This window comes from Streptomyces sp. CNX435, assembly GCF_059570575.1.
The window spans coordinates 1-42,322 of the sequence record NZ_JCANTA010000036.1 but is presented as its reverse complement, the minus strand read 5'-3'; the positions used below and the strand labels follow the sequence as shown (position 1 = coordinate 42,322).

Sequence of the window (42,322 nt, the reverse complement as noted above, 5' to 3'; positions counted from 1 at the left end):
CGGGCTGGACGAGGAGGACCCGGATGCCGTGTTCGCGGACCTCGTGGTCCAGCGACTCGGAGTAGCCCTCGACGGCGTGTTTCGAGGCGACGTAGAGGGCCATGAAGGGCTGGGGGGCGATTCCGAGGACGGACGAGATGTTGATGACGCGTCCGCCACTCTGGGCGCGCATGTGCGGCAGGACGGCCTTCGTCATACGGATGACACCGAGGACGTTGGTGTCCAGGACGCTCTGGGCGCGGGCGAGGGAGTTCTCCTCGACGGCGCCCGCCGAGCCGATGCCCGCGTTGTTGACCAGGACGTCGATGCGTCCGAACCGTTCGATCACCTCTCCGACCGCGGCGGTGGCCGAGTCGTCACTGCCCACGTCGAGATCGAGGTACGTCACGCCTGCGGGCGGGGTGAGTCCGGACGTCTTGCGGCCGGTTCCGATCACCTCGAAGCCCGCCGCGGCGAAGGCGCGGGCCGTCTCCTCGCCGATCCCCGATGAGGCACCTGTCACGAGCGCCACCGGCCGCGTTGTCGCCATCACGGACTCCCCTTCTTAGAATTACGTTCGTACGCCTTACGTACGTACGACCATAGAGGGGTCGCCGGTCGAAGGCAAGGCGCCGCCGGCCTGGCCTGATCACGTCTTCGTGCGTTCCAGTCTGATGAGGAACGCGGGGGTGCCGGAGAGGTGGACGCGCTGGGTGTGGGTGGGGACCAGGCCGGCGTGGATGGCCGGGGCCAGGAGGGTGGGGGTGGGGAGGAGGAGTACGGCGGTGCCGGTGGGGGTGAGGAGGCGGTGGAGTTCTCGCCACCAGGCGGAGGGGGCCGTCGCCAGGCTTGCCTGTGCGTGGACCTGGGTTCCCCACGGGGGGTTGCACACGATGCGGTCCACTGACCCGTCGGGCAGGGGGAGGCCCCCCGCGTCGGCCCTGCGGATGCGGATGCGGTCCAGCGACGCCGCCGCCTTGTTGGCGCGGGCGGCGGCGAGTGCGGTCCGGTCGATGTCGTAGCCCTGGAACCGCGCCGCCTCCGGGTGGGCCAGCGCCGCCTCGATGAGCAGGGTGCCCGCGCCGCAGCAGGGGTCGAGGACCGTGTGGCCGGGGCCGATGTCCGCCAGCCCCGTCATCGCCGCCGCCAGCGGCGGGTGCAGGCTCCCCGGCACCGACTGCCGCTTGTACGGGCGGCGGTGGAGGGGGCGCGGGGTGATGCGGAGCATCAGCGTCGCCCCGGTGCCGTCCAGCGTGAGGCGCCACGCCGCGTAGTCCGGTGGGGGCGCGGCCCCGGTGCGGCGCGGGTGGTACGGCACGTCGAGCCGGGCCGCCAGCGTGTGGCCGACCGCGTCCTCCGCGTCGTACCGGTTGAAGCTCCGCCTGCCCAGGAACGACGCCGAGACCTCCACCCCGGCCGGCTTGCCGCCGTGCGGGACTAGGCGGTTGCGGTGCCGCAGCAGCCTCTCGGGGTTGGCTTTCGTCGTGAGTTTTTCCAGTGCCGGCAGTGCCGCCCGGGTTGTCGCCGATTCCGGGATCCTCGCGGCCAGCAGAAACACGTCGTCCGCCGTACGGAGCGCCGTCACCCCCGTGTCGTACGGGCGCCAGGCCCGGAAGTGGACGGACCGGTGTCCGACCGCGGTGATGCCGCCCAGTTCGAGCCGCAGAATCTCGGCCGCCAACTGCGGTTCCAGACCGCGCGCACACCGAGCGACGAAACGTGCGTCGTCGCGCATGATGACTGTTCTTCTCCCACGCCAGGGCCCGGGACGGCGCCACGCCGCCCCGCCTCGTCGGCGACGGGGGATCCTCGCCTCGCCGACGGCGCCTAGCGCAGGTGGAAGAAGTACATGCCGTGGATCCTACGGGTCCTACGGGAGCCGCCGCACCGCAGTGCGCACTGCGGTGCGCACTGCGGTGCGATGCTGTTCCGCATGGTCGACACCGATCCCAAAGCGGACCTCCAGCTCTACTTGCAGGCCGCCCGCGACGCGCTGCTGTGGAAGCTCGACGGGCTGTCCGAGTACGAGGTACGGCGTCCGCTGACGCCGACCGCCACGAACCTGCTGGGGCTCGTCAAGCACCTGATCGGCTGCGAGGCCGTGTACTTCGGCGACACCTTCGGACGCCCCCTCGGCGAACCGCTGCCCTGGCTGGAGGGCGCCGCCGCCGAAGAGCCCAACGTCGACATGTGGGCGACCGCCGACGAATCCCGCGAGGACCTCGTCCGGCTCTACGAGCACGCCTGCGCGCACTCCGACGCCACGATCGCGGCGTTCGCGCTGGACGACCTCGGCCGCGTGCCGCACTGGCCGGACGACCGGGCCGAGGTGTCGCTGCACCGGGTGCTCGTCCACATGCTCGCCGAGACCCAGCGGCACGCCGGGCACGCCGACATCGTCCGCGAACTCGTCGACGGCGCGGCCGGGATGCGGCGGGGCAACGACGGCATGACGCCCGGGGACCGTGCCTGGTGGGATGGCTACCGGCGGCGGGTCGAGGACGCTGCCCGGGAGGCTCAGGGGAGGGAGTAGGGCGGTAGGGCGGTGGGACATAGGGCGGTAGGGCGGTAGGGCGACGATGGGGCGGAGTTGGTTTCCTCGGGGGGCGGGGCGACCATCGGCGGCGCAGGCTTCCTCGGGGAGGGGGCAGGACTACCAACGGCGGCGCGGGCTTCCTCGTCCGCGGCGTTCCGCGGCACCATCCTCCCCGCGTTCGCCTTCGGCGATTTCTGCCATCAGCAGATCGCCCGGCCCTTCCCTCCGCCCGCCGCCCTCCTACGCTGAGAAGGTGACCAACCACGCGCCCCACCACCACGCCCGCGTCCTCCCCCTGCGTCCCCCCGCGCCCGCGCCCGGGGACGGTGGCGGTGACGAGCGCGAGCCCCTGTGGCGCCAGGTCGTCGGGGGCGTGCTGCGGCGGGAGCGGCTGGCTCAGGAGCGTACGTTGAAGGACGTCGCCGACGCCGCGCGCATCTCCATGCCGTACCTCTCCGAGGTCGAACGCGGCCTCAAGGAGGCGTCGTCCGAAGTCCTCGCCGCCGCCACGCAGGCGCTCGGCCTGCGCCTCGCCGACCTGCTCGTGCTCGTCCACGGCGAGATCGTGCGCCTCTCCGCCATACGGGACGACGAGCAGACCGCCGCCGAGCGGCGCCGCCTCGCCGCCGGTGACCGGACCACCGCGGTCTCCTCCGTCACCGAGCTGCCCTCCGCCCGGTCCCGTTCCGGGTCCCGGCCCCGGTCCGGGGACGTACGGCTCGCTGCCTGATCCGTTCCGGCGCGCGGCAGGCGGCGGGGCTCTGCCCCGCCGCCTGCCGTCCCGCCGCCTGCCGCCCCGCCGTTACAGGTGCCGCTTGCTGATCACCTGATCCGCCAGCCCGTACGCCACCGCCTCCTGCGCCGTGAACACCTTGTCCCTGTCCGTGTCCGCACGCAGCGTCGCCACCTCGTGGCCCGTGTGCCGCGACAGCACCTCCTCCATCTGCGTCCGGATCCGCAGGATCTCCTTCGCCTCCAGGCTCAGATCCGACACCGTCCCGCGCCGCACACCGCTCGCCGGCTGCCCCAGCAGCACCCGCGCGTGCTCCAGCACGAAGCGGCTCCCCTTCTCCCCGCCCGCCAGCAGCACCGCCGCGGTCGACGCCGCCTGGCCCACGCAGTACGTGGAGATGGGCGCGCCGACGAAAGTCATCGTGTCGTAGATGGCCATCAGCGAGGTGTACGAGCCGCCGGGCGAGTTGATGTAGATGGAGATCTCGCTGCCGGGGCTCGCCGACTCCAGGTGGAGGAGCTGGGCGATGACGACGTTCGCGACGCCGTCGTCGATCTCAGTACCGAGGAAGATGATCCGCTCCGAGAGCAGCCGGCTGTAGATGTCGTACGCGCGCTCGCCGTGCGCGGTGCGCTCGACGACGTTCGGGATCGTGTACTGGCTCATGGTCACAGCCCCATCCGTCGCTTCGAACCGGCCGGGCGCACGTCTGCGAGCGACTCGACGACGTGGTCGACCATTCCGTACTCCTTCGCCTGCTCCGCCGTGAACCACCGGTCGCGGTCGCCGTCGCGCGAGATGGTCGACTGGTCCTGGCCGGTGTGCTCGGCGAGGAGGCGCTCCATGAGCGTCTTGCTGTATTCGAGGTTGTCCGCCTGGATCTCGATGTCGGCGGCGCTGCCGCCGATGCCCGCGGAGGGCTGGTGCATCATGATCCGCGCGTGCGGGAGCACGAAGCGCTTGCCCTTCGTGCCGGTAGTGAGCAGGAACTGCCCCATGCTGGCGGCGAAGCCCATGGCGAGCGTGGCCACGTCGTTGGGGATGAGCCGCATGGTGTCGTAGATGGCGAGGCCCGCGTGGACGGAGCCGCCGGGGCTGTTGACGTAGAGCGCGATGTCGGTGCGCGGGTCCTCGGCGGAGAGGAGGAGGAGCTGCGCGCAGATGCGGTTCGCGGAGGCGTCGGTGACCTCGGTGCCGAGGAGGACGATGCGCTGGCCGAGGAGTTGGGCGGCCAGGTGGTCGTCGAACCGCGACGGGGGCGGTCCCTCTTCTTCCTCGGCGCGGGGCGCCAGGTCGGGCCCCCAGGCGCTGGGTCCCGAGGCGCTGGGCCCCGAGGCTGTACGCCCCCGGGTGGTGGTGCGGGGTGGTGGTGTCATCGTGCCTCCCTCGTGGATGTGCTGTGCTGCGTTGCTTCCACAGTCCGTGGGGAGGCGGCTCGGGGGGAGGGGTCTTTGCCGGGGGCAGATTCGCCCTGGGCAGATTCGCCCTGGGCAGAGGCGCTCTGAGCGGCGGGGCTCTGAGCGGCGGGGCTCTGGGCGGCGGGGCTCTGGGCGGCGGGGCTCTGGGCAGAGGGGCTCTGGGCAGAGGGGCTCTGGGCAGAGGGCTCTGGGCGGGCGGGGCTCTGGGCGGGCGGGGCTACGCCGACGCCGCCCCCGCCTCCCGGCCGTACCACGCCACCACCGCCGCCGTCACCACCGCCAGCGCCCCCAGCGCCGCCAGCCCCGGCACGTGCTCCACCACCGGCCCCGCCGCCAGGCACACCGCCCCGCCCACCGCCAGCACCGCCGACGCCCGACCGCCCGTCCGCCACCGGATCGCCGCCGCACCCAGCAGGAACAGCCCTACTCCGCCGGCCAGCGCCCACGCGCCGAGCCCGTGCAGCGGCTCGGCGAGGTCGTAGTGCTCGGTGTCGGCGACCTGGTGCAGCAGTTCCTTCACGCCCAGCGCCGAGAGCACCACGCCGCCGACCAGCGGCAGGTGGAGGAAGGTGTACACGTCGCGCGCCAGCCGCGTCCGCGCGTCGCCCGCCGCCTCGGTCAGCCGCTCCTCCGCCGGCTCGGCGACCCGGTGGAAGTACAGCCGCCACAGCCCCGCCGAGACCAGCAACCCCACGGCCGAGCCGCCCAGCACGCCGTACGTCGCCGGATAGCCCTCCACCGCCACGCCGATGGCCACCATCGACTCGCCCAGCGCGATGATCACGATCAGCCCGTGCCGCTCGGCGAAGTGCGCCGGCGAGGCGACGTGCCAGCCGGAACCGCCGGTGACGTAGACGGCGGCGTAGTCGATGAGGACCGCGGCGAGCCAGATGACGATCTGTGCCCAGCCCGTGAAGAAACTGCCGACGACCAGGAGTGCGAACGGCGGCGCGACGGACGTGAGGGCGGTGGCGCGGATGGTGGTGCGCAGCCGGTCGTCGCCTGGGTGTGCCACCCAGTACGCGATGAGGTGCAGGACCCGCAGCGCGCCGTAGCAGAGGACGAAGACCAACGGGGCGTTGATGTCGCCGCCGTCCCCGCCGGCGAAGACCTCCGGCAGGGTCAGGGACACGACGAGCACCGCCGCCATCGCCGTCAGCAGTACGCCGAGGAGGGGGCCGGTGTCGGCGCGTACGACGTTGCCGAGCCAGGCGAAGCAGCACCAGCACCACCACAGCAGCGCGAGCACGACGCCGGCGCCGAGCAGCCGCATGGGGGTCGGGTCGGCGGCGAGGAGTGCGGTGACCTGCGTGAAGGCGTAGACGAAGACGAGGTCGAAGAACAGCTCGGCGGGCGTGACGCGGTGGTCGGCGCCGGTCGAGACGACGCGGCGGCGGGGGCCGCGGGGGTGGGAGGTGCGGACGGTGCGGCCGGCGCGGGTGTGGTGGTCGTGGGTGCTGCCGCCGGGGTGGGCGGAGGGCTTTCCGGGGTGTGCCGGCGTGCTGGCGGAGTGGCTCTCTGAGCTGCTCGCTCTGCCGCTCTCTTTGCTGCTGCTCTCTCTGCTGCTCTCTCTGCTGCCGGATTCGTCGCGTTCCGTCGCCATGCTGCCCCGCCCCCCACAATCGGCCACGTGTTCGTCACGTAACCTGCCGCCAGTGCCGGGCAGGCGCACGACCCGTGCCCGGTCGCGGCCGGGGCCCCTACCACGTACCCCGTACCGCCGCGGATCGCACGATACCCGGCCGACCTGGCCGTTACTCCGCGGAGTTGTGGTGGCGGCGTGACGATTCTCATCCGCCGTCCCCCGGGCAACGTTGGACCGTAGAATCCTCTCGTGGCACGGCCACCGGCGCGCACGGGGGCGCGGACGGGACGCGCACGACAAGCGCGAACGGCGTGAAGGGCCGGCCGCGGAGCACAGCAAGAACGGTAGTCGAGGAGGAAGTTCGTCGTGAGCAGCAGGCCATCCCGAGGCGCTGCTCGCCTCGCCGCCATACTCGACGCGCTCCCCGACGCGCTCATCCTCGTCGACACCAACGGCACCGTCGTCGCCGCCAACCGCGTCGCGCTGGAGACCTTCGAGCGGCCCGGCGCGGCGGTCGTCGGGCGCGGGCTGCTCGACCTGCTGCCCGACTTCGACCCGCAGCTCATCCCCGGCTCCATGCGCCGCCCGCGCGGCGGCGGCGACGCCACGGGCTCCGTGGCCCCCGACGCGGGAGTGCGCGCCGACGAGCGTACGAAGCCGCTGCGCACCGCCGCCCGCCGCACCGACGGCAGCGCCTTCCCCGCCGAGGTCACCAGCGCCGACCTGGAGGACGGCCCGAACGGCGAGTCCCCGTACGCGCCCGGCCACCACTACACGGGCGACGAGCTGCTGATGCTCGTCGTACGCGACCTCACGGGCACGGCGGAGGTCGAAGCGGAGCTGCAGCGGCAGCGCCGGCAGACCGAGATGATCCTGCGCGCCGCCGCCGAGGGCATCGTCGGTACGGACACGACCGGCCGGGTCGTCCTGGTCAACCCCTCCGCCGCGCAGATCCTCGGCTACCGCGCCAGCGAACTCGGCGGCGCCGACCTCCACCCCCTCATCCACCACTCGCGCCCGGACGGCACCCCCCTGCCGTACGAGGAGACCCCGATCTCCGACACCCTGCGCTCCGGACGCAAGCACCGGGTACGCGGCCAGGTGCTGTGGGGACGCGACGGCCAGCCGGTGCCGGTGGACATGACGACGGCCCCGGTGCGCGACGGCGACCAACTCGTCGGTGCCGTCCTCGCCTTCACCGACCGGCGGCGGCGCGACGCGCTGGAGGCGCGGCTCGCGCAACTCCAGGCGGTGCTGGACGTGGCGCTGCGCGGCCCGCTCGACACGCTACGCGCGGAGCTGAACACCCTGGTCGACGACCCGGCCGGCCAGCTGTGGCCGGAGGCCAACCAGACACTGCGCCACCTCTCCGCCGGCTACGGGCGCATGACCGCGCTCATCGACAGCGTGCTCGACTTCCAGCGGCTGGACTCCGGCAGGGAGCGGCTCGCGGTGGAGCCGGTGAACGTCGAGGACGTGGTGCACGCCGCGACCGAGGGCGCGGACGAGCTGATCGGGCCGGGGCGGGCGCAGTTCGTGGTGCACGCGCCGCGGCTGGAGATCGAGGCGGACGGGCGGTGGCTGGCGCTGGCGCTGGCGCACCTGATCGCGGAGGTCGCGGGCGTCGACGCCACGGGGCAGCGGACGGCGGGGGCGTCGGACGCGCCGGTTGTGGTGGCGGCGGCGCAGCGGGGGGATGTGGTGCGGATCGAGGTGCAAGGGCCGCGGGGGCCGGGGGTTGGGGTTGGGGCTGGGTCGGTTTCTGGGGCTGGGGCTAGGGCTTCGGCCGGTGGTCCGGGGGCGGGTTCCGTGCACGAGCCGCTGGCCCGGGGCGTCGCCCTGCTGCACGGCGGGATACTGCAGACGCACGACGTGCCGGGGCAGAACGGCGGCGCGTACCTGCTGGAGGTGCCGGTGCAGGCTTCCGGCCCGGCGGCGCGGGCCGCGCGGAACAGGGAGACCTCGGGGCGCGGGCGGGACACGGGGAACGAGACGACGGTGATGCCCGGCGCGGAGGCGTTGGGGCGGGGTAGTGCGTCGGGTGTGGTGGCGGGCGGGTCGGCTCGCGGTGGGGCTGGGGGGTCCGGCGGCGGTTCGGCCGGCGGGGCGGTAGGCGGTTCGGTCGACGGTTCGGCTGGCGGTTCGGTTGGGGCGGGGGAGTCGGGGGAGCTGGTTGGGCTGGGGGATCCCGGCGGGGCTGGTGGGTCTCGTGGATCCGGTGGGCCTCGTGGATCCGGTGGGTCTGGTGGATCCGGTGGGCCTCGTGGATCCGGCGGGTCTGGCGGGGCCGAGGGCGGTACGGCCGGCGGCGGTGTCGCGGGTGGCGGTGCGGCCGGTGGTGGACGTACGGCCGGTGGGCGGCGGCGACGCGCCGCTCCCGCGGCGGAGTCGGGCGACGGAACTGGGACGCCCCCGCGCGGTACGGGAGTCGGCGGTACGGGCACGGGCCGGCGGCGGCGCGGAGCGACACCGGCGGCGGGGGTGCCGACGGGTCCCGGGTCTGGTCACGGGGCTGGGGCTGGGACCGGAGCCGGTGCTGAGGTCGGAGCCGGTGCTGGGACCGGGGCCGGTGCTGGGAGCGGAGCCGGTTCCGGGGCTGGTCCCGGGGCCGGGGCGGGGGTGCCTGCGGAGGGTGTTCCGGTGGCGGGGCTGCCGCCGGGGCAGGGTGCGGACGGTGGTGCGGACGGCGGTGCGGGGCGCGGTGGACCGGGTGCGGTAGGCGGTCGCGGGGCCGGGGCACCGGAGGCCGGTGGGCCGTCGGTTGTCCAGGAGCCGGGGCGCACGCCGGGGCACGGTGCGCCGCAGGGTGCGGTGGCGCCCGAGGCGGTGGGTGGCGTCGCCGGGCAGGCGACTGCCGGTGGGCCGACGCCGACGGGCGGTGCAAGCGGGTCCGGCGGGCGCCGGCGGCGGGCGGCTCCGGGTGAAGGGCCGGTTGCGTACGGCGGTGGGGGCGGTGTGCCTGCGCCGGGTGGCGGTGCGGGTCCTGCAGCCCAACCTGGTTTCCACGGCGGCCCGGGCGGGCCGCGGGACGGCGCCGGTGCCGGTGCCGGTGCCGGTGCCGGTGCCGGTGCCGCGGTGGACGGTACGGCCGGTGGCGCGGGTGCGCCGACGGGCGGCACGGGCGATACGGGCGGCAGTGCCGGGGAGGTCAGCGCCGTGGAGAGCGGCGCCGCGGCGCTCGGGCACGCCCTCCCCGGGACGCAGGGTCGCGGCCGTCGGCGGCGGCCGGTGGGCCAGGGGCCGGGTGGCCCGCAGCAGGGCGACCGTTCTGAGTCCGGTGAGCCCTCGACGGGTGCTCGGCGGCGGCCCGTAGGACGTGGACCGGCGGGACCGGACTCACCTCCGGGACCGGGCGGACCGGAGTCCGGGCCCGGTGGCCCGGGTGGTCAGGGCGTTCCGGGTGGACCCGGCGGCTATGGCGGGCCTGGCGGCCCAGGGCGTCCCGGCGGCCAAGAGCGTCCGGGCGGGCCGGGCGGGCCCGAGGGACCGGACGACGACCCGATGGGGCCGGGCGGTCCGACGGGTCCGGGTGACCCCATGGGACCGGGCGGCCCGAGCGGTCCGAGCGGTCCGGCGGGGCCCGGAGGCCGGGGCGGCCCCGGCGGCCCTGGTGGGCAGGCAGGACCGCGCGGACCCGGCGCACCGGGCGGGCCCGTCGGCCCGGCGGCGCCCGGTGGCCCGGGCGGACGGGCCGGGCCGAACGGCCCGGCCGGGCCCGGCCCGACGGCCCCCGGCGGCCCCACCGCGCACGCCGGCACAGGCGCTCACCCGGGTCCCGGCACCCACGCCGAGCCGGTCGACCACCCCTCGCGTACGGGCCACACCCCCGGCCGGGTCGAGCCGATCGACCCCGCCGACTACGACGACGCCGCACCCCCCAGCGAACCGGCCGGCCCCGTGTACACCGCGGGCCCCGGCGAGTACGACGGCCCCACGGCACCCCGTCGCGCCCCCGCCCGGCGCCCCGGCGCCGGCGCCCCCGGCGCGCACCCCGGACCCGGCGCTGCCGCCGGGCCCGCGCGGCGCGGCGACCCCGGTGGGGCCTCCGCCGACCGGCTGGAGCCCGCCGACCCCGCCGGGCACCGCCCCGGTGCGCCGCACCCCGCCGCCCTCCCTGCCGCGCAGCACGCACCGGCGCCGCAGCTCCCCCGGGGCACCACCGACCCGGCCGTACGGAACGCCCCCGCACCCGGCGCCGCACCCGCACCCGGCCCCGGCACCGGACCCGGCACCGGACCCGCCCGGCCGCAGCACCCCACCGGCCGTCGTCGCCGCCCCGGCCCCGCGACGCAGGACCCGGACACCGGCCCGTACCCCCACTCCCCCGGCACCGACCCCGCACCGCACCCAGGCGCCTACGACGACGCCCCACCCCCCTACGCCACGCGCGACCCCCGCCGGCCCACCGGCCGCCCCGTACAGGACCCGGACACCGGCCCGTACCCCCACGCCAGCAACCGCGGCGCTCCCACCGGCGCCGAAGGCAACGACAGCGGCGGCAACGCCGACGACACGGGCGAAGTCCGCACCGTACGCACCTCGCAGACCCCGCACCCCGCCCACGACACCCCGGACGCCCAGCCCCCCCGGCGCGGCACCCCCACCCCGAGCGTCCCCGCGCAGCACGACCCGCGCACGCAGCACGACCCGCGCACCCAGGGCGACTCCCGCACCCAGGGCGGCACCCCGGACGCCCAGCGCGACCCCCGCGACCCCCGCACCCAAGGCGCCCCCGCCCCCCGCCAACCCGCCCCGCATCAGCCCGCCCCGCAGCAGCCCCACACCGCCGAACCCGCCGCCGCCCAGGCACCCGCCGCCGGCCCCCACGCCTCCGGCCACACCCCCGCGCCCGTAGACCCACGGCACGAGATGCAGACCCCCGCCCGCGGCGTCGACCCGCGCCGCGCCACCCCGACCGCCGCCGCGAACGCCCCCGACGCCCCCGGACCCCGCGGCGACACCACCCGCGGCGGCGCCACCCGCTTCGCCCGCTCCGCCGCGACCCCCGCGATGCCGGCCCTGCCGGCGCAGCAGTCGGGCCCGATCAGCGTGCGCACCCTCGGCCAGGGCGTGGCCTACGTGGACCAGCCCTCCGGCCCGCCCGCGCAGGGCGACCAAGGGAGCCAGGGGGACCAGGAGAACCAGGTCAGCCAGGCCGGCGGTCCTCCGAGCCATGGCACCCGACCCGGCCACCGCGCCACCCAACCCCCCGAGAACGCGGCGGCCACCGAGGCAGACCCGAACGACCCCTACGACACCGCCAACGACTCCGCATACGACCCCTCCACCTCCGCCGGCGACCCCGCACTCGCCCCCACCCACGACCCGTACGACTCCGCCGACGAGCACACCGGCGGCCGGCGGCGCCCCCTCGGCGCCGGCGGCGAACCGCCCGCCGCGGACTCCCGGCAACCCGGCCGCCCCCGCCCCCAACCCCAGCCCCAGCCCCAAGCCACCGCCCCACCCCCCACTCACCACCCCCACCGCCAGCCACCCCGCCCCGGCACCGGTCCCGCCGCCGGCACCGCCGCCGGCGCCCGGCGCGACGCCATCGGGCGGGCCTTCGCCATCGGAGCCCCCGACGCGTCCGCCGCCGAGGGCCCCGAGCCGCTCGACGGCCGCCACGGCGTCATCGAGGTCGCCGCGCAGGACCCCGAGACGACCCCGCTGCGCCTCGACGACGAGATGCCGCCCGAGCCGCTGGACAACCCGCGCCGGCTGCTCGTCTGGCCCGAGCCCGACGCCGCCACGCAGCAGGCGCTGACCGCGCGCAGCTACCGCCCCGTCGTGGTCCATTCCCGCGAGGAGCTGGACGCGCAGATCTCCGTCTCCCCCGCCGGCCTCTTCGTGGACCCGCTGACCGGCCCGATCACGCGCACCGCACTGCAGGCGCTGCGCATGGCGGCGGTGGCGGCCTCCGTGCCGGTGCTGGTCACGGCCGGCCTCGGGCAGGCGACGCGGGAGGCGGCGTACGGGGCGGACCCGGCGGTGCTGCTGAAGGCGCTCGCGCCGCGCGACAGCGAGCAGCACCCGCCGCGCGTGCTCCTCTTCGAGGAGAACCCGGACATCGCGGACGCCCTGGCGGCGACCCTGGAGCGGCGCGGGATGCAGGTCATGCACGCCGCGTCGGACGAGCAGGCGGTGGACCTGGCGACCCGCTTCCGGCCGAACCTGGTCGTGATGGACCTGATGCGGATCCGCCGCCGGCGTACGGGCATCGTGGACTGGCTGAACGCGAACGGGCTGCTGAACCGGACGCCGATGGTGGTCTACACGGCCGTCGACATCAACCGCGCCGAACTGCCGCGGCTGCGCTCGGGGGAGACGGTGCTGTTCCTGGCGGAGCGGTCGACGAGCGCGGAGGTGCAGAACCGGATCGTCGACCTCCTCGCCAAGATCGGCACGACCTAGCAGGCCCTGCGAACCGCACCGCCACCGTCCAGAAAAAACGTCACAGCCGCGTGACCGGCAACTCCCCGTCCGCGTACCGCCTCCGCAGCACCTTCTTGTCGAACTTCCCCACGCTCGTCTTCGGCACCTCCCCGATCCGCACCCACCGCTCCGGCAGCTGCCACTTCGCGATCCGCTTCCCCAGGTGCGCCTGCAGCTCCTCGTACGTCACGGCCGCGCCCTCGCGCACCACCACCGCCGCCAGCGGCCGTTCGTCCCACTTCTCGTCCGGCACGGCGATGACCGCCGCCTCTGTGACGTCCGGGTGGGCCATCAGATGGTTCTCCAGCTCCATCGACGAGATCCACTCGCCGCCCGACTTGATGACGTCCTTCGCCCGGTCCGTCAGCGTCAGATAGCCGTCGGCCGTGATCGTGCCGACGTCGCCGGTGCGCAGCCAGCCGTCCTCGCTGAACTTGTCCTCCGGCCGGAACGGCTCGCCGTCCGCGCCCCCGTAGTACGCGCCCGTGATCCACGGCCCGCGTACCTCCAGCTCCCCCGCCGACTCGCCGTCGTGCGGCAGCAGGTTCCCGTCCGGGCCGCGCAGCCGCGCCTCCACGCTCGCCGGGAAGCGCCCCTGCTTCAGCCGGTACGGGAACTCCTCCGCCGGCTCCAGCCCGGGCGGCGGGTGCGCGATGCAGCCCAGCGGCGAGGTCTCCGTCATGCCCCACGCCTGGACGACGCGGATGCCGTGCCGCTCCTCGAAGCCCCGCATGAGCTGGGGCGAGCAGGCGGAGCCGCCGATGATGGCGGTGCGCATGGAGGAGACGTCGCGGGGCCGGGCGTCGAGTTCGTTGAGGAGGCCCTGCCAAATGCTGGGGACGGCGCCGCTGATGGTGGGCCGGCAGGTCTCCATCATGTCGGCGATCGGGCCGGGCTGCAGGAAGCGGTCGGGCATCAGCAGGGAGGTGCCGGCCATGAAGGCGGCGTGCGGCAGGCCCCAGGCGTTGACGTGGAACATCGGCACGATCGGCAGCACGAGGTCGTGCGACGTGATGCCGAAGGACTCGGCGGCGAGGACGCCGAGGGAGTGCAGGTAGACGGAGCGGTGGCTGTAGAGGGTGCCCTTGGGGTCGCCGGTGGTGCCGGAGGTGTAGCAGAGGGCGGCGGTCTCGCGTTCGTCGAGCACGGGCCAGTCGTACGTCTCGGGGCGGCCGGCGACGAGTTCCTCGTACTCGTGGACGGTGACGTGGGCGCCGTCGAGGAGCGCGCGGTCGCCGGGGCCGGCGACGACGACGTGCTCGACGCGCGGCATCTGCGGCAGCAGCGGCACGAGGAGGGGGAGGAGGGTGCCGTTGGTGAGGATGACGCGGTCGGCGGCGTGGTTGACGATCCACGTGAGCTGGCGCGGGTCGAGACGGAGGTTGAGGGTGTGCAGGACGGAGCCCATGGCGGGGAGGGCGAGGTAGGCCTCCAGGTGCTCGGCGTTGTTCCACATGAGGGTGCCGACGGGCTCCTGCGGCCGTACGCCCAGCTCGTCGCGGAGCGCGTGCGCGAGCTGCGCGGCGCGGGCGCCGACGGCGGCGTAGGTGCGGGTCTGCGGTGGCTCGTCCGCGCCGGTCCAGGTGATGACCCTGGCGGAGCCGTGGATGGTCGAACCGTGGGTCACGATCCGCGAGATGGTCAGCGGTACGTCCTGCATCGTGCTCAACACGGAGGGCCTCCCGGGGGATAGGAAGCGGTTACGCGCCAGTAATCGCTGGCGCTGATTCTGCTGGTGACCGGGCGCCTTGTCACTACCTCGGGCGGGGTGTCTACGCCCCATATGCGCCGCTCCGTACGCGCCACTCCGTACGCGCCGCGCCCCTCCGTACGCGACGCTCCGCAGGCGCCGCTCCGTACGCGCCGCACCCCTCCGTACGCGCCCCCGCGACCCCGCGGCGCTCCGCGGGCGCGGGGGCTACGCCGCCTGCGCCAGCTCCCCCAGCCCCGTGTCCTCCCGGAGCTTCGCCAGCGCGCGCGAGACCGCGCTCTTCACCGTCCCCACCGACACCCCCAGCACGGCCGCCGTCTGCGCCTCGCTCAGGTCCTCGTAGTACCGCAGCACCACCATCGCCCGCTGCCGCTCCGGCAGCCGCAGCACCGCGCGCCACATCGCGTCGCGCATCGCCTGGTGCTCCGCCGGGTCGGGGCCGGGGACGGGGGCGGGCTCGGGGAGGTCGTCGCCCGCGGCGTACTCGTCGACGCGGCGCTTGCGCCACTGCGAGGTGCGGGTGTTGAGCAGCGCGCGGCGTACGTAGCCGTCGAGGGCGCGCGGATCCTCGATCCGGTCCCAGGCCAGGTAGGTCTGCGCCAGCGCGGTCTGCAGCAGGTCCTCGGCGTCCCAGGGGCTGGTGGTAAGGGAGCGCGCGGTGCGCAGCAGCACCGGCCCCCGCAGGTTCACGTACGCCGCGAATGTCGGAAGGGGCGGTCGCGTGGTGCCCGCCGCGGGGGCGTCGGTGCTGCTGGCTGTGGACATGTCTCCACGCTAGGAGCGGCACCCGGGTCGGCGGATCGCCCGGAGGTCGCGGTGCGTGCTCCACCCGAGGGAGTAGGTCTCCGGCTGGCCGGACCTCCCGTAGGTGGAGGTCCGGCGGGCGGACCCCTCGGGGGCACCAGGCCGGGGGTCCCGTGATCGCGACCGGCGCGTCCACGACGTCGCGGTCGGGCGACCCGCCCCCGAACGCGACCGCGCGACCGCACCGTGACGGTGCGGTCGCGCGGCCATCCCCATGCGCACCCCGAACTGCGTGGCCCTTACCAGATGTAGGTGAAGGCGATCACCGTGTCCGACTGGTCGACGACGTTGCCGAACCCCTGGACGTTGGCGGTGTTGGACTCGTTGTAGCCGCCGTCACCGTTGGCGACCTGCTGGGTCTGGGCGTTGTTGCCGAAGTTGTCGTCACCGACGCCGCCGAGCTGGCCGACGATCGCGGAGTGGGATTCGTCGTTGGCGAACGCCCCGTTGTCCGCGTGCGCCACCCCTCCGAAGAGTGCGACAGCGAGCGGCAGTGAAGCTGCCGCGGCCATGATGCGGGCCGTACGAGTGCGTGCCATCTACTTCCTCCTATGTAACGGAAGACGGTTCCGTGGCCGGGAGTTGACCGGGGTTCCGGCCGGCTCTCCGGCGGCTTGCGACGTTGCGAGAGCATCGTTGCCCGCGGATCCCGGGACTATCGGGGATCGGTGGCCGTTTCCCCCGCAGGCGTGATCGACGCCGGGTAAACCCGCACAGCCGGACACTTTCGGTTATCGAACATTTGTACGAGACTGAAGGCATGGACAGCTCCGTACACAGCCACGCCCTCACCGCCGCGCTGGCCGCCGCCCGCCGCGGCCTGCCCGTCTTCCCGCTGTCCCGCGCGAAGCAGCCCGCGGTCCGCTCCCCGCACCACGCGGACTGGCCGCGGGTGCCCTGCCGCGGGGAGTGCGGGCGTATAGGCCACGGCGTGTACGACGCGACGACCGACTCCGACGCCATACACACCCTCTTCGCCGCCGCCCCCTGGGCGACGGGATACGGCATCGCGTGCGGCCGGCCGCCGCATCACCTGATCGGGCTGGACCTCGACGTGAAGGCTGGGACCGACGTGCTCGGGGTGTTCGAGTCGCTGCTCGCCACGCACGGGATCGTGCTGCCGCCCACGGTGGTCGTCCTCACCCCGAGCGGCGGCCGGCACCTCTGGCTCACCGGCCACCCCGGCCACACGGTCCCCAACTCCGCGGGCCGCCTCGCACCCGGCGTCGACGTCCGCGGCACCGGCGGCTACCTCGCCGGCCCCGGCTCCCGCACCCTGCACGGCGCGTACCGCCTGGCCCCCCGCTCCACCCGCGCCCCGGCCCCCGCCCCGAGGGCCCTGCTCCGCCTCCTCACCCCACCCCCACCGACCCCGCCGCCGACCTCGACCCCGCCCCCGCCGCCGTCGGCGGCCCAGGCACCCCCGGACGACCTCCCGGGACGCGAACGCCGCGCGGACGCCCTGATCCGCTTCGTCGCCGCCTCCCGCCCCGGCGAACGCAACGCCCGCCTGTTCTGGGCCGCCTGCCGCGCGTACGAGACGGGCCAGGGCCCGGACGTCGCGGCGGCGCTGGTCCGCGCGGCGGTCACCACGGGCCTGCCGGAACGGGAGGCGGCGGCAACGGTGGCGTCAGCGGCACGCCACACACCCCCGTAACCCCGCCGCAGCCCGCGCAGCCCCGCTGCAGCCCGCAGAAAGAATCCCCGTGCCCCTCCCTCCCACCGATGAGTTCCGCGCGCCCACCCCGTCTACCCTCACAGACAGCGCGCTCCAGGAACCGACCCACCGCAGCCCGGAGAGGGGCCACCACCATGCCGCACAAGATCTTCGTCAACCTGCCCGTGAAGGACCTGGACCGCTCGACGGCCTTCTTCACCGCCCTCGGCTACCGCTTCGACGAGAACTTCACGGACGAGAACGCCACCTGCCTCGTCATCACGGACGACATCTACGCGATGCTCCTCACGGAGCCGTTCTTCAAGGGCTTCACCAAGAACCAGATCGCCGACACCACCACCGCCACGGAGGCGATCCTCGCCCTGAGCGTGGACAGCCGCGCGGCGGTGGACGAGATCGTCGACAAGGCCCTCGCCGCGGGCGGGGCCGTCGCGAACGAGCCCAACGACCAGGACTTCATGTACGGCCGCAGCTTCCTCGACCCGGACGGCCACCAGTGGGAGATCTTCTGGATGGACCCCACCGCCGCAGCCTCCTGACTCCACCCCCAACCCGCACGCGACCCCGCCACCCGAACCGCTAGCCTTGGTCCCTGCCGCCGCCGAGCCGGCGGCAGGGAGAGTTGCCCGAGCGGCCTAAGGGAACGGTCTTGAAAACCGTCGTGGCGTATCCCGTCACCGTGGGTTCGAATCCCACACTCTCCGCCTGACGCGACGAAGCCCCAGCTCAGCAGGGGCGCCGCCGTATCCGGACGGCGCCCCCGCCGAACTGGGGCTGTCTCACCCTGACTCGCGGGTTTCCCACTCCTGACCAGTGTGTGCGGCCAACCTGCGGCCAGGATTCAGGACCCTTCGGGCCCGTCCCCGTGCTCAGCCAAGGCTGTCTCACCCCGAACCACTGGTATCTCAGGTTCGACCAAACCGTATGGGCCATGTGTGGGCCAGCGGACCCCGCTCCGCCGACGCCGCACGCCGCTACGAAAGTTGACCCCGCCCCCGCGACCCCGCGACCCTACAGCGGCAGCGTCCGGTGGAACACCACCATCGGCTGCCCCGCCCCGTTGTAGTCCTCCACCACCCGGGCCTCGAACCCCAGCCGGCGGTGGAACGACTGCGACCCCGTGTTCTCCACCGACGTGATCGCCTTCAGCCGCGCCGCCCCCTGCCGCCCCGCCGCCGCGGCGAACGCCCCGTACAGGCGGCGGCCCAGGCCCGTGCCGCGGGTGTCGTCGCGGGTGGCGATCAGGTGGACGTAGGCCGTGCCGGCCGGGGTGACGAAGCCGAAGACGTAGCCGTGGATGCCGTCGGCGGCGCGGGCGACCAGGCAGGTGTCGCCGAACTCCTGCACCATCGCGAGGAGATGGAGCGGGCGCAGGTCGCGTTCGCCCCAGTAGCGGGGGTGGTCGGCGAGGACCCGGTGGAAGTCGGCCGTGGTCGCCGGCTCGATGCGCGCGTCCCAGTTGTGCGCGTCCCCGTTGTGCGCGTTCCCGGTGTGCGCGTCCTCGGTGGCCATCGTCTCTCTCCCTCGCGACCGGCGGCTACGGCGTGGCGTCCGCCAGGGCCTCCGTGATCTGGCGGGCGGTGTCCCGGGCGACGTTCGGTTTCGTCGCCGCATACGCCGTGTACGCGCCGAGCCCCGTCGTCAGCGCCCAGCCCCGTCCCCGCGCCCACGCCGCGTCGTCCGCGCGCAGTGCCTCGCGGAACACGCGGCGCGGGCCCGCGTCCAGCAGGGTCCAGGCGACGACCAGGTCGCAGGCCGGGTCGCCGACGCCCAGGCCGCCGAAGTCGAGGACGGCGCTGAGCTGACCGGCGCGGGTGAGGAGGTTGCCGTTGTGCATGTCGCCGTGGAACCACACCGGCGGCCCGGCGGCGCGGTCCTCCGCCTCGACGGCCGCCTCCCACACAGCCGTCAGCGCGCCGGCGTCGAACGTCCCGTCCGCGCCCACCGCCGCGATCGCCGCCCGCGTCGCGCGGTCGCGGTCCCGTAGCGGTTCGGCGGGGGAGAGCAGCCCGTACGACCCGTCGGAAGGCAGCGCCAGTCCCTGCAACGCGCCCAGGAAAGCCGCCATCTCCGCCGCGGCCTCCTCCGGGTCCTTCAGACCGTCGTGGGTGGCCGTCTCGCCGTCGAGCCACCGCGACACCGACCAGTGCCACGGATAGCCGAACGCCGGCTCGCCCACCTCCAGCGGCGCCGGGACCGCCAGCGGCAGGTGGGGGGCGAGCCGGGGCAGCCACAGGAGTTCCTTCTCGGCCTGCCCCGCGGCCCAGTCGCCGCGCGGGAGGCGTACGGTCATGGCGTCGCCGAGCCGGAAGATCACGTGGTCCAGGCCGCCGGGGTGCAGGCGCCGTAGCGGCAGATGCGCCCACCGCGGGAACTGCGCCGCCAACAGGCGCCCGGCCAGCGCCTCGTCGACGACGGGCGCGGCGACGGCGGCGGCGCCCTCGGTGGTCTCGGCCGACAAACGACTCTCCTCCCGGCCCGGGGTCCGCCTCATCCCATCTCCCGGACGCCCGCGCTGTCGAACGGTTTTACGCGGTCGCACCGGCGGACACGGGCGGACACCGGCGGAATGCCTTTCTCCGACGAGCCGCAGCCGGCGGCTGTGGTGGCGTACCAGCCCGGCCGGCCGCGGGGCTGCGGTGCCGGGGCCGCGCGCCCTGTCGGAGCTGAAGGAGTACGGGCAGGTCAAGGCGCCGGCGACGGAGGCGCTGCTGCTCGCGGCGGAGCGGCGGGCCGCCGCGAGCGGAGGGGATCCGAGGAATACGCGTGACTCGAAAATCGAACACGTGTCAGAATAACTGCGTGACCCACACCTTCCCCGAAGACCTCGTCCAGACCCAGCGCGACTGGTACGCGGTGTATCGCAGGCTCGCCGAAGAGCCGCGGCACAGCGCCAGCGAAACCGCGGTCCTGCGGCGGCGATTGCTGCGGCTGTCGGTGCGGGTGTCCACCCATCCGTACTGGCAGACGGCGGGCGGCCGGCGGCCGGCCGCCCGGATGGCACTCAAGGAGGCGGCCTGGGCGGAGGCGCGGGCGGAGAGCGCCCGCGGCGGGTGACGACCGGCGCGGAGACGCGGGGCGGGGTCGCGGAGACGGTCCGTGTGCCGTACGGGACTACGGGACTCACGGACTCACGCGCCACCGCCTACCGGACCCGGACAGGGGACGGGTCCGGTGCGGGGAGGTTCGGACCGGGGCGGTGACGGGCCCCGGTCGTGAGCCGGTCCGGGCCGGGTGAGGGGCAGGGCCGTTTGAGGGAACGGCCCTGAACACCCGGCCCGGGCTCCCCGGTTCGCCGCCCCCGCACCCCGCACCCCGCACCCCGCACCGACGCACCCACAGCACAGCGGCCGGCCACCGTTCCTGTGGACTGAGCGGGAGTGACTCCGTTCAGCCGCGCGCCCCGAACGGTCTTGGGCGTACTGGTCCCCGGCGTACTCGACCCCGGGGCAGCGACACGGATCCTGTCCGTGGTCCGATCCCGGGAGGCCGGTTCCCTCACGACCTGGCCATGTGGGCACGGCCAGAGGGCGACGGGGAAGCCCCGAACCATCACTCCGGTGGAGCGGGGGCCCCGCACGCTGGCACCACACCCGGCGTCCCAGATCGCACGATCACCGTAGCCCGAACAGCCCACGACACCGCAAGCCCACAAGCCGACCATCACACGAACGAGTCACACCACCCTCGTGCACACTCCCCGACCACCAGTTGGCAACCCCTCCCGGGTGACCGGCCGCCGCGTGGGACCTACTGCTGGTCGCCCTCGCGTTCGCCGAGGGTGACCTCCGTCGTCTGCTGGTCGCCGCCGCGCTCGTAGGTGATCTCCACCTTGTCGCCCGGCTTGTGCGCCCACAGCTGCGCGATCAGCGTCGGCCCGCTGTCGATCACGGTGTCGTCCAGCCTGGTGATGACGTCCCCGGGCTCCAGTCCCGCGTCGGCCGCCGGCCCGCCGGGCGTCACCGGGTCGCCGGCCGCCTCGCTGCCCGACTCGCTGACCTTCGCGCCCTTGTCCTGGTACGAGTTGTCGACGGAGACACCGATGATCGCGTAGACAGGCTCGCCGGTCTCGATGAGCGTGCCGGCGACCCAGTCGGCCTGGTTGATCGGGATCGCGAAGCCCAGCCCGATGCTGCCGCCCTGCCCGCCGCCGAACGGGCTGCCGCTGTCCGCCGGCCGGATCGCGGAGTTGATGCCGATCACGTTGCCGTCGTGGTCCAGCAGCGGGCCGCCGGAGTTGCCGGGGTTGATGGAGGCGTCGGTCTGCAGGGCGTTCATGTACGACGCCTGCTCCTGGCCGGTCGCGTCGCCGGAGGCCACCGGGCGGTTCTTGGCGCTGACGATGCCGGTGGTGACCGTGCCCGACAGGCCGAAGGGCGAGCCGATGGCGATGGTCTGGTCGCCGACGTCGACCTTGTCGGAGTCGCCGAGCGGCAATGGCGTCAGGTTGGCGTCGGAGGCGTCGGTGAGCCTGATGACGGCCACGTCGTAGCCGCTGGCCTGGCCGACGACCTCGGCGTCGTACGTCTTGCCGTTGGAGAACGTCGCCGTCAGCGTGCCGGCGCCCTCGGCGCCCGCCACGACGTGGTTGTTGGTGAGGATGTGGCCCTGCTTGTCGTAGACGAAGCCGGTGCCGGTGGCGGCGCCGCCCTCCTCGCCGGTGCCGCTGTCACCGCCGCCGCCGCTCGCCTCGATGGTGACGACGCTGGGCAGCGCATTGTCGGCGATGCCGGCGACCGAGCCGGGCGGGTTCTCGATCTCCTGGCCGTCCTGGGTGCCGGAGACCGTCGTCGACGTGCCGCTGGAGTCGTCGTCCTCGGCCGCCCAGTACCCGATGCCGCCGCCGATACCGCCGCCGATCAGCGCGGCGACGAGGGTGGCCACGACCACCGTGCCGACGCGCCGGCCGCCGCCGTTGCCGGACGGGCGCGGGGCGGAGTCCCAGCCGCTGCCGCCGGGGGGCTGGGCACTGCCCCAGCCGGGCTGGGTGGGCGCCCCCGCGCCCTCGGCGCCGGGGCCCGCCGGGCCGGAGCCCGCCGGGGAACCTCCCACCGGCGGCGGGGGCCACTGCGGGCCGGCGCCGCCGGAGGAGCCGGCGGCGCCGGTGGGCCCGGCCTGACCTCCGTCGGGCACGGTGTGGCCGGCGCCGGAGCCCCTACCGCCCGCGGCCCTGACCGCCGCAAACTGCTCCGTACGCTCATCACCGTGCCCGCCGGCACCCGGGCCACCCGGAGAGCCGGCAGGGGTGTCCGAACCACCCGGCCCTTCCGGTCCCGCGGGCCAGGCTCCGCCGGCCCCGCCGCTCGCGCGCTCAGGAGACTCGACCGGAGACCTCGCTCCCGCATCCGGCGGCGGGAAATCCGGCCGCGGAGGCGTCGCGCCGTCGTTCTCGGTGCTCACAGCTCTCTCCTTCACGTCTCACGCCAGGTGCCAGTCGCGCCTACCCGCCCCACCAGGTTCCCGCACCGGTTGTCAGCGGACGGTAAACCGCATCTAGTCTTTAGCTGACATCCTTTACTTAGGACATATCTGGCGCATCCCCTGGGTGGCAGACGAGGGCCGGGCCGGGAGCCGCGCCGGGTGGCACGATGGGCCGGTGAGCCAAGCACCAGCGGATCGGCCGTACGGGCGTACGGAGCCGGGCCCGCCCGCCGTCGTCGCGCACCGGGGCGGGTCCGAGGCGGCGCCGGAGCACACGCTGGCGGCGTACCGCACGGCCATCGAGGAGGGCGCCGACGCCCTGGAGTGCGACGTGCGGCTCACCGCCGACGGCCATCTCGTCTGCGTCCACGACCGGCGCGTCAACCGTACCTCCGACGGCCGCGGCGCCGTCTCCGCCCTGGAGTTGGCCGACCTCGCCGCGCTCGACTTCGGTTCCTGGCAGGAGCGCGAGAAGCGCCGCGACGAGGTGGGCCGGCGGCAGCGCGAGACACCGGAGGAACCGGACTGGGAACGCACCTCGGTACTCACCCTGGAGCGGCTGCTGGAGCTGGTGACCGACTCCGGGCGGCGGGTGGAGCTGGCCATCGAGACCAAGCACCCCACCCGGTGGGCGGGTCAGGTGGAGGAGAAGCTGGTGGAGCTGCTGCGCCGGTTCGGCCTCGCCGGCCCGGCGGCCCCCGCGCCCGGGCCGCGCATCGGTCGCGGCCCGCGCGCCGGCGCCGGCGCGCGGGCCGCGGCAGCCCCCGGCTCCGCCCCCGCCGCCGACGAGCCCTCCCTCGTACGGGTGATGAGCTTCTCCGCCCGCTCGCTGCACCGCGTCCACGCCGCCGCGCCCGCCGTCCCGACCGTCTTCCTCATGCAGTTCCTCCTCCCCCGCTTCCGCGACGGCCGCCTCCCGCGCAGCGTCGGCATCGCCGGCCCGAGCATGCGGATCGTCCGGAGCAACCCCGGCTACGTCGACCGTCTCCACCGCGCCGGCCACCGCGTCCACGTCTGGACCGTCGACGAGCCCGACGACGTCGCCCTGTGCGCCCGCCTCGGCGTCGAGGCCGTCATCACCAACCGCCCCCGCCAGGTCCGGGCCCAGCTGGACCGCATCGGCTACGACACTCCGCCGACCGACGGTGCATGACTACGCGTAGTACACCGGCGCGCGCACTGCGCACGGTTACGTAACGAGTGCATCACCGGTCGTCGGTTGGCCGGTTTCCGATCCACCCGGCGGGGGCATTGACTCCCTGTTGCGGGGCGAGGAGATCGCTGGGGGTGGTGATGTTCGTGGTGGCACAGCAGGCGCCGGCTTCGTCCATGGCCGTTCCCCACGGCCCGGACGGAGTGGGGCTGGCACGGCGCCGCCTGCGCGCCGACCTGCGCGCCCGGGGGACGTCGGAGGCGACGGTCGACGACGCCGTGCTCGTCCTGTCCGAGCTGCTCAGCAACGCCTGCCGGCACGCCCGACCGCTGGCCACGGCCGCGGCGACCGCGGACGCCGAGGTGCTCGTACGCGCCCGGGCGGACACCTCCCCGGCCCCCGGTACCGCGGACACCCGCGTACGGGCCGACTGGCACATCGATCCGGACGGCCGCGTCACGGTCTCCGTCACCGACGGTGGCGGACCCACCCGACCACTTCCCGCCACACCCTCGGTCACCGCCAAGGGCGGCCGCGGGCTGGCCATCATCTCCTCCCTCGCCTGCGACTGGGGCGTGCGCTACGACGCCGGCCCGCTCGGCGAGGTCACGGTCTGGGCGTCCCTGCCCGGTCACTGAGCCCGGACACCGAAGACTGGGACTAGGCTCCGGCGGTACGTGACCGCCCGCGCCCCGAACGGAGCATTCCAGCCATGGCGAAGAAGCGCCGCCCCCGTACGAAGGCATCCCAGCCCGCCGCCGTGCCCGACGGCGAGATCCCCGTCGTCGGCGCCCGCGAGCCCTGCCCGTGCGGCTCCGGCCGGCGGTACAAGGCGTGCCACGGCCGCGCCGCCGCGCAGGCCGTCACCGAGCTGGTCCGCCGGCCCTTCGAGGGGCTGGCCGGCGAGTGCGACTGGGTGGCGCTGCGCGAACTGGTGCCCGCCGGCACCGCCGAGCTGACGCTCGCCGCCGGCCTCCCCGACGACGTACCGTCGCTCACCCTCGCCACCGTGCTGCCCATGGCCTGGCCCGCGCTGCGCCGCGACGACGGCACCGTGCTCCTCGGGCTGCAGAACGACACCGCCTCCGGCGACGTCAGCCGCGACCTGGCCGACGTGCTCCAGCGCGCGCTGACCGCCACCCCCGGCTCCCCCGTCGAACCGGCCGCGCCCGCGGGCGGCGGTGCCGGGCCGCGGCTGCAGGACCTCCTCGACACGTCGGTGCCGCTGAAGCCGGTGGTGCACGACGGGTTCGAGTTCTGGCTGGACGACGCGGAGTCGGCCACGGGCGAGGTCGCCGCCTCGCTGGAGCGGGCCAACGCGGCGGCCATCCCCACCGTCCGCCTCGGCGGCGTGGAGGCGGCGTACTGGTGCGCGGCGCCGGAGAAGAACCACCTGCGCTGGGTCATGCCCCACCCCGAGGAGCGCCTCCTCGACGCCCTCGCCCGGCTGCACGCGGCCGGCACCTCGGCGCTGGCGGAGGAGACCCGGCTCGTCGGGTCGTTCCGCGCGCACGGCCTCGTGGTGCCGGTGTGGGACCTGCCGTCGTCGATGACGGCGGTGGACTGTGAGAAGCCGGCCGCGGAGTTCGGGGAGCGGCTGGCGGGCGCGCTGGCCGTGACCGAGCCGCTCACGGGGGCGGAGCGCAAGGCCCGCGGCGGGCTCGCGAACCGCCAGGTGACACTCAGCTGATCAACTGCATACCGAGTGGTATGACGGGTCCGTCATTTGACGGGAATCACGACGTTCGAATTTGCGAAACGCTGAAGAGTTGTTACGGTCGCTTGTAGCCCGGTCGCTGGTGCATCCCCCGTCGCCAGCGGCCGGGTCTTTATATGCCTGCCGATGGGGCAGAGCTTGACGGCGGAGCAGGCGGAGGCAGGCGGAGCAGGGTGAGCCCGCGGTACGTACGCTCCGCACCGTTCAGGCAGCGCGTCAGACTTCGCGTACGGATCCGCGTCAGGCCGCGCGGCGAGCCCGCCAGGGCCCGCCGCCCGTACACACCTCTCAGCCGGCGAGTCTGCTGCCCTCGTCCGGGGCCGCCGCCACCGCCTCCACCAGGACGTCGACCACCGACGCCACCGGCGGCAGCCACGGCGCCCCGCCGTCCGGCCGCGGCGCCCGCTCCCAGCGGACCCGGCCGGCGCCGGTCTCCGACGGCGGCAGCGCGAGGTAGCCGCCCTCGCCGTGGAAGCCCAGCGAGGCCGGCACCCAGCCGTGTTCGCCGAGCAGCTCGCCGAGTTCGTCGTAGTCGTACGGGGCCACCAGCAGCGCCCAGCGCTCCGGTGTCGCCACCACCGGCCCCGTACGCACCCCGAGCCGGTCCAGCCGGGTCAGCGCCCGGGCGGCGGTCACGGCGGGCAGGCTGATCGCGCTCGGCGCGCGTCCGCCGGTGCCGAGCAGCACCGGCGCGTCCGGCCGCCGCTCCCACCACCAGCGGACCATGCGCGGGTCCGTGGTCGCGGCGAGCACGCCGGGGTCGTAGGGATGGGCTCCGGGTGCGGCGCACTCGGCATAGGGGCAGGCGCACCCGCGGTCGCGCGGCCGGGCGGCGTCCGGGGTCTGCGTGCTGTCACTGTCCTGCGTGCGGTCCTGCGTACGGTCCCGACGGCTGCGCCGCGGGGGTTCGAGGCCCGCTCCGGGTACGACGGGCCACTGCCACTGCGAAGCGAACGTCAGCGCCGCGTCCGGCAGCGCCCGCTGCCCGTGACGCATGCGCCGCTTTCCGGGATATTCGCGCATGAGCGCTCATCCTTCCGTGGCACCAGGGTCTGCTGGCCGAATCACCTTGCGAAGGTCATGCAGTCACTGCGTTCTCGGTGCGGTGTCTCTGCTGCGTCGGTGCGCTGCTTCGGTGCGTCGGGGCGTGCGATGGCACAGCACGCGAGGGCGGAGCCCGGGCTCTGTTCTGTAGGACGCACTGCCGCCTGGGCGGGTTCCTGCCGTTGCCGGCTTGTGTGGGGACCTCCGTGTCGAAATCCAGTCGACCGCAATTGAACAGAGCACCCATCGATTTTCAGCCAATCATAGATGCCTCGCGGACACCAGCTCGCCCGAGTCGACAACACTGGACATCGCATCACCAGTCCGTGTAAATGTGGATCTATTGCGAGTGGTACAGCATGAGATGAGGGTCCGCAGTGCTGTTGAGCGCGATGCATGTGCCGGTCAGGCCCGTACGGGCGGGCCGCGCCGGAGCGCGGGCCGCGGGTGCGCGACCGCTGTGTGAAGGCCGCCGGCGTTGAGTACCCCACCGTTCCCGAATGTGGCTGGAATTGAGCTGCAACGGCTGCTGCGACCCGCTATCGCACACCCCTCCGAGTCCCCCGTGGCCTCGTACGACCGCCTCTCCGCCTGGGCCGGCGACCTCACCGCGCTGCACGAGCTGACCGGACGCCTCGCCCGCACCACCGAGTTGACGGAGGCGCTGTACGAGATCGTGCGCGCCGGCGCGGAACTGGTCGGTGCGCGTCGGGGATTCGCCGTGCTGCAGCCCGCCGACGGCCGCGGCCCCGACGTCCGCGTGGGCTACGGCATCGGGGTCGCGGAACTGGGCGCCATCGAGACGGTGCCACGCGCGTCCACGTCGTACGGGCGGATCCTCGACGCCCCCGCCGCCACCCGCCCCGCCGACGTCTGCCGCCCCGACCTCACCGCCGAGGCCGACCTCCACCCCCGCCACCACGACGTCGCCGTACGCCTCGGCTACGCGGCCGGCTACGCGGTGCCGCTCGCCGCGACCGCGCCGCGGGCGGGCGGCGGCGGGCCGGCGGGCGGGCTACCGGCGAATTCCGGACGCCCGGGGGCGGGACACCCGGGGGCGGGACAGCCGGACCAGGGCGGCATGACCCGGCCGGGCCAGCCGGGGACCGGCCAGCGGGGGCCGGCGGGCCCGGGACCGGCCGCTCCGGGACAGGGCCGCCCGGTCGACGCCGGCCGGGCGGAGTACGGGCCCGCGGCCCCGGGGCAGTCGGCGCCGGCCCGACCGTCCCCCGGGCCGCCGCTGCCGGGGCAACCCGGCAACTCACCCGGACCCGGATACCCCGACACACCGAGCCCCGCACAACCGGGCACACCCGACTACGGGCCGGCAGGCTACGGCGGGCCCGGCGGCCACCCCGGCTGCGTATCCAGCGGGCCTCCCGGGCCGCCCGGGCCGCCCGGGCCATCCCCGCAGCCCGGCGCCGCCCGGCCCGGGCCGCCCCCGGAGCCGGGCACCAGCCCCGGCGCCCCGCGGCCCGGCGCCGCGGACCCCGCGCCCGCCCTCCTCGGCGCCGTCGAGTGGCTCTACGACGAACCCGCCCGCCCCACCGACCGCCGACGCCGCATCGCCGGCCTCTATGCCCGCCACGCCGGCGACCACCTCGCCCGCCTCCTCGACCTCGCCCGCGCCCGCACCGCCGCCGACGGCGTACGCGCCGCCCTGCTCCCCGCCCGCCTCCCGCACGTCCCCGGCGCCCGCGTCGCCGTCCGGCACCGCACCGGGCCCCTCGGCGGCGGCGACTTCTACGACGTCCTCCCCCTCCCCGACGGCGCCCTCGGCCTCGCCGTCGGCTCCGCCGGCGGCGGCGGGCCCGCCGCCGTCGCCGCCATGGGGCAGCTGCGCGCCGGCCTGCGCGCGTACGCGGTGATGGAGGGCGAGGACCCGGTCGCCGTCCTCTCCGACCTCGAACTGCTGCTGCGGCTCACCGAGCCCGGGCGCCGCGCCACCGCCCTCTTCGCGTACGCCCCGCCGGGCCGCCGCAGCATCGTCGTCGCCGGCGCCGGCCACTGCCCGCCGCTGGTCACCGGCCCCTGGCGCACCGAGTACGCCGAGACCTCGCTGTCCGCGCCGCTGGGCATGCTGGCCTGCTGGGAGGCGCCCAGCGTCACCATCGACCCCGCCCCCGGTGAGACCGTCCTGCTGTACACCGACGGCCTCCTCCACCGCACCGGCCGGCCCACCGAGCAGGCCATGACCCGCCTGCACCACGCCGCCGCCACCGCCCCCGCGGCCGTACGCGACGACCCCGAGGCCCTCACCGACCACGTCCTCGCCCGCCTCCTGCCCGCCGGCCCCGACGACGGCGCCGACCACCCGGAGGACGTCGTCCTCCTCGCCGTACAGCTCACCGGCTGAAGGCCGCGGCACGCGCGGCGCCCGCGCCCGCCGCCGCCGTTCGAAACGTCACTGCTCGCCCGGACTACGCGCCCGCCTCCGGCCGTACGCTGGGAGGCGGCCGACGCATCGCAGAGGAGGAAGCCGTGACCGAGGAGCAGCCGCAGACCCGGACGCCCGACACCGCGGACACCGAGGAGACCGCAGAGGGCACCGGGGGCACCGGGGGCACGGACGGCGCCGGGGAGCAGGCCGTCAAGCCGCGCAAGAACGGCCTGTACGGCGCCCTCTCGGACGAACTCGCCGAGAACATGAAGTCCGGCTGGGCCGACACCGAACGGCACGACCTCGGCCCCGTCCCGCAGGCCGCGTACGCCGCCCGCCGCCGCGCCGCGCTCTCCGCCCGCTTCCCGGGCGAGCGCCTCGTCGTCCCCGCCGGCAACCTCAAGGTGCGGGCCAACGACACCGACTACCCCTTCCGCCCCTCCTCCGACTACGCCTACCTCACCGGCGACCAGACCGAGGACGGCGTCCTCGTCCTGGAGCCGGTGACCAGCGGCGACGGCGAGCCGGGGCACGAGGCCACCGCGTACCTGCTGCCGCGCTCCGACCGCACCAACGGCGAGTTCTGGCTCTCCGGCCAGGGCGAGCTGTGGGTGGGCCGACGCAACAGCCTCACCGAGAACGAGAAGCTCCTCGGCCTGCCGGTCAAGGACGTCCGCGAGCTGCCCGGCCAGCTGGCGGAGGCCACCGGTCCGGTCCGGCTGCTGCGCGGCCACGACGCCGGCGTCGACAAGGCGCTGACCGACAAGGTCACCGGCGAGCGGGACGAGGAGTTCCGCGTCTTCCTCTCCGAGATGCGGCTCGTCAAGGACGACTTCGAGATCGCGGAGCTGGAATCCGCGTGCGAGTCGACCGCGCGCGGCTTCGAGGACGTCGTGAAGGTCCTGGACCGGGCCGAGGCCACCACCGAACGCTACATCGAGGGAACGTTCTTCCTCCGCGCCCGCGTCGAGGGCAACGACGTCGGCTACAGCTCCATCTGCGCCGCCGGCCCGCACGCCACCACGCTCCACTGGGTACGCAACGACGGCGAGGCCCGCCCCGGCGAGATGCTCCTGCTCGACGCGGGCGTCGAGACCCGCAACCTCTACACCGCCGACGTCACCCGCACCCTCCCGATCGACGGCACGTTCACGCCGCTGCAGCGGCGGATCTACGACGCCGTGTACGAGGCGCAGGAGGCGGGCATCGCCGCCGTACGGCCGGGCGCGGCGTACCGCGACTTCCACGACGCGGCGCAGCGGGTGCTGGCCGCGAAGCTCATCGAGTGGGGGCTGCTGCAGGTCGAGGACGTCGACAAGGTGCTGGAGCTGGGGCTGCAGCGGCGCTGGACGCTGCACGGCACGGGACACATGCTCGGCATCGACGTCCACGACTGCGCCGCGGCCCGCACCGAGGAGTACGTGGGCGGAACGCTGCGGGCCGGCATGTGCCTGACGGTGGAACCGGGTCTGTACTTCCAGCTCGACGACCTGACGGTGCCCGAGGAGTACCGGGGCATCGGGGTGCGGATCGAGGACGACATCCTGGTGACGGAGGACGGCCGCCGGAACCTGTCGGACCAGCTGCCGCGGCAGGCCGACGAGGTGGAGGCGTGGATGGCGCGGCTGCGCGGCTGACGGCACCCGGGGGGTACGTACGGAGCACCGGCCGGTGCGTACGGGCGGACACCGGCCGGTGCACTGGGGAAGACGCAGGACGGGCGCGGAAGGTTGGCACGAATGACGCCGCGGGCCCGCACGCCGGCCGCCCCGGGTCTGCACTCCGGGCCGCCCCGGGTCCGCACGCCGGGCCGCTCGGGTCTGCACACCGGGCCCGCTCAGCCGCGCGCCGGCCCGCTCCGGGGCTGCACGCCGATCCGTCCCGGCGCGCGCGCCGGTCCGTGCTCAGCCCTCTGGCGCCGGCCCGGCCGACTCGGCGAGGGGCAGCCGGACGGTGAACAGCGCCCCGCCGCCCGGGGCTTCGTCGACGCCGATCGAGCCCCCGTGCCGTACGACGACGTCCCGGACGATCGCCAGCCCCAGGCCGGCGCCGCCGTCGTCGCGGCTGCGCGCGTCGTCGAGGCGTACGAACCGCTCGAAGATCCGCTCCCGGTGCGCCGCCGGCACCCCCGCGCCGTCGTCCGCGACCTCCAGCACCGCCCACGCGCCCTCGCGGCGCACCCGTACGTCGACCCGGCCGGCGGCGTGCCGTACGGCGTTGTCCAGCAGGTTGCCGAGGACCCGCGCCAGCTGGCTGCGCGAGCCGGCCACCGTCGCGTCGGCCGGCTCCCCGGCGACGACCGCCACCCCGCCCGGCTCATCGGCGTTCCGCCGCGCTACCTCCTCGCGCACCAGCGCGCCCAGCGCGACCGGCTTGCCCAGCGGCTCCTCCCCGGCGTCCAGCCGGGCCAGCAGCAGCAGGTCGGCGGCGAGGTGCTGCAGCCGTACGGTGTCGGCCACCGCGCCGTCGAGGTCGAGGAGTTCGGGGTGGGCGGCGGCGACCTCCAGCTGGGTGCGCAGCGAGGCGATGGGGCTGCGCAGCTCGTGGGAGGCGTCGGCGACGAAGCGGCGCTGGCGCTCGACGGACTTCTCCAGCGCGGTCAGGGTCTCGTTGGTCGTACGGGCCAGCCTGGCCACCTCGTCGCGGGTGGCGGGCTCGGGGACGCGGCGGGAGAGGTCGGTGGAGGCGGTGATGGCGGCCATCTCGCCGCGGATGCCCTCGACCGGGCGCAGCGCGCGCCGCGTGACCAGCCAGGTCACCCCGCCGACGACGGCGAGCAGCGGCACCAGACCGGCGAGCATCGCGCGGCCGACGGAGTCTACGGCGTTCTGCTCGGTGTCCCGGGGGACGCCGGCCCAGACGGTGTAGGTCTGATCCTCGGGGGTGGTGACCTTCAGGCCGGCGAAGCGGTAGTCGCCGACCTTGCCGTCGAGTACGGCCCGGCCGTCGTCGTGCTCCGCCTCGCCCGCGACCTCGCCGCGGCGCGGATCGGCGTCGTCGGCGTCGGCGTCGGCGTCCGAGCCGGAGTCGTCGTCGGAGTCGTCGTCGGAGTCGTCGTCGTCAGCGTCTTCGGCGTCGTCCGCGTCGTCGTCCGCGTCGTCGTCTCCGGAGCCCTCGGTGGGGGACGGGGTCGGGGAGGGGGCCGTCGGGGTCGGGGGCGCGGAGCGCTCGGTGCGGGTGCCGGGGCGGGGGTCGGTGGCGGACCCGCCGGCGCCGTCGAGATGCGTGAGGTCGTCGCTCACCTGCAGGATGTCGCCGTTGTCGGCGCGTATGACCATGGGGTTGTCGTCGGGGAGGTCGATGTCGGCGAGCGGGGTGCCGTTGCTCAGGTCGGTGGCGATCCGGCGGGCGTCCACGTCGGCCTGCAGCTCGGCCTGGTCGTGCAGGTTGGCGCGGAGCACGAGCAGCACCACGACGCCCGCGGCCACCAGCGCCAGGGCGACGACGGCCGTCGCGCCGACCGCGGCCCTGGCGCGTACCGAGGCGAACGGACTACGCACGGGAACCGCCGGCGGCCGGGCCGGAGCCGGGGTCCGGGTCGGCGAGCCGGTAGCCGGCGCCGCGTACGGTCTGGATGGCGCGGGCGCCGAGCTTGCGGCGCAGCGCACTGACGTAGACCTCGACGATGTTGGGGTCGCCGTCGTACGCGAAGTCCCAGGCGTGGTCGAGGATCTCGGACTTGCCGACCACCTCGCCGGCGCGCTGCGCCAGCACCTCCAGGACGGCGAACTCCTTGGTCGTCAGCGTCACCTCCGTCTCGCCGACGTGCACCCGGCGGGCGGCCGGGTCGACGGCGAGGGCGCCGACGCGCAGCACGGGCGCGGCGGTGCGGCCGCGGCGGCGCAGCAGGGCGCGGACCCGGGCGAGGAGGACGACGTAGCTGAAGGGCTTGGTGAGGTAGTCGTCGGCGCCGGTGTCGAGGCCCTCGGCCTCGTCGTACTCGCCGTCCTTGGCGGTGAGCATGAGGATCGGGGTCTCGTCGCCGGCGGCGCGCAGGGTGGAGCAGACGCGGTAGCCGTTCATGCCGGGGAGCATGATGTCGAGGACGATGAGGTCGTAGTCGGTCTCGGTGGCCCGGTGCAGGCCCTCCACGCCGTCGTGGACGACGTCCACGGCGAAGCCCTCGGCGGCGAGCCCGCGGGCGAGGGAGGTGGCGAGGCGTCGTTCGTCCTCGACTATCAGCAGTCGCATGCCCCCAGGGTCGCAAACCGAAGCTGAAGAACCCTTCAGGTGGCTTCAGGGTGCCTTCAGGATCGTTCAGGCAGCTTGGTCTCCGTCAGCACACAGCGGCAGGAGCCGCCGAAAGCGGGAGGAACCCTCATGAAGCGCAACATCGTCATCGCCGCCGTCGCCACCGCGGCGCTGGTCACGGGTGGCTCGGTGACCGCGGTCGCGGTCTCGAACGGCGACGACGGCGGGGCGGACGCCGCCGCTGTGCCGGCGGACGTACAGGTGAGCGACGACGACGGCCGCGACGACGACCTGGACGACCGGGACGACGACCTGGACGACCGCGACGACCGCGGCGACGACGGCCGGGACGGCGACGCCGACGACCGCGCCGAGGCCAAGGCGCTCGCCGCGGCCAAGGTGAAGGTCGACGACGCGGTCGCGGCGGCGCTGCAGGAGCGGCCCGGCACGGTGGAGTCGGCCGAGTTCGACGATGACGACCGCGGCGGGGCCCACCGGTGGGAGATCGACATCCTCGGCGAGGACGGCAAGTGGTACGAGGTCGGCGTCGACGCCGACAGCGGCCAGGTCGTCGCCAACCGCGGCGACGACGGCAAGGACGACGACGGTGACGACCGGGACGACCGCAGGGACGACGACGGCAGCGACGACGACCACGACGACCGCGGCGCCGACGACTCCGACGACCGCGGCGACGACTGATCCCCCGGCCGGCCCGGCCGCACCGCCGCACACCGTCCCCACGCCTGACCCCTGACCCCCTGACCTCCTGACCCTCTCTCCCGGGCCCCCGGAGGGCCGCCCCGCGCTACTCCCCTTCACCGCGCGGCCGGCCCCGCCGGGGGCCCTCCTCTCCCCCTCCCCGCCCACGGCTGAGGCCGGCCCTCGGGACCCCGTGGCTCCCGGCGCCGGCCTCGTCGCGCCACCGTCGCGCCGCCGGAGCTACCCCTTGCCGGTGGCGCGTCCGTACTGCAGCAGCGCCCAGGTCACGCAGCCGAAGGAGAGCACGGTGACGACGGAGCGGACGTTGTTCCACCGCACCCACCTGTCCTCCATCCGCTCGCGCACGGCCGCCAGGTCCTTGATCTGGTCGACGGCGCCCGCCGCGTCCAGCTCGTCGTTCATCGGCACGTTGACGGCGAAGGTGATGACGAGCATCGCCACGTACAGCACGACCGCCGCGATCACCCACGGCAGCGCCTTCGACCGCTGGTCGCCGTCCGCGCCGAGCAGCAGCCCGCCGGCCAGCAGCAGGAAGACCATCGCGCCGCCGAAGCTGAGGGCGAACCAGCCGTTCATCATCGCCCGGTTCATGTGCTGGAAGGTCTCGACGAAGCTGCGGTCGCCGGCGCGGGCCAGGCCCGGCATCACCGAGTACGACCAGACGTAGAACAGTCCGGCGCTCAGTCCCGTGGTGAGGACGGCCGCGAACAGCACCGCCGTGCGGACGTCAGACATTCCGGGCTCCTCTCCCGGCCGCCTCGCGCACGAAGTCGGTGAAGTCGCGGGGCGTGCGCAGGTGGAGGTGTCGCTGGGTGGTGGGTGCACTGGGATGTGTCATACAGCCAGTCAAGCCGAGACGGGCTGGACGATCCATGACTCAAAGGCGCACCCGCATACGCGAGCGTCTAGCTTGCGTGATGGCGCCAAAGAAGCGCTATTATGCATGCATGGCTACGGTGCAAATCAGAAACCTCGACGACGACGCCTACGCCATACTGCGTCGGCGTGCCGCGGATTCGGGCAGGTCGCTCCAGGAGTACCTGCGCGTAGAGCTGGAACGCGTCGCGCTTCGGCCGACCGTCGCCGAGGCCCTGGCAAGGGCGCGAGCCGAGCTGACTACCGAAGTATCGATGGATGACATCGTCGCGTTGCAGCGTCAGGAGCGCGGCGAGTGATCGTGCTCGACAACTCGGCCTTCGTCCTGCTGCTCACGGACGCCGGGCCGGTGGCCAAGGCTCTGGCCGACCGGCTCGACGGATCTGAACTCGCCGCCCCCAGCGTGATCGATCTGGAGGCGGCGAGTGCGCTCAGGGGGCTCTTGCGAGGCCGCAAGATCACCGCTTGGGATGCCGATCACGCCTTGGCGCAGATTCCGGGTTTTCCCATCGAGCGGTTTCCTCACCAAGGGCTGCTGCCAAGGATCTGGGAGCTGCGGGACAACCTCACGCCCTACGACGCCGCCTACGTGTCGCTCGCCGAGCAGCTCGGCGCGCCCCTGGTCACCGGTGACGCGAAGCTGCAACGTGCGTCGGGCGGGCGCTGCGTCGTCGAGGTGTTCGGCTAAGGCCGATCCCGTCCCGTGCCCTTACAGCCCGGCGCCCCGCGGTGTGAGGGCGGCGCCGGGCCCGGTCGCGTGGTGCGCCAGAAACGGACCCCTCGTCTCTTGACCGGGGGTGCTCGCTCTCACGCCGAAAGCGCCCGCCTGGCCGCGTCCTACCCTGGCCCGTATGGACTCGATCGCCGGACTGCTCGGCAGCCCTCGCGCGCGGGGGGCGTTGATGCTGCGCGCGCTCGTGGAGCCGCCGTGGTCGGTGCGGGTCGTGGACCGCGCACCGCTGTCCGTCGTGGCGATGGCGAGCGGCACGGCGTGGGTGACACACGACGGCGCGGAGCCGGTGCGGGTGGGGGAGGGCGAGATCGCGATCATGCGCGGCCCGGATCCGTACGTCTTCTCCGACGACCCGGCCACCGAGCCGCAGGCGCTGATCCACCCCGGCGGGCGCTGCGAGACGCCGGACGGGCAGAGCCTCGCCGAGGAGCTGGACGCGGTCGTACGGACCTGGACGCACGGCAGCGGCGGCGACTGGACGAAGATGCTCATCGGGTCGTACGAGAACACCGGCGAGATCGGCGCGCGGCTGCTGGACGCGCTGCCGCGGCTGGTGGTGCTGCACGAGGACACGTGGGACTGCCCGCTGCTGCCGCTGCTGGAGGAGGAGATCGCGCGGGACGACCCGGCCCAGGACGTGGTCCTGGACCGGCTGCTGGACCTGCTGGTGGTGGCGGCGCTGCGGGCGTGGTTCGCCCGGCCGGAGGCGAAGGCGCCGGGCTGGTACCGGGCGCAGGGCGATCCGGTGGTGGGGCGGGCGCTGAAGCTGCTGCACAACAACCCGGCGCACCCGTGGACGGTGGCGGAGCTGGCGGTGCGGGCGGGGGTGTCGCGGGCGGCGCTGGCGCGGCGGTTCGCGGAGCTGGTGGGGGAGCCGCCGATGACGTATCTGACGGGGTGGCGGCTGGCGTTGGCGGCGGATCTGCTGCGGGAGCCGGACGCGACGGTGGGCGCGGTGGCGCGGCGGGTGGGGTACGGGAGCCCGTTCGCGCTGAGCGCGGCGTTCAAGCGGGTGCACGGGGTGAGCCCGCAGGAGCACCGCCTGGCGGCGGTGGGCTGAGGGGGCGTAGCGGCCGGGGGCGGAGGGCGTGGGCGCCGGGGGGCCGGGGGCGTACGAGAAAGGTAGCGGTGGGGTGGTACGGGGCGGGCCGCGCCCGGCGCGTACGGGGCCGCCGTCCGGCCGCCGTCCGCGTTGCCGTCAGGACCCCTTCGCCGCCCGCGGGGCCGGGCCGCCCCGCCCGCCGCTCCCGCCCGGCGCGCGTCTCCGCGCCGCTCAGTGGTGGAACCCCGGCCGGTGCGGCGCCGGGGTGCCCGCGCCGTCCTTCAGCCGCGCCAGCGCCGCCCGTACGTCTCCCGCCAGCAGCTCGATCTTGTCGTGGCTGATCCCGTGCCTGATCAGCACCCGCTGGATGACGGTCTCCTGCCGCCGCGGCGGCAGCGGGTACGCCGGCACCTGCCAGCCGCGCAGCCGCAGCTGCTCCGTCAGGTCGTACAGCGTGAAGCCCGCGCCCGCCGGGTCCGTCAGCGTCCACGACACGGCCGGCAGCGCGCCGCGCCCGTCGTACAGCAGCGTGAACGGTCCCATGCCGGCGATCTGCCCGCCCAGCCACTCGGCGCTGCCGGCCGCCGCCCGGTAGATGCGGCGGTAGCCCTCGCGGCCGAGCCGCAGCAGGTTGTAGTACTGCGCGACGACCTCGCCGCCCGGGCGGGAGAAGTTGAGCGCGAAGGTGGGCATGTCGCCGCCGAGGTAGCTGACGCGGAAGATCAGGTCCTCGGGCAGCAGGTCGGCGGAGCGCCAGACCGCCCAGCCGACGCCGAGGGGCGCCATGCCGTACTTGTGGCCGGAGGAGTTGATGGACGCCACCCGCGGCACGCGGAAGTCCCACTCCAGCTCGGGGTGGAGGAAGGGGGCGACGAAGCCGCCGCTGGCGGCGTCCACGTGGACGGGCACGTCCAGCCCGGTGTCGGCCTGGATGGCGTCGAGTTCGGCGGCGATCTCCTTCACCGGCTCGTAGTCGCAGGTGTACGTGACGCCGAGGATGGCGACGACGCCGATGGTGTTCTCGTCGACGTGGTCGCGCAGCTGGTGCGGGCGGAGCCCGGTGGCGTCCGGCTCCAGCGGCACCTGGCGCAGCTCGACGTCGAAGTAGCGGGCGAACTTCTCCCAGCACACCTGCACGGGGCCGCAGACGAGGTTCGGCCGGCCGGCGGGCTTGCCCGCCGCCTCGCGGCGCTTGCGCCAGCGCCACTTGAGCGCCAGTCCGCCGAGCATCGCGGCCTCGCTGGAGCCGGTGGTGGAGCAGCCCATGGTGCTCGCGCCCTGCGGGGAGTGCCACAGGTCGGCGAGGATGTGCACGCAGCGGTTCTCGATGTCGGCGGTCTGCGGGTACTCGTCCTTGTCGACCATGTTCTTGTCGAGGCACTCGTCCATGAGGTCGTGCACCTCGGCCTCGGACCAGGTGGTGCAGAACGTCGCCAGGTTCTGCGCGGCGTTGCCGTCGAGGGCCAGCTCGTCGTGGATGAGGGCGTAGACGGCGCGCGGGTCGGAGACCCCCTCGGGCATCCGGTACTTGGGCAGCGCGTGCTGGCTGATGGGCATCGCGTAGACGTCGTCGTACGGTGCGGCGACGCCGCGGTGGGTCTGGTGCAGGGCCACGGTGCGGCTCCTCTCGCCTCGGCGCACCCATCGTGGGCGGCGGGGGCGGCGGGGCGCGTACCGACACGCCGCCGGGGCGCGGGGGTGCCGGGGGGCGTGCGGCTCAGTCCGTACGCCCCCGGGCAATGCGGCGAGGGCCGCGAGCCCCCGCCCCAGCGGCGGGTCCCCGGGCTCGCCGGTCGGCGGAATGCCCGAGTCACGTGCCCGCCCGCGCTCTTCGCTCATGCGCCCCAGCCTCACATCCGGGACTGACAACGCGGCAGAGCGAGCGCGGGTGGGCCGTCGACGCGGATGGGCCGTCGGCGGGGGCGGGCCGTCGGCGCGGGTGTCAGCCGCCCCAGGGGACGGTGTCGCCGGCCGCGGGAGTCCTGTCCGGGACGGGCTGGTCGAAGGTGAAGTTCGCCGTCTGCTGCGGGCCGCCGCCCCGCGACGTGGCCTGCACCGGGAACGGCGTGCCCCGCGTGGCGACGGAGAAGGTCACGTCCGTCTCCTCGTGCCGCCCCGTGACCTCGATGACGGGGGTGCCGTTGACGGTCGTCTCGGAGCCCTTCCGCAGGTTGCCCGCGGAGGTGGCGTTCTCCAGGGGGTCGCTGAGGTAGTCGATGCCGCACAGCTCGGCGAGGCCGCCGAGACCCGGGTCCTGGACCGTGCCCTGGAGGTACTTGCCCGCCAGCCTCCGCACGTCGTCCGACTGGTCGGACGGGAGGTTGTTCTGCAGCCAGGCGGTGTCGGGCTTCACCCACACGTCGTCGCCGTGCCGGATGATCTCCAGGCTGCCGCCCCCGGCGGCGAAGTCGACGGTGCCGACGCAGTTGGCGGAGCGGTCGGCCGAGAGATCGAGGCTGGCCGGGTCGTCGCGGCCGAGGCCCGAGCCCTGCCTGTCCAGGGTGAGGTGCATGGACCGGGCACCGTTGAAGGCGTCCCGGGCCTGGGCGGCTATGTCCGCGGCGCTCCTGTCCGCGACGCCGTTGTCGTCCTGTGCCGGGGCGGGGGGTGCGGTGCCGACCAGGGCGGTCGCGCAGAGCGTGGCGCCCAGGGCGCCGAGGGTCGCTTTCCGCGTACGGGACATCGGGCTTCCTTCCGGGAGGAAATGGCAACGCCAAAATCGTACATTCAGCTCAAAGCGGTCGCACGATCGGAGCAGCGGACGGCGTACGCGCCCGTGTCCACGCCCCCGTACGCGCTGCCCCGCCGGAGCGTCCGCCGATACGGCCATCGGGGCGCGTCCGCCGGAGTGAAAGGGCGTACGACGCCACCCCGCCCCACCCCTGCCCGTCGCCGTCGCCGTCGTCGCCGCCGCCGCCGTGCGGGCCGTACCGGCGGCGGGCCGGATTCCACCATCCCGGACGCCGACGCGAACCGGCTCGTATACGTTGCCCGTTGACCGGCTCCGCCCACACCACCACGCCAAGGACGGCCTGATGCACGACGAGAGCCCGACGGCCAGGATCGACACCACCCGGCCGCACTCGGCCCGGGTGTGGAACTACTGGGTCGGCGGCAAGGACAACTACGAGGTCGACCGGGAGACCGGCGAACAGGTCAAGGCCGTCTTCCCGGGCATCGTGGAGATCGCCCGCCACTCCCGGGCGTTCCTCGTACGCGCCGTCCGCCATCTCGCGGGCGACGCGGGCATACGCCAGTTCCTCGACGTCGGCACCGGCCTGCCGACCGCCGGCAACACCCACGAGGTCGCCCAGGCCGTCCACCCCGCCTGCCGCGTCGTCTACGTCGACAACGACCCCATCGTCCTCGCCCACGCCCGCGCCCTGCTGACCTCCACCGGGGAGGGCAGGACCACCTACGTCGACGCCGACGTACGCGACCCGGACCTCATCCTGGCCGAGGCGGCGAAGACCCTCGACCTCTCCCGCCCCGTGGCCGTGATGCTGCTGGGCATCCTCGGCAACGTCGAGGACTACGACGAGGCCAGAACCCTCGCCCGCCGGCTCCTCGCCGACACGGCACCCGGCAGCTACCTCGTGGTCAACGACGGCACCCACGCGATCGACCCCGTGACCCTCGACGCCGCCGCCGAGGTGCGGGCGGAGGCGGGCGACCCGTACTACCTCCGCACCGTCGCGGAGATGGAGGGCTTCTTCGACGGCCTGGACCTGGTCACCCCCGGCGTGGTCTCCACCCCCCTGTGGCGCCCGGACCCCGACGCCATCGGCACCCCGCAGGAGGCCGACGTGTTCTGCGGCGTAGCCCGCAAACCCTGAGGCGCGCGCACTCGCCCTCTGCCACGCCCGCGGCAACCGCCGTGGCAGGTACAGGACTTGACCCGGATCGTCCAGCCTCTGCGGCCGGCCTGGCACGCCAGTGCCGGGATGTCGATGTTGATCGCTTCATCCGCGTCGGTACGGCGTGGCGCTGACGCCCTGGTGTGTGCGGCGGCAACAGGATCGGCAGTCAGCTGGAGGCCGGCAGAAGTGTCGTCACCGTTGACTGGACAAGTTAGTTAGGAGAGCAGAATTCCCCTCGGACCAGGACACGCCTGTGGACCGCCGCAAGTTCCTCCTCAACGCTGGCACGGTCATCGCGCTTCCCGCCCTACCCGCCTCGGGCCGCATCGGTATGAGCGACGTGGCGCGCATCCAGGGCGCGGAGGCCCGCCTCGTCCAGCTCGACACCGCGCACGGCGGCGCCGGTTTTGTCATCATCGCCAGCCGCTACGTCGAGCACATCGAGCACACCATCCGGCACTGCACCTACGGCAGCCGTGTGCAGACTGCGCTCTACCGTACCGCCGGCGAGATCAGCGCGACGGCAGGCTGGCTCGCCTACGACTCCCAAAAGCACCAGGAAGCCCGGGGACACTGGCGCACGGCGCTGCAGTATGCCCGTCTGGGCAAAGCCCCGGAACTGGAAGCTCGTATCTGGTCCAGCATGGCCCGACATGCGGTCGACCTCGGCCACGGCGCCGAAGCCGTGGGCATGGCCCGCGCCGCATTGGACAGCACCCGCGGTCGGCGCGATCCACGCCTGTCCGCGCTCCTGCACGCCCGAGTTGCCCTGGGGCATGCCGCCGGAGGCCAGTCCGGACGCTGCGCGCAGTCCCTGCACCGTGCTGAACAGGAGCTGGACCGTGCTTCGGAGGCACCACCAGCGTGGCTCGCCTTCTGTGGTCCCGACGAACTCGCCTCGCAGAACGCAATGTGCAACCACTACCTCGGCGACCATGCCCGCGCCGCTCAGGCCGCTCACGACGCGGTTTCCCGCACCTCTCCGAGCGAATTTCGCCGCAACTCCTTCTCCCGCCGCGTCAGCCTTGCACGAAGCACCTTCGCGGCTGGCAATGCCGACGAAGCCCTGGCTGCTGGCCATAGCGCCCTGGACCTACTGCCCGAGGTACGCAGCCAACGCTGGGCCCACGAACTTGCCCAGTTCCAACGCGATGTTCAAACGCACCGACCCACCGGGGCCGCCGACTTCACCGAACGATTCAGAGCAGTGGTCGTATGACGAGCAGCACGCTGACGATCCGCTCTTACGGCCACGACGCCGCCGCCGAGTTGCGGACGTTGCTGCTCGATGTGCACGACGACTGCTACGCCGATCAGATGGACGACCCCTTCAACACCCGAGAGCGGTTCGAGTGGTTCGTCGACCATTGGTCGTCGAACCCGAACTGGTCTTGCGTGGTCGGCTACGACGCCGCTGCCCCCGTCGGCTTCGCGTACGGCGCCCCGCTCTCCCCGTACATGGAGTGGTGGCGCGGCCATCTCGATCCCGAGCCGGAGCCTGGGCGGCAGACCACGTTCGGTCTCTCGGAGCTGATGGTGCGACCCAAGTGGCGCAAGACCGGAGCCTCCCGACGGCTCCACGACGCTCTCCTAGAAGGCCGGGCAGAACACATTGTCACGCTCACCGTGGACCGAGAGCACGGGAAAGTGCAGGCCCTGTACGAGTCCTGGGGATACGAGAAGATCGGCGAGAAGAAGCCGTTCGATGATTCGCCAACCTTCGCGGTCATGCTCCGGCGTCTACGCTGAGCCTGCCCTCCGAGGCCCGCACCCGCCAGGCGATCAACGGCGCCTTCACCCGGCCGCGCACGACGTGCTCAGCGAAGGCCGGCCAGCCGTGCACGTGCACTGAATGTGCACTCGCGGCCTGAGAGAGCCGCGGGTGTGTCCAGTAGACGGCTGATCTGCGGTTGTGTGGGTGGTCAGCGCCTGGCTGCGGCCAGGCGTCCTTCGAAGGCGATCTCGAAGGCGTTCAGGGGCGCTTTCCAGCGCATCATCCAGCGTCGGCGGCCCTTGCCGGTGGGATCCAGCGACATCAGCGCCATGTAGATGCACTTCAGGGCGGCCTGCTCGTGGGGGAAGTGACCGCGGGCGCGGACGGCCTTGCGGATGCGGGCGTTGACGCTCTCGATGGCGTTCGTGGAGCAGATGACCTTGCGGATCTCGACGTCGAAGGACAGGAACGGCACGAACTCCGCCCAGGCGTTCTCCCACAGCCGGATGATCGCCGGGTATTTGTTGCCCCAGGTCTCGGAGAACTCCAGGAACCGGCTGGTGGCGGCGTCCTCGCTCGGGGCGGTGTAGAC

36 protein-coding genes and 1 tRNA gene are annotated in these 42,322 nt (G+C 74.2%); 19 read left to right on the top strand and 18 right to left on the bottom strand.

What is annotated here, in order from left to right:
• Both T328_RS34065 and T328_RS34060 read right to left on the bottom strand, forming a co-directional pair.
• The coding region (locus T328_RS34065) for an SDR family NAD(P)-dependent oxidoreductase (protein WP_496500127.1) at positions 1 to 529 on the bottom strand (529 nt) is incomplete at its 3' end.
• A gap of 99 nt (positions 530 to 628) precedes the next feature.
• Complete coding sequence (locus T328_RS34060) at positions 629 to 1,714, bottom strand: methyltransferase domain-containing protein (protein WP_496500126.1); 1,086 nt, start codon at positions 1,712 to 1,714, stop codon at positions 629 to 631.
• A gap of 198 nt (positions 1,715 to 1,912) precedes the next feature.
• Here T328_RS34060 and T328_RS34055 point away from each other — a divergent pair, with 198 nt between their 5' ends.
• Together T328_RS34055 and T328_RS34050 are read left to right on the top strand one after the other, a co-directional pair.
• Positions 1,913 to 2,512 carry a DinB family protein gene (locus T328_RS34055; protein WP_496500125.1) on the top strand — a complete coding sequence of 200 codons (600 nt, stop codon included), beginning with the start codon at positions 1,913 to 1,915 and terminating at the stop codon, positions 2,510 to 2,512.
• A 256-nt stretch (positions 2,513 to 2,768) separates the two neighbouring features.
• Positions 2,769 to 3,245 (top strand): helix-turn-helix domain-containing protein, encoded by a 477-nt coding sequence (locus T328_RS34050; protein WP_496500124.1) that lies wholly within the window; start codon positions 2,769 to 2,771, stop codon positions 3,243 to 3,245.
• 72 nt (positions 3,246 to 3,317) lie between these two features.
• Here the strand turns inward: T328_RS34050 and T328_RS34045 are convergent, their stop codons facing one another.
• From T328_RS34045 to T328_RS34035, 3 genes are all read right to left on the bottom strand, one after another.
• Positions 3,318 to 3,914 (bottom strand): ClpP family protease, encoded by a 597-nt coding sequence (locus T328_RS34045; protein WP_496500130.1) that lies wholly within the window; start codon positions 3,912 to 3,914, stop codon positions 3,318 to 3,320.
• A 2-nt stretch (positions 3,915 to 3,916) separates the two neighbouring features.
• On the bottom strand, positions 3,917 to 4,624 hold the full coding sequence (locus tag T328_RS34040; RefSeq protein WP_496500123.1) for a ClpP family protease: 708 nt from the start codon (positions 4,622 to 4,624) through the stop codon (positions 3,917 to 3,919).
• Between the two features lie 259 nt (positions 4,625 to 4,883).
• Positions 4,884 to 6,269, bottom strand: coding sequence for a low temperature requirement protein A (locus T328_RS34035; RefSeq protein WP_496500122.1), 1,386 nt, complete (start codon positions 6,267 to 6,269; stop codon positions 4,884 to 4,886).
• A gap of 348 nt (positions 6,270 to 6,617) precedes the next feature.
• Here T328_RS34035 and T328_RS34030 point away from each other — a divergent pair, with 348 nt between their 5' ends.
• A complete protein-coding gene (locus T328_RS34030; protein WP_496500121.1) occupies positions 6,618 to 12,662 on the top strand; it encodes a PAS domain-containing protein in 6,045 nt (2,014 codons plus the stop codon).
• Between the two features lie 40 nt (positions 12,663 to 12,702).
• On the opposite strand, the gene T328_RS34025 is transcribed toward T328_RS34030, so the two are convergent.
• The 3 genes from T328_RS34025 to T328_RS34015 all read right to left on the bottom strand — a co-directional run bounded on the left by T328_RS34025 (position 12,703) and on the right by T328_RS34015 (position 15,710).
• Positions 12,703 to 14,355, bottom strand: a complete 1,653-nt coding sequence (locus T328_RS34025) for a long-chain fatty acid--CoA ligase (protein ID WP_496500120.1) — start codon at positions 14,353 to 14,355, stop codon at positions 12,703 to 12,705.
• 246 nt (positions 14,356 to 14,601) lie between these two features.
• Positions 14,602 to 15,159 (bottom strand): SigE family RNA polymerase sigma factor, encoded by a 558-nt coding sequence (locus T328_RS34020; RefSeq protein ID WP_496500119.1) that lies wholly within the window; start codon positions 15,157 to 15,159, stop codon positions 14,602 to 14,604.
• A gap of 278 nt (positions 15,160 to 15,437) precedes the next feature.
• The gene (locus T328_RS34015; RefSeq protein ID WP_496500129.1) at positions 15,438 to 15,710 is read right to left on the bottom strand and encodes a hypothetical protein; all 273 of its coding nucleotides are present in this window, start codon (positions 15,708 to 15,710) and stop codon (positions 15,438 to 15,440) included.
• Between the two features lie 248 nt (positions 15,711 to 15,958).
• On the opposite strand from T328_RS34015, the gene T328_RS34010 reads away from it, so the two are divergent.
• The 3 genes from T328_RS34010 (at position 15,959) to T328_RS34000 (ending at position 17,580) form a co-directional block, all read left to right on the top strand.
• Positions 15,959 to 16,855 carry a bifunctional DNA primase/polymerase gene (locus tag T328_RS34010; RefSeq protein WP_496500118.1) on the top strand — a complete coding sequence of 299 codons (897 nt, stop codon included), beginning with the start codon at positions 15,959 to 15,961 and terminating at the stop codon, positions 16,853 to 16,855.
• 155 nt (positions 16,856 to 17,010) lie between these two features.
• On the top strand, positions 17,011 to 17,415 hold the full coding sequence (locus tag T328_RS34005; RefSeq protein ID WP_496500117.1) for a VOC family protein: 405 nt from the start codon (positions 17,011 to 17,013) through the stop codon (positions 17,413 to 17,415).
• Between the two features lie 77 nt (positions 17,416 to 17,492).
• A tRNA-Ser gene (locus T328_RS34000) sits at positions 17,493 to 17,580 on the top strand.
• Positions 17,581 to 17,887: 307 nt separating this feature from the next.
• Here T328_RS34000 and T328_RS33995 read toward each other — a convergent pair.
• Positions 17,888 to 18,388: a GNAT family N-acetyltransferase gene (locus T328_RS33995; protein ID WP_496500116.1), complete on the bottom strand. Its 501-nt coding sequence runs from the start codon at positions 18,386 to 18,388 to the stop codon at positions 17,888 to 17,890.
• A gap of 25 nt (positions 18,389 to 18,413) precedes the next feature.
• A complete protein-coding gene (locus T328_RS33990) occupies positions 18,414 to 19,337 on the bottom strand; it encodes an aminoglycoside phosphotransferase family protein (protein WP_496500115.1) in 924 nt (307 codons plus the stop codon).
• Positions 19,338 to 19,678: 341 nt separating this feature from the next.
• Here T328_RS33990 and T328_RS33985 point away from each other — a divergent pair, with 341 nt between their 5' ends.
• Positions 19,679 to 19,933, top strand: a complete 255-nt coding sequence (locus T328_RS33985; RefSeq protein ID WP_496500114.1) for a DUF8825 domain-containing protein — start codon at positions 19,679 to 19,681, stop codon at positions 19,931 to 19,933.
• 693 nt (positions 19,934 to 20,626) lie between these two features.
• Here the strand turns inward: T328_RS33985 and T328_RS33980 are convergent.
• Positions 20,627 to 22,276 (bottom strand): S1C family serine protease, encoded by a 1,650-nt coding sequence (locus T328_RS33980; RefSeq protein ID WP_496500113.1) that lies wholly within the window; start codon positions 22,274 to 22,276, stop codon positions 20,627 to 20,629.
• A gap of 196 nt (positions 22,277 to 22,472) precedes the next feature.
• Between T328_RS33980 and T328_RS33975 the strand changes: the two genes are divergently transcribed.
• The 3 genes from T328_RS33975 (at position 22,473) to T328_RS33965 (ending at position 25,140) form a co-directional block, all read left to right on the top strand.
• Positions 22,473 to 23,450, top strand: a complete 978-nt coding sequence (locus T328_RS33975; RefSeq protein ID WP_496500112.1) for a glycerophosphodiester phosphodiesterase family protein — start codon at positions 22,473 to 22,475, stop codon at positions 23,448 to 23,450.
• A gap of 140 nt (positions 23,451 to 23,590) precedes the next feature.
• Positions 23,591 to 24,088, top strand: coding sequence for an ATP-binding protein (locus T328_RS33970; protein ID WP_496500128.1), 498 nt, complete (start codon positions 23,591 to 23,593; stop codon positions 24,086 to 24,088).
• A gap of 74 nt (positions 24,089 to 24,162) precedes the next feature.
• Positions 24,163 to 25,140, top strand: coding sequence for a DUF5926 family protein (locus T328_RS33965; protein ID WP_496500111.1), 978 nt, complete (start codon positions 24,163 to 24,165; stop codon positions 25,138 to 25,140).
• A gap of 315 nt (positions 25,141 to 25,455) precedes the next feature.
• Here T328_RS33965 and T328_RS33960 read toward each other — a convergent pair whose 3' ends face one another.
• Positions 25,456 to 26,190: a bifunctional DNA primase/polymerase gene (locus T328_RS33960; RefSeq protein WP_496500110.1), complete on the bottom strand. Its 735-nt coding sequence runs from the start codon at positions 26,188 to 26,190 to the stop codon at positions 25,456 to 25,458.
• A 523-nt stretch (positions 26,191 to 26,713) separates the two neighbouring features.
• Here T328_RS33960 and T328_RS33955 point away from each other — a divergent pair.
• Positions 26,714 to 28,567 (top strand): PP2C family protein-serine/threonine phosphatase, encoded by a 1,854-nt coding sequence (locus tag T328_RS33955; protein ID WP_496500109.1) that lies wholly within the window; start codon positions 26,714 to 26,716, stop codon positions 28,565 to 28,567.
• A gap of 125 nt (positions 28,568 to 28,692) precedes the next feature.
• On the top strand, positions 28,693 to 30,228 hold the full coding sequence (locus tag T328_RS33950; RefSeq protein WP_496500108.1) for an aminopeptidase P family protein: 1,536 nt from the start codon (positions 28,693 to 28,695) through the stop codon (positions 30,226 to 30,228).
• A gap of 267 nt (positions 30,229 to 30,495) precedes the next feature.
• Here T328_RS33950 and T328_RS33945 read toward each other — a convergent pair whose 3' ends face one another.
• Complete coding sequence (locus T328_RS33945) at positions 30,496 to 32,091, bottom strand: sensor histidine kinase (RefSeq protein WP_496500107.1); 1,596 nt, start codon at positions 32,089 to 32,091, stop codon at positions 30,496 to 30,498.
• Positions 32,084 to 32,782, bottom strand: coding sequence for a response regulator transcription factor (locus T328_RS33940; RefSeq protein WP_496500106.1), 699 nt, complete (start codon positions 32,780 to 32,782; stop codon positions 32,084 to 32,086). Before T328_RS33940 ends, T328_RS33945 begins: the two co-directional genes overlap by 8 nt.
• Positions 32,783 to 32,911: 129 nt before the next feature.
• Here T328_RS33940 and T328_RS33935 point away from each other — a divergent pair, with 129 nt between their 5' ends.
• On the top strand, positions 32,912 to 33,484 hold the full coding sequence (locus T328_RS33935) for a PepSY domain-containing protein (RefSeq protein WP_496500105.1): 573 nt from the start codon (positions 32,912 to 32,914) through the stop codon (positions 33,482 to 33,484).
• A gap of 240 nt (positions 33,485 to 33,724) precedes the next feature.
• On the opposite strand, the gene T328_RS33930 is transcribed toward T328_RS33935, so the two are convergent.
• Entirely contained in the window at positions 33,725 to 34,240 is a 516-nt protein-coding gene (locus T328_RS33930; protein WP_496500104.1) for an anthrone oxygenase family protein, read from the bottom strand.
• 212 nt (positions 34,241 to 34,452) lie between these two features.
• On the opposite strand from T328_RS33930, the gene T328_RS33925 reads away from it, so the two are divergent.
• From T328_RS33925 to T328_RS33915, 3 genes are all read left to right on the top strand, one after another.
• Complete coding sequence (locus tag T328_RS33925) at positions 34,453 to 34,680, top strand: FitA-like ribbon-helix-helix domain-containing protein (protein ID WP_496500103.1); 228 nt, start codon at positions 34,453 to 34,455, stop codon at positions 34,678 to 34,680.
• On the top strand, positions 34,677 to 35,069 hold the full coding sequence (locus T328_RS33920) for a type II toxin-antitoxin system VapC family toxin (RefSeq protein WP_496500102.1): 393 nt from the start codon (positions 34,677 to 34,679) through the stop codon (positions 35,067 to 35,069). Before T328_RS33925 ends, T328_RS33920 begins: the two co-directional genes overlap by 4 nt.
• A gap of 163 nt (positions 35,070 to 35,232) precedes the next feature.
• The gene (locus tag T328_RS33915; protein WP_496500101.1) at positions 35,233 to 36,174 is read left to right on the top strand and encodes an AraC family transcriptional regulator; all 942 of its coding nucleotides are present in this window, start codon (positions 35,233 to 35,235) and stop codon (positions 36,172 to 36,174) included.
• A 213-nt stretch (positions 36,175 to 36,387) separates the two neighbouring features.
• On the opposite strand, the gene gad is transcribed toward T328_RS33915, so the two are convergent.
• Together gad and T328_RS33905 are read right to left on the bottom strand one after the other, a co-directional pair.
• Positions 36,388 to 37,770 (bottom strand): glutamate decarboxylase, encoded by a 1,383-nt coding sequence (gene gad / locus T328_RS33910; protein ID WP_496500100.1) that lies wholly within the window; start codon positions 37,768 to 37,770, stop codon positions 36,388 to 36,390.
• A 328-nt stretch (positions 37,771 to 38,098) separates the two neighbouring features.
• A complete protein-coding gene (locus tag T328_RS33905) occupies positions 38,099 to 38,839 on the bottom strand; it encodes a LolA-like protein (RefSeq protein WP_496500099.1) in 741 nt (246 codons plus the stop codon).
• Between the two features lie 352 nt (positions 38,840 to 39,191).
• Between T328_RS33905 and T328_RS33900 the strand changes: the two genes are divergently transcribed.
• From T328_RS33900 to T328_RS33890, 3 genes are all read left to right on the top strand, one after another.
• Positions 39,192 to 39,992 carry an SAM-dependent methyltransferase gene (locus T328_RS33900; RefSeq protein ID WP_496500098.1) on the top strand — a complete coding sequence of 267 codons (801 nt, stop codon included), beginning with the start codon at positions 39,192 to 39,194 and terminating at the stop codon, positions 39,990 to 39,992.
• Positions 39,993 to 40,269: 277 nt separating this feature from the next.
• A complete protein-coding gene (locus tag T328_RS33895; RefSeq protein WP_496500097.1) occupies positions 40,270 to 41,235 on the top strand; it encodes an NsdA family TPR-like regulatory protein in 966 nt (321 codons plus the stop codon).
• Positions 41,232 to 41,765, top strand: a complete 534-nt coding sequence (locus tag T328_RS33890; protein WP_496500096.1) for a GNAT family N-acetyltransferase — start codon at positions 41,232 to 41,234, stop codon at positions 41,763 to 41,765. Before T328_RS33895 ends, T328_RS33890 begins: the two co-directional genes overlap by 4 nt.
• A 173-nt stretch (positions 41,766 to 41,938) precedes the next feature.
• Here T328_RS33890 and T328_RS33885 read toward each other — a convergent pair.
• A partial coding sequence (locus T328_RS33885) for a transposase (RefSeq protein ID WP_496500095.1) occupies positions 41,939 to 42,322 on the bottom strand: 384 nt, incomplete at its 5' end.

Bases quoted from the DNA above. Each gene is read 5' to 3' on its own strand.
- T328_RS33930 (WP_496500104.1), bottom strand. From the start codon at position 34,240: ATGTCTGACGTCCGCACGGCGGTGCTGTTCGCGGCCGTCCTCACCACG.
- T328_RS33900 (WP_496500098.1), top strand. From the start codon at position 39,192: ATGCACGACGAGAGCCCGACGGCCAGGATCGACACCACCCGGCCGCAC.
- T328_RS34035 (WP_496500122.1), bottom strand. From the start codon at position 6,269: ATGGCGACGGAACGCGACGAATCCGGCAGCAGAGAGAGCAGCAGAGAG.
- T328_RS34020 (WP_496500119.1), bottom strand. From the start codon at position 15,159: ATGTCCACAGCCAGCAGCACCGACGCCCCCGCGGCGGGCACCACGCGA.
- T328_RS34010 (WP_496500118.1), top strand. From the start codon at position 15,959: ATGGACAGCTCCGTACACAGCCACGCCCTCACCGCCGCGCTGGCCGCC.
- T328_RS33995 (WP_496500116.1), bottom strand. From the start codon at position 18,388: ATGGCCACCGAGGACGCGCACACCGGGAACGCGCACAACGGGGACGCG.
- T328_RS33970 (WP_496500128.1), top strand. From the start codon at position 23,591: ATGTTCGTGGTGGCACAGCAGGCGCCGGCTTCGTCCATGGCCGTTCCC.
- T328_RS33935 (WP_496500105.1), top strand. From the start codon at position 32,912: ATGAAGCGCAACATCGTCATCGCCGCCGTCGCCACCGCGGCGCTGGTC.
- T328_RS33960 (WP_496500110.1), bottom strand. From the start codon at position 26,190: ATGCGCGAATATCCCGGAAAGCGGCGCATGCGTCACGGGCAGCGGGCG.
- T328_RS33890 (WP_496500096.1), top strand. From the start codon at position 41,232: ATGACGAGCAGCACGCTGACGATCCGCTCTTACGGCCACGACGCCGCC.
- T328_RS33940 (WP_496500106.1), bottom strand. From the start codon at position 32,782: ATGCGACTGCTGATAGTCGAGGACGAACGACGCCTCGCCACCTCCCTC.
- T328_RS33965 (WP_496500111.1), top strand. From the start codon at position 24,163: ATGGCGAAGAAGCGCCGCCCCCGTACGAAGGCATCCCAGCCCGCCGCC.
- T328_RS34015 (WP_496500129.1), bottom strand. From the start codon at position 15,710: ATGGCCGCGGCAGCTTCACTGCCGCTCGCTGTCGCACTCTTCGGAGGG.
- T328_RS33915 (WP_496500101.1), top strand. From the start codon at position 35,233: ATGGACTCGATCGCCGGACTGCTCGGCAGCCCTCGCGCGCGGGGGGCG.
- T328_RS33925 (WP_496500103.1), top strand. From the start codon at position 34,453: ATGGCTACGGTGCAAATCAGAAACCTCGACGACGACGCCTACGCCATA.
- T328_RS34060 (WP_496500126.1), bottom strand. From the start codon at position 1,714: ATGCGCGACGACGCACGTTTCGTCGCTCGGTGTGCGCGCGGTCTGGAA.
- T328_RS34005 (WP_496500117.1), top strand. From the start codon at position 17,011: ATGCCGCACAAGATCTTCGTCAACCTGCCCGTGAAGGACCTGGACCGC.
- T328_RS34045 (WP_496500130.1), bottom strand. From the start codon at position 3,914: ATGAGCCAGTACACGATCCCGAACGTCGTCGAGCGCACCGCGCACGGC.
- T328_RS33905 (WP_496500099.1), bottom strand. From the start codon at position 38,839: ATGTCCCGTACGCGGAAAGCGACCCTCGGCGCCCTGGGCGCCACGCTC.
- T328_RS34040 (WP_496500123.1), bottom strand. From the start codon at position 4,624: ATGACACCACCACCCCGCACCACCACCCGGGGGCGTACAGCCTCGGGG.
- T328_RS34055 (WP_496500125.1), top strand. From the start codon at position 1,913: ATGGTCGACACCGATCCCAAAGCGGACCTCCAGCTCTACTTGCAGGCC.